Source organism: Dactylosporangium sp. NPDC006015 (assembly GCF_040614215.1).
Taxonomy (GTDB): Bacteria; Actinomycetota; Actinomycetes; order Mycobacteriales; family Micromonosporaceae; genus Dactylosporangium; species Dactylosporangium maewongense.
This window is the reverse complement of record NZ_JBEXUD010000017.1, coordinates 173,015-225,668: the sequence shown is the minus strand read 5'-3', so window position 1 is coordinate 225,668 and position 52,654 is coordinate 173,015. Positions and strand designations below refer to the sequence as shown.

The window sequence follows — 52,654 nt, the reverse complement described above, 5'->3', positions numbered from 1 at the left end:
CCTCGCCCGCGACCTGGGGCGAGCCCGGCGCACATCTTCTGGACGATCGCCTGGCACCTGATTCGCGCGACCATCCGCAAGCGCGCGTCACCCGCACGAAGCCCGGTCTCGGCCCGGAGGACTCGGTCGCTCATCCAGCGGGTCCATCTGCGACTGCGCCTCCCGTCGAAAGTCGTCAAGTGCCGCTGGATGCGTCGAGACAGACCGGGTATCGAGACTCGGCAGCGGGCCTCGACTCCATGATTGAGTGCACTGAAATCGGCATGAGTGCGTACCGGATCGTGGCTGATGGAAGGCTTCAATGCCTTGTGGATCGCCGGAGCGGCGCCGTCTGTTGGCCGCGAGCGTGGCAACGCCGGTGGGGAGCGGGTTCAGCCGTTCGCGGTGGGGCGCCGTCGACGAGATCGACTGGGCAGCGGTCGCTGCCGCCTCCGCCTCGTCGCTGATCCGAGTCATGCCTGCCCTTGCCCGAGCGTCGATGGGCAGTTGCTGTCCCTCGAGCCCTCGGCTGCGACGCACGGGCGGGGGCGGGCGCGTCCATCGACCGGTTGACCCGCGGACGTCGCGGACCGGTCACGATGGAGATCGTGACCGATGCATATGCCATCGAGGCCAAGGGCCTGCGCAAGACCTACGGCGCCCACAATGCGGTCGACGGGCTTGACCTCACCGTCGAACGGGGCGAGGTGTTCGCCCTGCTCGGGCCGAACGGTGCCGGCAAGACCACGACCGTCGAGATGCTGGAGGGCTTCCGCAAGCGCAGCGGCGGCGAGGTACGTGTCCTCGGCGTCGATCCGCAGCGCCGCCCGCTGGACTGGCGATCCCGGATCGGCATCGTGCTGCAGTCCACCGGCGAGTTCGAGGAGCTCTCGGTGCAGGAGGTCGTGCAGCATTTCGCGAAGTACTACCCGAAGGCCGACCGTCCGGATGAGGTGATCGAACGGGTCGGGCTGCAGGAGAAGCGTAAGGACCGGGCCAAGGTGCTTTCCGGGGGCCAGCGTCGCCGGCTCGACGTGGCGCTGGGCATCATCGGCCGGCCGGAGCTGCTGTTCCTCGACGAGCCGACGACCGGCTTCGATCCGCAGGCCCGCCGCGAGTTCTGGGACCTGATCCGGGACCTCGCCGCGGGCGGGACCACGATCCTGCTCACCACGCACTACCTGGACGAGGCGGAGACCCTCGCGGACCGGGTCGGCGTGATCGCCCGCGGACGGCTGATGGCGGTCGCCACGCCGGCGACGCTCGGCGGCCGAGGCAGCGCGGCGGCGAAGGTCCGCTGGACCGCCCCGGACGGCCCGCAGGAGCACGACACCGACATCCCGGCGAAGTTCGTGGCCGACCTGGTCGCCCGGTTCGGCGGCGAGGTGCCGGAGCTGACGGTCACCCGGCCGTCGCTGGAAGACACGTACCTCTCGATGATCCAGGAGACGGCATGACCCTCACGCTGCGTCTCGGGCTGCTGCGCAGCGGCCTGGAACTGCGCCAGTTCTTCCGCGGCCGCGAGTCGGTCATCTTCTCCTTCGCGCTGCCGATCCTGCTGCTGGTCGTGTTCGGCTCGGTCTTCGGCGGCGTCGACGTCGCGCCCGGGGTGACACTGACGCAGTACTTCGTGGCCGGCATGATCGCCGCCGCGCAGCTCGCCAACGGCTTCCAGACCCTCGCGATCCAGATTCCGATGGAGCGCGACCGGGGCGTGCTGAAGCGGCTGTACGGTGCGCCGATGCCGGCCGGCTCGTACTTCATCGGCAAGATCGCGATGGTCTACCTCATCGGCGTGGGCGGCTGCGCCATCATGCTGGCGATCGCGACCGCGTTCTTCCACGTGACGCTGCCGTCGACGGGCAGGCAGTGGTTCACGCTGCTGTGGGTCTCGCTGCTGGGCATCGCCGCCTGCACGCTGTGCGGGATCGCGTTCTCGTCGATTCCGCGGGAGGCCAAGCGGGCGCCGGCCGTGGTCACCCCAGTGGCGCTGGTGCTGGAGTTCATCTCGGGCGTCTTCTTCGTGTTCACCGACCTGCCGGCGTGGATGCAGCAGGTCGCGGCGGTGTTCCCGCTCAAGTGGATGGCGCAGGGCATGCGGTCGGTGTTCCTGCCGGACGCGTTCGCCGCGAACGAGCCCGCCGGGTCTTGGGAACTGGGCCGGGTTGCCATCATGCTGGGGGCGTGGGTGATCGTCGGGCTGGCGCTGTGTCTGCTGACGTTCCGCTGGACCGGTCGGGAGGACAATTGAACGAAGTGCCGCCGGGCGGGCACGCGTGGGACCGGTTCCATGCCGTCTGGCATCTGGTGGCCGTGGCGGCGCCGGTGATGGCCGGCGTGCTGGTCTGGGCCGATGACGCATTGGCCACGCGCTCCCGCCTGCTGGCGTCCCTGCTGCTGTGCCTGTTTCTGGTGTGGTACTGGCGGGTCGGCGCCCGCGCCGTCCGGAGCCCCGGCGAACGGCGCGGGATCGTGCAGCTCGCCGGGGCCCTCGTGCTCTTCGCCGGGCTCATCATGGTGACGATGACCGCGGCGTTGCTGCTGTCCGTGCTGTTCCTGCACCTGTTCCTGTTCCTCGAGCGGTGGCGCGGCCGGCTGATCGTCCTGGGTACCGTCGCCGCGCTGCTCATGGCCGGCATGTTCGTCCATCTCGGGATCTCCGCATCGACCGCGGTCGCACTCCTGCCGACGGTGGTCGTCCCCGTGCTGTCGGCCGGGCTCCTCGGCGCCTACATCTCCGCGCTCATCTCACAGAGCCGCGCCCGCAGCGTGCTCATCGCCGAGCTGACCGAGACCCGCGCCGCGCTGGCCCGCGAACGACACACGGCCGGCATGACGGCCGAGCGCGAGCGGCTGTCGGTCGAGATCCACGACACGCTGGCGCAGGGCTTCACCAGCATCCTCATGCTGACCCAGTCGGCACGGCTGACCCTGGAGCGCGACGCCTCCCCGGTCCCCGACCAGCTCGACCTCATCGAGCGCACCGCCCGGGAGAACCTGGCCGAGGCGCGCTCCCTGGTGGCCGCACTGTGCCCGCCCGACCTCAGCGCGCGCAGCCTGACCGAGGCCCTGGCCCGACTGGCCGAGCGGCACACCCGCGACACCGGTGTCCCCGTGGATGTCGAGAGCGACGATCCGCCGGGCGGCGGGATGCCCGAGCGCGACGCCGTGTTCCTCCGGGCCGCTCAAGAGGCCCTCGCCAACATCCGGCGGCACGCCAAGGCCTCGTCGGTGCGCATCGTGCTCTCGCCCGCCGCGCTCACGGTCAGCGACGACGGGCAGGGCTTCGAGCCGGGGCGCGGGCACGGCGGCTACGGCCTGCCCGGGCTGCGCAGCCGGGTCATCGGACTCGGCGGCACCTGCACGGTCGTCTCGGCGCCGGGCGCGGGCACGACGGTCCGCCTCGAGCTGCCGATGCCTTTGCCGGAGGAAGTTTTGACCGTACCGCCGGACTCACGGTGACGGTCCGTGTCCTGCTTGTCGACGACCACCCGGTAGTCCGGGTCGGGCTTCGCGGCATGCTGGAGATGACCGAGGACCTCCACGTGGTCGGCGAGGCGGCGTCAGGCGACGAGGCATGGACCCTCACCGCCACGCTGCGGCCCGATGTGGTCCTGATGGATCTGCGGATGCCCGACGTCAACGGCACCGAGGCGACCGCACGCATCACCGCGCGCTTCCCCGATGTCCGGGTCCTGGTGCTCACCACGTACGACACCGGCGAGGACGTCCTGCGCGCCATCGAGGCGGGTGCGGTCGGCTACCTGCTCAAGGACACCCCGCTCGCACAGTTGGTCGACGCGATCCACGCCGCGGCCCGGGGCGAGTCGGTACTGGCGCCCCTGGCCGCCGCGCGGCTGGCCGATCGGCGCCGGGCACCGGTCGCCGAGCAGCTCACGCCGCGGGAGGCCGAGGTGCTCGGCCTGGTCGCCCGCGGCCTGTCCAACCCGGAGATCGGCCGCGTGCTGTTCATCAGCGAGGCGACGGTCAAGACGCACCTGGTACGCGCGTTCGTGAAGCTCGGCGTAAGTGACCGGACGGCCGCCGTGACCGCCGCGCTGTCCCGCGGGATCCTGAGCCCACCGCCGTAGTGCCGTGCGTCCGGGTTTCTCAATCACGAAGACTGGGCCTGGCCTGCGGCAGATGCGGACACGCAGACATGGCGACCTTGGGGGAGATCGACGGACGCGCCGTCGAGGTCGGGTGGTGGTCGCTCGTCCTGGAACAGGTCGACGACGGGGTTCTTTGACGAGCCACCGCTTTCGCGCGGTCCGGTCCCAGTTCGCGCCGCGGGTCACACGGTGCGCTACGACGTGGGTGACGGTCGTGCGGCATGATCTGGCGCTGTGGATTGGTCGTCGGTGTTCGAGTACCGGGATCCTCGGCCGGGAGCTACGCAGCGGCAGCTTGCCGACTTCGTGACCGAGGTGCGTCGGGCGCCCACCGAGCAGGAGATCGCCGACGTCGCCGCGCAGCAGCACAACCTGTTGCCGCCCGGCGGCCCGGCGCCCGCCTCACACCGGCCGATCGACGCGAGCCGGTGGCAGCTGCCCGAACGGCCGCTGCCACCCAGGTACCTCGCCCTGCTGGCGTGGTCGGGCGGCGGTGACTTCGGCAACGGTGAGCGGTGTCTGCAGCTGTTCCCGATCGATGGCCCAAGCGGGGTACGGGCGATGACGCTGGCCTACCACCTTCCTGAGTACATGCCCGGGGCCCTGCCGTTCGCGTTCAACGGCGGCGGCGTGTTCTACCTGTTCGACATGCGCGAGCCAGCCAACGCCGACGGCGAGTACCCAGTGGTCGCCGCGCACGCAGGCAACCTCGGCTGGGCCACCCACGAGGAGTGCTACCCGCCGGAGTGCTGGCCCGTGGCCGATGACCTGGCGCAGGCCTGCCGAGGGCGAACCAACATCGAGGAACTCGCCGACTGCGTCTGCCACACTCCGCCGACCGGGTCCGCCCCTGACCTGCCCGAGACCGCCGACATCTACGTCGACCAGGTGCCGTCCGACTCCGTCGCGACCCTGCTCCAGCTCAGGAAGCTGCTCGCCGTCACCTGGCGGATCGGCGCCCTTCGCGACCTGCTGGCCGGCCAGCCGATCCTTGCCGTACAGGGCGGCCGTCCGTACGCACTCCACCGCGTGCTCGAGCAATCCGCGGAGCTCCGGCCCTACCTGTTCTACGACGCGGACGGGAGGCTCGAACCGGTATGGCCCATGGCGACGCGTGCATCGCTGCACCGCGGGCTATGGCACTCTCGGACCGTGAGCGACGACAGCGCGCCCCCTTCGCCGGGCTACCCAGGCCCGAGGGCTGATCACGCTGATACATCGAGCCTTCCGCTCCGCAGCCCGGGCATGACCGACGACGAGATCATCGCCGCCGCGCGGACGGCCGCCGCCGCGCGGGGGCGGAACTCACTCGCCGATGCGCGGATCACACGTAACCAGGCGGAGGCCGAGGTACTGCTCTCCGACCCGGCCTACGCCCGCGGCGGGGGCCTTCTCGTGGTCATCGACCCGGTGACCGGCACGGTGCTGCGCGTCGTGCCTCAGCTGTAGCCCCAGCCGCGGGCGCCCGTGCGCACGGCAGTGAGCAGTTGGCGGCAGATGCACGCGCAGGTGGTGATCGGCGGTGCGGAGTGTCGCTCGGCGGCCCGGACCAACCCCCGCTCTTCTCGATGATCAGGTGCACTACTTTCCTGCTTCCGCAAACTCGTCAAACACCCATTGAGACACGGTCCAAGCGCCCGCCCGTCGGCGGCTGCGCCGTGACGTTCGGGGGCAGTCCGGGTTCGGATCTCCTTGTAGGGTGTGCGCCATGATTCACGCGGGGACATTCAGGAGAGCCGCTTGGCTCACGGCCGGTGTTCTGTCGGTCAGCTTGCTCGTCGTTCCGGTTTCGCCGGCGTGGGCGACGTCGGTCAGCGGGACGCTTGACCCGACGTTCGGTGGCGACGGCACGGTGCTCGCCGACGGCAGCGGCAGCGGCAAGTCCGACGAAGCCGCCGACGTCGTCGTCGCACCCGACGGGAAGATCGTGGCGGTTGGGTATTCGCTTGTCCGCCCGCTGGGCGAGGAGGAGGGAGACCAGCCCGATTACGACTTCGTGGTGGCCCGGTACAACCCCGACGGCAGCCTGGACAGCACATTCGGTGCCGGCGGCGTGGTGCAGACCACCTTCGGCGGCACCCAGAGCCGGGATGAGGCCAAGGCCGTGGCCCTGCAGCCCGACGGCAAGATCGTCGTGGCGGGGAGCACGGACCGGGACCTTGAAGACGGGAGTCACTTCGCGCTCGCCCGGTACAACCCCGACGGCAGCCTGGACACCACGTTCGGCGACGGCGGCCTGGTTGTCGCCCAACCCAGCACTTTCACCATCGACACCGTCGAGGGGATGGCCATTCAGGAGAACGGCCGGATCGTGGTCGTCGGCAGTTCGGACGCGCTGGCCGGCGGCTCGGACTTCGACTTCGCGGTGATGCGGTTCATGCCCGGCGGCGCGCTGGACACCAGCTTCGGTGCCGGCGGCAAGGTCCTGACCTCGTTCAACACCGGCCGGAGCCTGGACACCGCGAAAGCGGTCGCCATCCAGTCCAACGGCCGCATCGTCGTCGCGGGAATCTCCAACGCGGGGGGCAGCGACGACTTCGCGGTGACCCGGTACAACCGCGATGGAACCCTGGACGCCACGTTCGGCACGGGAGGCAAGGTCCTGACCGACCTGGGTGGCCTGCATGGCGTCGACCGGGCCAGCGCAGTCGCCCTCCAGGCCAACGGGAAGATCGTGGTGGCGGGCTCGGGAGGCGGCTTCAGCCTGGTCCGCTACCTCCGCGACGGCACCCTGGACCCCACTTTCGGCACCGGCGGGTTCGTCAACACCCCGCTTGACGGGCGGCCGCTGGCGGTGGCTGTCCAGCTCGACGGCCGGATCGTGGCCGCCGGGGTGTCGTGGCCCGCACCCTTCAGCACCGACTACAACTTCACCCTGATCCGCTACAACCGCAACGGCACGCTGAACACCTCGTTCGGCGACGGCGGCAAGGTGACGACGGACTTCAGCGGCAGCGGAAGCCACGACCAGCTCAACGCCCTGGCGATCCAGCCGGACGGCGGGATCGTCGCCGCGGGGTCGTCCTACTCGCCGGGCCACCAGAACGACTTCGCCCTGGCGCGGTACCTGCCGTAGGCGTCAACGACGCGGGTGAGGTCGATGCCTTCGGCCTCACCCGCGGCCGTGCCCGCACTGATCCGCCACTTCGATCTCGCCTGGCGCGATCCTCAGGGCGACCCACCGCCGGCTCTTCGACGTCCAGCACCTGGTCGCGGCGCTCGTCACGTTCGGCGCCCGTGCCCTTCTGCCGGTATGGCGCCGGGCGCGGTCCGGACGTGCGGTCGTGGCCGCCCACCGTAGAAGTTCCCGCCGGACCTGGGTTTCGGGTGGGCGGAACCGCGGTATCTGGCCCGGAACGGGCCGGCTGACCCCGCCCGCCGGCGCGGTGTCATGGCCCGCCGCCGACCTGGTGAGGTGTGCCGTGCAGGATGCGGGCGGCACGGCCGGCCGGATGCCCGCAGGCTCCGGCTTCCTGCGGCGCGAAGTGGGGCTGTGGGGCCTGACCTTCGTGTCGCTGGGCTCGATCATCGGCTCCGGCTGGCTGCTCGGCGCGCTGACCGCGGCGCAGGCCGCCGGGCCCGCGTCGCTGATCTCCTGGCTGCTTGCCGGTGGGATGCTCGCGCTGCTCGCCCTGGTCCACGCGGAGCTCGGCACCTCCTACCCGGTCGCCGGCGGCACCGCGCGGTTCCCCGGGTTCGCGTTCGGCGCGCTCGCCGGACTCACCGCGGGCTGGGCCGCCTGGCTGCAGGCCGTGACGATCGCGCCGATCGAGGTGGAGGCAAGCCTGCAGTACCTCAACAACATCGCATGGGTACGCAGCCACCTCGGCCTCCTGCATGCCGACGGCACGCTGTCACCGGCCGGGCTGGGCTTCGCCACCCTGCTCATGTTGCTGTTCACCGTGATCAACGTGCTGGGGGTGCGGCGGCTCACCAGGAGCAACGCCGCCGTCGTGCTCTGGAAGCTCGCGGTTCCGGTGCTCACCGTCATCGTCGTTGCCGCGCTGACCTTCCACCCGTCCAACTTCACCGCAGGCGGAGGGTTCAGCCCGTACGGTGCCCACGGCATCTTCGCCGCGCTGCCCGCCGGTGTCGTCTTCTCCCTACAGGGCTTCGAACAGGCGATCCAGTTGGGCGGGGAGGCGCGCGATCCGCAGCGGGACCTGTCCCGCGCCGTGATCCTGGCCATGCTGATCGGAACAGTGCTGTACATCCTGCTGCAGATCGTCTTCATCGGCGGTCTGGACCCGCGCTACCTCGCCGACGGGTGGACGCATCCGGTGGGCGCCGGGGACTTCGGCCCGTATGCGACCATCGCCGCCGCGGCGGGCGCCGGCTGGCTGGCCGCGCTGCTGTACGCCGACGCGTTCGTCTCACCCGCGGGGACGGGACTGGTCTACCTCGGCGCCTCGGCCCGGCTCTCCTACGCGCTGGCCCGGCAGGGCACCCTGCCGCCGGCGCTGAGCTACGTCAGCCGCCGCGGCGTTCCGGTGTACTCGATCGTGCTGGCGTTCGTCGCAGGAGAGCTGGCCTTCCTGCCGTACCCCAGCTGGCAGTCGCTCGTCGGGCTCGTCACGTCGGCGACCGCGATCATGTACGCGTTCGCGCCGGTGTCGCTGACCGCGCTGCGCCGGCGTGATCCCCAGCACCACCGCCCCTACCGGGTGCCCGCCGCCGGGGTCGCCGCACCCGCGGCCTTCGTCTCGGCGAACCTGGTGATCTACTGGGGCGGCTTCGAGGCGACCTGGAAGCTCCTGCTGGCGATCGGCGCAGGGCTGGCACTCTTCGCGATCACCGTGGCGCACACCCCCGACCGGGCACGGCCCGCCATCGACTGGCGTGCATCATCGTGGATCTGGCCCTGGCTCATCGGGCTCACCGTCATCGGCTTCCTCGGCCGGTACGGGCGCGGCGCACGCCTGTGGCTGCCCGGCTGGATCGACCTGCTCGTGGTGATCGCCTTCAGCCTCGTGATCTTCGCCTACGCCGTCAGCGTGGCGGTGGACAGCGAACGGGTACGTGCCGCGGTCGACCGGGAACGGCCCGAACTCGCCGCCCCGCTGGAGCGGGACACACCGTGACGATCGGGTCCCGTCGCTGGTCAGGACTGTTGCCCGTCCTGGGCGACATCGGGCACCGGGGTGCCACCGGTCCGGGTGAGCGCGCGGGTCAGTGCCGGCTGGCCGGCCGGTTCGGCCAGAAGCAGCAGTGCGCTCCGCCCCTTTGGCAGGGCCTGCATCGTCCGCTCGACGGTGGTGTCGCTGAGGCCGGCGTCGTGCCGGCGCGCCACCATCGCGACCGCACCCGCGCCGATGACCAGACCGGTTATCGGGAGGCCGACGAACGTGCCCAGCACCACCCCCCAGGCGCCGCCGGCGAGGGTGCCGTCGATCGCGTCCATGTCCCGGGTCTCCTGCACGTGTATCCGGTCCGTCTGGTCGGACCAGGCGACCACGGCGTCGTCGAGGCGCACCGGACGGTGCTGGCGCAGCGCGGTGATCAGTGCTGCGCGAGCCCCCGCTACGTCGTCGAACGAGTAGACCATGGTCCGGTCCGCGCGCAGCTGGGCCGGGCGGCGCAGGTGCCCAGCCAGCGGACGCCGCCGCATCTGCCAACCGGCCAGGAAGCCCAGGAGGACGGCCAGCAGGTGCCCGACGTCCGTGAAGGTGCCGCCGTTCAGCAACGGCACGACCACGACCGCGATCGCCAACGGCACCAGGTACCGCCGTGCACGCACGGGCAGGGTGAGCGCGAGCGCGCCGCCGACGGCGTGCGAGCCGTAGCTCGTGCCCACATCACTGGCCACGGTGATCGCGCCGCCCAACCAGCCGCCGCGGACGCCCGCCAGCAACAGCCCGTACACGAGGCAGCTCGTCACCGCGTTGGACCCGAAGAACACCACGAGCAGCCGCCGCCACCCCCACAGCACCTCGGCCACCGACAGGAGCAGCAGCAGCGGGATCATCGCAACCACGCCAGCCCGTTCGTCGAGCACGAAGGCACTGGTGACCAACGTCCAGATCCGGTGGGCCTGCAGGTTGGCCACGTTGGTGGAGTTGGCGAGGACGATCTGGGTCCGGACCTCCGCACTGACGGCGTGGTTCAGGATGACGTCGACGCCGATGACGATCAGCACGTACAGCGGGGCCAGCCGCACCTGCGCGAGGAACGACAGGCAGATCTTCGCCTTGGCCGACCGGCCCTCCGCGCCGAGAAGAGCGTCGGCGAGCTCGCCGCCAGGCAGGTAGGAGGCCGCTACAAGGCCAGGAGGATCCCGGTACAACCGGCACCGGCTCCGCACGCCCATGAGATGCGACCCATCAAAGATGATCTCCCCGTCGAGTGTACTGCTGCCGGATGAGGCCTGCTCACCGAGTCCGAGCGCTTCGTCCTGCGGGCACAAGCCGAGCGACGGGTTCCCGCCGCTCCTCGTCGGGTTCGACGAGCGCCTTGCACAACGCCACTTATGATCGTTGGGGTCGTCCGGATGGGCAGGGGTGCGGATGCGGGTCGGGATCTCCGGGACACACGGGACTGGGAAGACGACGCTTGTCGAGGCGCTGTGCGCGCACCTACCGGGCCACGTCGGGGTGGATGAGCCGTATTACCTGCTCGAAGAGGAGGGCTACGAGTTCCAGTTTCCGCCGTCGCTGGAGGACTACCGGGCGTTGCTGGCCCGCTCGGTGCGGAGCCTGAGCTCGCCGTCGCCGTCGCCGTCCGGGACGATCTTCGACCGGACGCCGTTGGATTACCTCGCATATCTGGCCGCGACCGGCGCGGACCCCTCGGAGGAAGCCGATGGCGCACGGTTACGCCAGGCGTTCTCGAGCCTCGATCTGCTGGTCATCACGGTGATCACACCCGAGACGGAGCAGATTCTGCCGGCGGTGGAGTTGCCTGGCCTTCGCGCGCGAATGAATGACGCGCTGGTGGAATTGGTCTACGACGACCCGCTGAACGCCTGGGAGGACACGCCGGTGTTGGAGCTGAGCGGACCGCTCGACGGCCGGCTGGACACGGTCCTCGCCGCCCTGAAACAGACCTGACGGTTGTAACGGTGAGGTGGGCGGTCGCAGCCACTCCCACGCCGCGCAGCACCCGGATCTCGGCATGTCTGGGAGCTGGGCAAACCCACCGGCATGCAAGACGTCCAGACACCCGCATGATCGGCACCGACCACTCCGCGTGCTCACAGTGAGGTTCGATCCCGCCGATTGTGATGTGGTCGAGCCGGACAGCGGTGGCGGCGGGCGCGCATAAGGGGCATCGTCGTGGTTATGCGATCTTCTCACCGTGTGCGGGTGGCGGCGCTGCTGGTCGGCCTTGGTCTCGGGTTGACGGCGTGCGGCGGGAGCTCCGCGCCGAAGGCCTCGTGGTCGGGGGCGCCGTCGGGTCAGCAGCCGGCCGGAGGTGCGTCGCCTTCGGTGTCGCCGGCGCCGAGCGGTAAGCCGGTGCACGTGCGGTTGTACGAGAAGGACGGGGCGACGTACGGCGTGGGCATGCCGATCATCGCGTACCTGTCGGCGTCGATCACCAGCGCCAAGGACTTCGACGCGGCGACCCAGGTCACGGTCAACGGGGCACCGGTCGAGGGCGCGTGGTACTTCCAGAAGTCCACGATCTACGCCGGCTACCCGATCGAGGCACACTACCGCCCGGCCGAGTTCTGGCCGGCGCACGCCGAGGTCGCCATGAACCTCGACACGAAGGGCAAGTCGGGCGGGACCGGGCTGGTGTACGACAACAGCCTGACCCTCGACATGAAGACCGGACCGGCGAACGTCGGCAAGGTCGACGGAAAGACCCTGCGGATGGTCGTGACCTCCGACGGCAAGCAGGTCTTCGACTTCCCGGTGTCGCTGGGCAAGGCGAGTACCCCCACGTTCAACGGCACGAAGGTCGTCATGGAGAAGAAGGCGGTCGAACACATGGTCGGCGACGGCTATGACGAGCAGGTGCCGTGGTCGGTACGGGTCACCAACTCCGGCGAGTACGTCCACTCGGCCAGCTGGAACGGCGGCAACATCGGCCAGCGCAGCACCTCCCACGGCTGCACCAACCTGACCGAGGCAAACGCCAAGGCGTACTTCAACTTCGCCCAGGTCGGCGACCCGATCACCTACACCGACACCGGCGGCCCGACGATGCCGACCTGGGACGGGTACGGCGACTGGAACGTGCCCTGGAACACCTGGCAGGCAGGCGGCGCGGTGCCGGCAAACTGACACACCTCCGGGCGAACGCGGACACCGCAGCCCGCAGCCGGCCGTGACGCCCTTCCCGCATGCGGGTCGCGCCAGACCCGGATGCCCGCTGATAGAAGCGGGCGGGCCCGTCCGACACTTGGGCGCGATCGGCTCGTGACCTCAGCGGCGGCGGATGGGCGATCCGCCATCGCGGACCTGCGCCACGACACTCCACCTGCCGGTGACCCCAGTTCGTGAGCCTGTTTGACGCACCCGGTCATGGAAGACTCGATCGTCGCAACCGCAGGGCAGGGGAGGTCGCATGGCGATCGGCAGTGATCAGCGTCGCCGGGAACGGCGCCCTCGGATCATGCGCCAATTCGATCCGCGGGATGTCGAGGCCGCGCTGGATCTGCTGGCCTTGACCGACATGGCGTGGCACGACTGCTACGGCCCGCACGAGCTTGAGATACCTGCAGGTGTTCTCGATGACGTGCTGCTGCTTGCCCGTGGCAATCTTGCGCACCTCATCCGCGTCGCCCGGGAAGCGGTCGCGGACTTTCGTGACGTCCGGATGGCCGCCGACGAAGAGCGCGCAAAGAAGACGTAGCAGACAACCACGCATCGGCGAAACGAAAGCCTCGCCCACGATGCGTCGCTGAAAGGTTTGTGACGAGCGCCGCTCGGTCCAGCGCACCACCGGCGGCATGTGCGTTTGGGCCATCCTGCACGACCGGCTTGCCGCCCGGTTCAGCCTGAACATTCGGCGCGACAGCGTCCGCGGGCGATGGCGTCAGGCCGAACCTCCGGCGCCGCCTGGAGACTCGGCCCGCCGGTGCGGCGGTGCTGCTGGCAGGGCCGCCGGCGAAGCGGACCGGCGCCCCGTTCGACGGTGAGCGCGTGGTCGTGCAGGTCCAGGCGTTCCGAGTCCCGAACCGCTGAGCCTGACGTCGAACCCCGTTTGCACCGGGCGGTGCCGTACCCGACACTGTTGGCGATCAATTTAGCGACGGGGGGTCGCGGGTGCGGCGTGCGGGTGTGCTGACGGTCTTCGTGGTGAGTGGCGCGTTGCTGGCGGGGTGTCAGCAGGAGAAGGATCCGGCGCCGGCCGCGTCGGCGAGCCCGTCGGCGTCGGTGGCGCCGTCGACGGCGGCCGGTGACGCCGCCAAACCGGTCGTGGGCAACTGCTGGACGTCCTACACCGCGACGTTCACCGGCGACAAGATCAACGAGCTGACCGTGGACGAGCTGCACCCAGTGGCGGACTGCGCGGCGCGGCACCTGACCGAGACGTTCCACGTGGGCACGTTCCCCGGTGACACGCCGCCGGCCGACCCCGAGGTGCAGCGGGTGTACGCCGAGTGCGAGGCGAAGGCGGCTGAGTTCCTCGGCGCGGACTGGCACGACGGTCGGCTGGCGCTGCTGCTGTTGCCGCCGACGGAGGCGAGGTGGGACGCGGGCGTCCGGGCATTCCGCTGCGACCTCGTCGAGCGGCGCGGTATCAGCGATGCGTCGTCATTCCGCACGGGCTCAGTCAAGGACAGCATGCGCGGCGCGCGTCCGATCGGGCTGGGCTGCGGCACGGTCGTGTACAACACGGACCCGAAGCGTACGCCGCTGTGGATGCAGCCGGCTGCCTGCGACCAGCCGCACAACGGCGAGTACATCGGGACCGTGCGCGCGCCCGCCGGTGCTGTCACCGCCCCGGGCACCGGCGATCACCTGCGGCAGGAGTGCGCCCAGCTGGTCGACCGCTATACGGGTCGCTCCTTCGCAAACCTCGCCACGCAGCTCGGGCAGCAGATCGGGCTCCTGTGGTGGCGGGTGTCGGACCACAACTGGGACGCCGGCGAGCGCAGCGCCCGGTGCGTCCTCGTCGTCGAGCAGCCGATTGCGAAGTCCCTCAAGGCCTGACCGGCGAGTCGAGAGCCGCCCGGTGTCGTCCACATGCGACATCGACGGGGCCTCGCCCACCTGCGTCCGACGGAATTGCAGTTCCGCCGCGGCTGACGCGGGACAGCACGCGGCATGCTGCGGAGCCGAGAGCACCGCCCGGTCGGCAGCACGCGACCGCCCGTCACCTGATACTGGCCTTGGCCGCGCTCGCGGTCTATGCGGTCACCGTAGTGCTCGATACAGGGTGCTTGGCAGGGCGTACCGGACCGTTCGCCACATCTCGCGAGAGACTGGCATGACTTCCCTCCCTTCACAGTCCATGTGGAGCGCGATTACACCGTGCACATCCGCGCGCTTGAAACGAAACCAGCAATCGCTGTGCACAGCGGACTGACAAAGCTGGGAACTTCCTGATAGTGCGCTACATTGGCTTACGCTCCGTGCGTGCCGACCATAGTCGGCCAGGTCAGTGGCGTTGCGGTTACCCGGTTCGGGTGCTCGGCGATCGCGTGTACCACCCCGCCTTACCGGAAACCGCGACGAGGCTCGGCGGCGGCGATCTCGGCGCGCTACCCCGCACGGCGCCCCTCCCTGATCCAAAGCGCCAGGTCCGGGCTGAGCGCGCCGGCAACGCTCATCGGCATCGAGCGCGCACAGCCGCACGGTTCGATGCGCCCGCCAGTCACCACGAAACGTGACGGTCTTCGAGCTGGTTGCCGCGCGAGAACTGCGGCATGCGCGGACGTCCGATGGGACACTGCCCGGGGTGAGTTGGTCGCTGTTCGGTTTCCGCATTGCTATGCCGCGATCCGGTCGCTAGGCCGCCCCACGGTACGATCCTGGTCCCGGCCGCGCCGCAGTGCGGGCGCTGGACCACGGGTTGGCGCGGCGTCCTGATTGCAGGTCTTCGCTACGCTGCCAGGTGTGGCATTGCAGGGTCCGGGTCGCGGCATCGTCTGGGCGCCGGACTCGGTGCGGGCGAGTCTGGAGGAGCCTGTGCGGCCCCGGATCGGCCTCGCCGGATTCCTGCTGATGGTGGTGGTCGGGTGCGCGTTCACATGGGTGCCCGCGTTTGCCGTGTTCGCCGTGACAGGTGCCGTCGCGCCCTCCGTGACCGGCGGCGCGGGCGTCGGCGAGATCGCCTTGTGGGCGTTGCTGTTCGCCGTCCTGACCGGGATTGTCGAAGGCGTCACCGCGTTGATCGGGAAGCTGCGCGACCGTCGCCGTGCGAGGGAAGCGGTAGAGGACACCGAGGACGGGCCGGTCTGGGTCGCCGTCGTGCGGGTGGCCCGGCACACGGCGCAGACGGCGGTCATCGCTGGGCTGGTTCTTGCGCCGCAAGGGCTCGGTGCCGCGGAAGTTGCCTGGCTGGCCTGCGGTCTCGGCGTCCTGCTCAACGCGCTGCCGGTCGCGGCGGTCAACCTGCTGCGCCGCCGCCGGCGCCCGTCGGCTGAGCCGGCCGGGGCGTCTACGCCCTACCGCGGGCGGCTGCTGCGGTGCGGTGCCGCAGCAAGATCGGCTCCGCACATCTGGTAGCCGCAGGTCGCGCAGTGGCCGGTTCCGGGAGCGTCACGCTTCGCGGCGGAAGCCCGGTGGGGCTTCCCGCTCATCGGGGTGCACCTTTGTTTCACTCGATTTGATGTTGGTTCGAGTGCACCGGTGACCGTCGGGCCATCGCTCTGCTCGCTCGATCTTCGAGGTTCAGCATGGGTTCTGCGAGGCCCGGCGGACCGAGATGCCCCGATCGGCCACAGGGCCACTGTCACTGCCGGGCCCGCGACCACCCAACTTCCAGTCGAAGATCATCGATCAAAACTTCCAACCGTGGGCGCTCACCGCCGTCAGGGCAAGGCATCCGACCGGCATCGCCGCCCCGAACCATGCCTACTTGCGTGTATGGTGAAGATCATGTGCGCCCGGTTCAACGCCGGATCACGTGGTGCGCTTCGGCGGGGCGCACCGGCTGAGCCAGGCGGCGGCTTCGCCCGGCGGGAGTTCGTCCTCGAACTCGATCTGGGCCACCATGCCGGGGTAGATGCGAGCGGTGTTCCATGTGCGGGTGACGGTCGGCGGGTCCATCACCACCACTCGCACCCCGTCGATGGCGGCGATGTCGGCGGGGATACCGTCCCATACCCATTCGCCGGCGGCGTCGTTGAGGATGATCGTGCCGGTGATGGGCTCGTCCAGGTCCAGCACATCGCCGGTACTGGCGGCGACGAGGTCACAGTCGGCGGGGCGCTGGCCCGGTAGCTGACCCAGCGACTCGGGCCCGATGAGGAGTCCGGCCAGCAGGGTGTGCAGTTGCCGGTGGTCGCCGACCCCGGTGATGCGGAGCCGGTAGCCTCGTCCGGTTTCGCGGTGCAGCGCGATGAGCGGCTGCTCGTCGAGCACGTGCAGCAGGCCGTGCAGAAAGTGCGCCTGTTCGACGATGTGCCGCGCTATCTCGATGAGCTTGGTGAGCCGCTCCCGCTGCGGCAGCGCCGCCCGGACAGCCTGATGCTGCGCGAGGAACAGCACCGGCTGGACCCAGATGCCCACGAAGGCCCATGCTTCGGCGATCTCGACTGCCTTGTCCCGGGCCACGCCGTGGCTGCACACGACATCGACGAAGCGCTGCATATGCTCGGCGGCGGCCTCCTCGCGGGCGGCCGGCGGTGCCTGCGTGCCGAAGAGTTGGTCCCAGGACATGTTGAACACGAATGTGTTCTCAACAGCGGTGCAGGCCCGTTCGACGAACACCGGCACCAGGGCGTTGATGTCGCTGCCAAACAGGCACAGGTTGGCCGTGATGCGGGCGAGCCCGGGTGCGGCACTGAGCGGCAGGTGCTCCAGCAGCGGCCGGAGGTGCGCCAGTGCTACGTCGACCTGTTCCCGTGGCGTGTACCCGCCGGTCTGAGTGATGCCGTGCAGCGCGTCGGCGTAGGCGTCGAGGTCGTGTTGTTCGGTCGCTTCGCGAAGCGCCGTGGCGTACTCCACCAGTGTCCGCACGGCACGTATTCTACCGACGAGCCGAGGACCCGCCGGCGGAGGTGCGGGTCATCGCCGCCTTCCTCTCGACCCCCCGAGGGGACCGTTCCTGTGCTCAACCAGAACGATCTTGGAATCCGCTCATGGCACCCCTCTGTGTCAAGAGGCGGCGAGGAGGGGTGTTCTAGAGTGGGTTGCGGCGGGTCCGGGAAGTGGCTTCTCCGAAGTGCTGGCTGTCGGGATTGAGCCGGCCGCGCTGGATTGCAGAGTCGCTCCCGCTTGCCCTCCGGGGCCCGTCCGCATGCGTCGTGCGTCCTTGACCATCTGTTGATAGACCACATTGGACAGTCGGCGTTTGAGGCTGCGCATGGCTTCCATTGAGGTTTTCCCCGCGGCGAGCTTCCTGCGATAGTAGGCGCGGCCTTCGGTGTCGTTGCGCAGCTGGACGATGGCCATGATGTGCAGGACCCGGTTGATGCGTCAGTTCCCGGTCCTGGACAGCCGGTGGCGGTGTTGATCGCCTGAGGACGCGTCGATGGGTGCGGTGCCGTTCCAGGACGCGAAGTGGTCGCGGCTGGCAAATCGGTCGATGTCCCCGATATCGCCCAACAGTCGAGCGGCGCCGGATGGTCCGATCCCGTTGAGTTGCTGCAGTGTGCTGCCGGTCGATGCGACCAGCTCGGTCAGGTGGGTGTTCGCGGCCTTGATCTTCTTGTCGATGACGGCGATCTCGATGATCAGCTCCGACGCCAGCTGCCGGCGGGTGCGTCCGACGATGTCCCGCGGCCGGACGGTGTTGAGCAACGCGCGGGCCTGCGGTGCGGACAGGAACGTCTTCGCCCCGCTCGGGACGAGCTCGAGCAGCAGGTGATGCTGCCGGCTCACCGCGTCGGTCCGGGCGTGCCCCAGCGTGTCGCGGCGGTCGACGAGCAACTTCAGGGCGACCGTGGTGTCCGCGACGGTGACCTGCCGCAGGCCGCAGGCCGCTGGCGCGTAACGCGGCGACCGCCACGCAGTGCGCGTCGGCCGGGTCGGTCTTGCGGCCCTGGGCGGTGTCGAACAGCCGCGCATGAGTGAGCCACACCAAACCGCGGCGGGCAGCCGCAGAGAGAGCGATCCTCCCCGTCATCTCGACCAAGCCTGGCCGGGCTGCGGTCGTACCGCCAGTTAACAAGTAGTCATTTGTGTCCTTTGTGGACGCCCTGGCGGGGTGGAAAATTGGGGGGTGGTTGCCCGCCGACGTCGTCGCGGCTTGGTTCGATGAGACCGTCAAGTAGTCTGACGCTGGGAGCCGGTTCCAGGGCCCTGCATTGTTGCCTTGAGCACGCGAGTCCGCCTCTTTGTTGTCCCTCGGCCCCGCGGGCAGCCACCTGATGGTGTCTGTGCCCGCACGACGAGGAGCAACGGGATGGAAGCTATCGACGAACCAGTCCAGTTGGTGGAGCGGGTCGCCGCATTGGACATCGGCAAGGCCGGCCTGATGGCGTGCATCCGGGTGCCGAACGACCGCGCTACGGGCCGACGACGTCAGGAGGTTAGGGAGTACGCCACGACCACTGGGGCGCTGCTGCGGCTGGCTGACCGGCTGCGGGAACTGGCGGTGACCCGCGTGGCGATGGAGGCGACCTCCGACTACTGGAAACCGGTGTTCTATCTCCTCGAAGCCGAGGGGTTCGAGTGTTGGCTACTCAACGCCACGCATGTGAAGAACGTGCCCGGCCGGCCCAAGACCGACAAGCTCGACGCGGTCTGGCTGGCCAAGGTCGTCGAGCGAGGCATGTGCGCACCGAGCTTCGTACCGCCAAAGCCGATCCGCCGGCTGCGGGACCTCACCCGCTACCGCCGTTGCCTGATCCGGGACCGGACCCGGGAGAAACAGCGTTTGGAGAAGCTCCTCGAGGACGCGCAGATCAAACTGTCGGTGGTGGCCTCGGACATGTTCGGGGTCTCCGGCCGGGCCATCCTGGCCGCGTTGATCGCCGGGCAACGCGACCCGCAGGTCCTGGCTGAACTTGCGCGTGGCCGGCTCCGTTCGAAGATCAGCCAGCTACGGGAGGCGTTGACCGGCCACCTCGACAACCACCACGCGCTGCTGTGCGCCAAGATGCTCGACCGGGTCGACGCCATGACCGCCGACATCGCCGAGGTGAGCACAGCGATCGAAGCCACGATCGCTCCATACGAGGCTCAGGTCACCCAGCTCGATGAGATCACCGGGATCGGCGTCACCTGCGCTCAGGAACTCATCGCCGAACTCGGCGTGGACATGGCCGTGTTCCCGACCGCCGCGCACCTGGCTTCCTGGGCCCGGTTCGCGCCTCGCGCCAACCAGTCCGCCGGCAAGAACAAACCCGCCACCACCGGCAAAGGCAACCCCTGGCTCGCCAGCACCCTCGGCGAAATCACCGCCGTCCTGGCACGCAGCGACACCTTCCTCGGCGAACGCTACCGACGCCTGTCCAGACGCCGCGGCAAACTCCGAGCCATCGTCGCCACCGGCAACTCGATCCTCACCATCGTCTGGCACCTACTCAACGACCCAACGCCCACTACCACGACCTCGGCGCCGACTTCCACGACACCCGCTACCACCAACGCCACCAACACAACCTGATCACCCAGCTCGAACGCCTCACCGGCCAGAAGGTCACCCTCACCACCAGAGACCAACCAGCTGCCGCGTAATCCCACAAGCCACCGGAGCTCCGCCCCGGTGCTGCCGCCTGCCCACTCACTGAGCATTTTCGAGTCAGCCGCCGATCGGGCGCTGCGGCTCGCGAGCCATCGTCACGGTCTGTACGCGGCCCTGACAGACCGGGACCTGCCGATCGTGCGCACGACCATGCCGATGTGCGCGCACCCGGACGCGCCTGATACTGGTGATCTCATTTCGGGGCGATGCTGATAAGAACCGGATGCGAGGAGGGCATGTGGAGCGCGGCGAACTTTGGTGGGCTCAGATCGACGAAAAGCGGCCCGTCGTGCTGCTCTCGGGGGGCACGGGGCCGGAATTCCTGGCCATGCAGATCGTCGAACCCGCCACTCCGTCGCAGAAGCTCGGTTTCGTCCTGATGTCTGGCGAGCAGGCGGTCGATGTCGACGAGCGACGCCGGATCGTAGAGGAGGCCGGGCCGGACGCACGCGCCATCGGCATCGAGGTCTTTTTCGGAGCCGAGGAGGGCCTGGGGGAGAGCGGCGTGGTTCGCGTGGCGCTGCCCAAGGACGGAAAAATCTTCTGCACCTGGGAGACGACTGTCAGCGTGGAGTTCCTGATCGAGAAGATTGGCGTCCTGTCCCCGGCCAAGCAGCACGAGCTGGACATCGCCCTGTCGCTCGCCGGCCGGGACTGATGACGCCTCAGCCTGGGGCTGCGCAGCCGTCCTCGATCGCCCGACGGCCCACGCCGGTGGTGCGAATTCCGCACCGCTCTTCCGGGAGGTTGACGCCGCAAGCCCATGGTCACGTGCGCGGATCTGCCGCTGGGCGCTCGTGCGCAGGTGCCCGCGTCCAGCGGACCGAGCTGCCATGGACGGCCGGTTAGGTGCGCCAGGGCAGTAGGCCCGCCGGGTCGGTCAGGTGGGGATCGATGGACTGCACGAACGCTGCGTGGAATGGCCATCCTCGTTCACCTGTCTCGCGGGCAGCAGGAAGCGAAGAAAGTGCCACAGGTCGCTGGCGACCAGGTAGTCGATGCGGTCCGGATCGGTGGTGGTCTCGATGAACGCGACCCTGCCGTCGAGCGGGCCGTGCGTGATGAGCACGTACGTGTTTCCGCAGCCGTCGCCGGCGACCGGGAGCCAGCCTCGGTCGATGAACCCGGGGTGGTACGACCTGCGGTGCTCCATGTCGATGGGCGGCCGGTCGGCGCGGGCGCCGAAGACGCCACCGGGGCCGATCAAATCGCCGCGGCACACGCGCAACCACGCCACGAGCGGGGGCGGCAGGGTCAGGGCCAGTCGGCGCGCCAGGTCGGCGATCTCCGCGTCGTCGGCACCGCCCGCTGCCGCCTCATCCGGCGGTCGCGGCACCCGGGTGAGAAGGTCATGCACCTGAGCGACGAGGTCCTCTGTGTTCACCGCCCCAAGTCTTGCAACACCTCCAGGGATGCACGAGTCTGCCGCTGGTCTGGCCTGCGGCTCGGCGGTGACCGTCACGCTGCGTACGTCGTCCCAGCGGCAGGCGTTGCGGGACATGCGCGCTCGTAGCCGAAAAGCGTGCATGTGATCATGCCTGCCGATCATGAGCCCATGTTGATTATGAGCTGGCCGACGGCGCACTGACCCGACGGGACAGTGGTTGCGGAGCCAGTGGAGTAGCGTGGCCGGCCATGACGCAGGTTGTTACCCCGCCGATCCGGCCGCCGGCTGCGGTGCGTACGGCATTTTGGCTTGCCGTCGCATCCATCGTGGCCGGTGGGGTGAGCGCCGTGCTGATCTTCTTCGACATCGCCCTGTTGTCCGGCGGCCACGGCGAAAAGGTCGCGTACGGTTCCGCGGGTTTCGCTCTGGTGGTGCTTGCGTTGCAGTTGTTGCTGGCACTTCGTATGCGCGCCGGTGCTGGGTGGGCCCGGATCGTGCTGACGGTCCTGATGGTCGTCATGCTGCTGGCCGTGCCGGGGGACGTGTCCTACCTGGCGGGTCACACTGGCAGCGTTCTCGGCTTGGCTGAGCTGGCGGCATCGTGCCTGGAGGGTCTTCTCGCGCTGGGATATTTGGGCGCCGCGCATCTCCGTGGCACCGGGGCGTGGTTTCGGCGCCGGTGACACGGCCAAGCGACCTCTCGTGCCGCAAATTGAGGCGCGAGCAGCGGAACAGTGGTTCACTGACCGGCCAGGCCTTTCGGGGCCGACGGTGGGATTCGAACTGGCGCGAGCTGTGGCCCAGTTGCTCACCGTGCTGCTGGCCCGCGCCTGGGACGGGGGAGTGTCCTTGACGCCTCCACCGGGGGCGGGGGTTACCGGCGGCGGGCGAGGTGGGCGATGACGTCGGCGATGATCTCGACCGTGGGGGGCAGGGCGCGGAGGATCCGGTCGTACACCTGCTGCCGGGGCTGCTCGGGGAGTTCCAGGTACGCCGAGACGGTGGACAGGTAGCCGACGTAGTCGGTGGCGGTCATCGTGAGGCGGCGGGGGAGCAGCGACTGGCGCACGTCGTGGAACCATTCCGAGCGTTGCAGCTCGGTGCCGGGCCACTGCATGGCCTGCTCCGGGGGCGTGCCGTCCGGGGACGGGATCTCGTCGGTGTCGAGGAACGGGGCGCGGGCCGCCTGCACCGCGGCCTCCACGGCGGGGTCGGCGAGCTGGACGGGGCCGCCGAAGTTTGCGAAGACGCCGCCCGGCTCCACCAGATCGGCCATCCGCGACCAGCGGCCCGCCGGCGCCGTCCAGTGCAGGGCGGCGCCGGCGAAGACGAGGTCGTGCCGCGAGTCCAGCGAAAGGTCCTCGAACGCGGCCTGTACGGTGCAGACGTCCGCCGGCACGTGCTTGCGCAGCTCGGCGAGCATGGCGGGGTCGGGGTCGGTCGCCGTGACCGTCACGCCCGGGCGGGCGAAGCAGCGGGTGGCCTTGCCCGTCCCGGCGCCGATCTCCAGGACGGTGCGGACGGGTCTGCCGGCGTACGTGAGGATCAGGTCGGCCAGCTCTGACGGGTACTCCGGCCGGAACTGCTCGTAGGTCTCCGCCACCGACCCGAACCGCAACGCTCGCACCACCATGCCCGCCATCCTCACACAATGCGGCCCTATGATCGCGGGCATGGGACTCGCGGTGACTGTCGGCAACCCGTGCATCGGCTACGACGAGGAGGGGGAGGAGCACTACCGGCGGCAGTTCGCGGGGCTCGCCGCCGCGCTCGCCGCGGAGGGGCATGCGTGGACGCCGCCGGACGGGGCGCCGCCGACCGGGCTGGCCCGGCCGTATGTGGGCAGTTTCCCTTACTCGTGCCTGCACTACCTGCGGCGGGCGTATGCGCTGCACGTCGAGGGGCAGCCGGTGACGCCGGTCGTCGACGGCGATCTCAAGGACGCGGACGGGTTCGTCGACGACGCCGCGTCGATGCTCGACTCGCACCTGCTGTGCCACTCCGACTGTGAAGGCTTCTACGTCCCGGTGCCGATCGCGGATCCCGTCTTCCTCGATGAGGGCCCGGGCGGCGGCATGGTCGGCTCCAGCCACGGCCTGCTCGACGAGCTGCGCCGGGTCGCCCCGCGGATCGGCGTCCGGCTCGACGAGGACGGCTCGCTGAGCGACGCGGAGGCCGACCGGCTCGGCGCCGAGGGCGACCCGTTCGAGACCGAACAGATGGTGTGGCTGACGCTGCACGAGGCGTGCCGCGTCAGCATCGCGTCCGGCCACCCGATCGTGTTCCACTGACACACTGACACTGACTCACGCCGGGACCCGGCGCACGACCCGCAGCAGGTACGTGGCGCGGTCGAGCGGGTTGTGGTCGGTCCGGGCGCGGGCCGGCGGCGGGCCCGGCACAGGTTCGTAGCGGTCGAACGCGGACTCCAGCACGCCTTCGCCGCGGGTCAGGCCGGGCAGCCGGACCTGCAGCTCGTGCACCGCGGCCGCCGGGATGCCGCCCTCCAGGACGCAGGTCGCGCCGTGCGTGACGGTGCTCGACGGCACCGCGTGCAGGCGGGACAGGACGGGCAGCAGCGCGCCGAGCTGGTCGGCCGGGGCCTCGAGGTGGAAGCGGTGCACCGGCCCGTGCACCACGGTGCCGGCGCTCCGCAGCGCGGCCATGAGGACCAGCGGGGTGAGGCTGCGGAAGTCGTGCCCGGTGCTCGACATGCTCTTGTCGAACTGCTGATGGGCGTGGCTCTGCCGGGGCCAGTACCCGGAGCGGGTCATCGTGACCGTGCAGTCGGCGACCTGCCAGCCGTGCAGACCCTGCTGGAGCGTGGCGGTGACGGTCTCCTGCACCGCGGTGAAGAACGCCGCCGGCATCGCGCCCGCCTCGACCTCCAGCCGGAACGTGACGCCGGCACCCGGTGGCGCCGGTTCGACGCGTAGGCCGATCGTGGCGAGGAACGGGTTGCCGTCCTTCTGCCCGATCTCCACTGCCTCGCCGGTGCCGGCGGGCCGCTCCACGCAGATCGTCGTGGTGTCCCGGAAGGTGACGTCGATGCCGTACTCCTCGGCGAGGGTCGCCTGGATGACCTCCTTCTGGACCTCGCCGTACAGCGACACCGACGTCTCGCCGCGCACGTCGTCGTGGCGGACGTCGATGAGCGGGTCCTGCTCGGCGAGCTGGGTGAGCGCCGTGTACAGCGCGCCGCGGTCACCGGCACGCACCGGCGCGACGACCGATTCCAGGCTCGGCGGCGCGAAGTGGTGTGCCGCCGTCCCGTGCGGCTCGCCGATGCGGTCGCCGATGCGTGCGGCGCCGAGGCCCCACACCTTGCCGATCCGTCCGGCCGTGAGGGCCCCTGACTCGGCCGCGCCGCCGTCGTCGAACACGGCGATGCCGGTGATCTTCTGTTCTCCGTTCGGCAGGTGTACGCGTTCCCGGGCGCGGATGGTGCCCGCGAACATCCGCACGTATGCGATCTTCTCCCCGGCTGGGCCGCGTTCCACCTTGAAGACGCTGGCGGACGCCGCCGCGTCGAGGTCGCCCTCGGCCGCGGGCAGGTGCGTCACGATGCCGGCGGTGAGCGCGTCGAGGCCGGCGCCGGTGACCGCCGAGCCGAAGTAGACGGGGTGGACCTCGGACCGGCGGGTCTGCGTGGTCAGCGCGTGCAGGACGTGTTCGCGCGGCACCGCCGTACCGTCGACGAATGCCGACAACAGGTCGTCGTCGTGCTCCGCGAGGACGTCGAGCGGCGGCGGCGCCGGCACGAAGTCCGCCGCCCTGGTGCCCAGCCCGGCCGGGGCGCCCATCGGCACGATCGCCGGGGTGAGCCGCCGGGCGAGCTCGCGCAGGACGGCGTCGCCGCGCGCGCCGCCACGGTCGATCTTGTTGACGAAGACGATCGTGGGGATCCGAAGCCGGCGCAGGGTCCGCATGAGGATGCGGGTCTGCGCCTGGACGCCCTCGACCGCGGACACGACGAGCACCGCGCCGTCGAGGACGTGCAGGACGCGCTCGACCTCGGCGATGAAGTCCGGGTGGCCGGGCGTGTCGATGAGGTTGACGGTGACGTCGCCGACGGTGAACGACACCACCGCCGACTTGATGGTGATGCCGCGCCGACGCTCCAGCGCGAGCGTGTCGGTCTGCGTGTTGCCGTCGTCGACGGAGCCGGGCTCGTCGATGACGCCGGCGGCGTGCAGGAGCCGCTCGGTGAGGCTGGTCTTACCGGCGTCGACGTGCGCCAGGATGCCGAGATTCAGGATGCGCAAGGGGCGTCAGGTCCTCGAGATAGGCGGTGATGGCCATCTGGGTGAACACAGACGCAGCTCGCATCCCTGACTCCTTCGCTCTCGGATCTACCTCCACCCTCGCCCGGTCACGGTGTCGCCGCAACCGGTTTAGCTCAATCCAGCGGGGCGTACCACTGGGCGCCGGTGAGCAGGATGCGGGTGGACTGCTTGCGGTTCCACTCGACGCGCATGCCGTGCTTGCGCAGCACCGGGAAGACCAGGTCGTCCAGGAAGCGCTCCAGGTCCGCCTTGTACGAGGCCTCCTGCTCGGCCTTCGGCAGGGCCTCGTAGGCGTCCTCGTCGAAGTCCTCGGGCGGGTAGGCGCCGTAGCCGAGGTAGACCGAGCCGTTGGCGCTGGCGGCGAGGGATTCGGCGTCCTGCTGGTGGTACCAGAGGAAGCCGTGCCAGTGCCGGGAGTCGTCCCGCTCGTCGTCGATCTCGCCGGACGCGCAGGTGCCGCAGCAGCTGAAGTTCTCCCGCGCGACGACGCCGAGCTGGTTGAGCTCGGTGAACGCGGCGGTCAGGTTGCTCTGTACGGGACCCCACTGCCGTTGCTGGTCCAGCCGTGCCCAGACGGCCCGCTCGTAGGCGGCGACGAGCTGCTCGTCGGTGAGGCCCGCGCGCTGCTCGTCGTCGTCGAAGTAGTCGACGAACCTGGCGGCGTCGTCGCGGCCCTGCACGATCCAGGACCAGATCTCGTCCTCGATCTCGCTGCGCTCGGGTTCGGCAACCTCGTCGGGCAGGAACCGGACGCCGGAGGGGCGGTCGTTGTAGGCCCATTCGCTCATGCGGACGATCATGACACGCCGCCGCACATTGACATGGATGAGTCTAGACGGCGCGTGACGGAGGCGTTACAGTCCGACCGTTAACATTCCTAACAGTAGATGAGGTGGGTATGGGCACCAAGGCACGGCTCGCGACCGCGGTCACCCTCAGCGCACTGCTCACGGCGGGCGCGCTGGCCGCCACCGCCGGAGCGGCGAGCGCCGCCCCGACCGACTGCACCGTCACGTACGGGTCCAACTGGGCGCAGAGCCTGTGCACCGGCGGTACCGGCGAACACCGCGTCTCGATGCTGCAGCAGCACTTCATGCCCGGCGCCGGCGGCATCATCTGCCAGGGCAACTGGGCGCCGGTGGGTGCCGTGTCCTACACCAGCTGCGCGAGCCACACCATCGTGCGCGTCTGGGTCGACACCCGCTGACCTACCCGAACGACGGTGCCTGGGCGCGGTCGGGCTCGATGAGCAGCACCACCCGGTCGCTGCGCAGCGGGTAGGGCGCGCCCGTGTACTTGACGGCGATGCGGTCGATCACCCGCCATGCGTCGTCGCCGTCGAGGACCTCCGTGACGCGGCCGCGGATCAGCGCGGTCGCGTACGGCTGGGCGTGGTCGATGATGGAGATGGCGACCCGCGGGTCCCGGGCGACGTTGCGGGCCTTGCGTGACCCCGGCCCGGTGAGGACGGCGAGCTGGTCGCCCTCCCGGTCGATCCAGACCGGCACCGAGTGCGGCGAGCCGTCGGGCAGCAGCGTCGCGATGTGGGCGTAGTTGACGTCCTCGACCAGGCGGGCGACGTCGGCGTCGAGCTCAGGCATGGTGGTCTCCGTCTTCGTTGTCGTATTCGTCGTGTGGGCGCAGCCAGCCCATGGTCTCGGTCTGCGGCCAGCCGGGCGGCGAGTCCTCCCAGGCCTCCTGCCGCCCGAACGGCGTGAGGTCGAGCAGGTTGAAGTCCAGGCGCAGCCGATCGACGCCGCGGCCGGTGGTCGCGTAGGTACGGAACACCTCGTCCCCGTCGCGGAGCAGGACACTGAGGGCGAAACCCTCGATGCCCAGGTCGGCGTGGAAGTCGTTGCCGTGGCTGGAGTACCACGGGACCGTCCACTCCATCCTGCGCCGGACCGGCTCGATCTCCGACTGTGGCGCGCGGGCCATGAGGATGAGCCTGGTATTGCGGGCGGCGAGGTGTGCCTGCGCGTGCGGGGCGAGGTTGTCGGTGAACGTGCTGCAGCCGGTGCACAGCCAGTCCTGGCCGGGCGCCAGCATGAAGTGGTAGACGACGAGCTGCCGCCGGCCGGCGAACAGGTCGGTCAGGCCCACCTCGGTGCCGTCCGGCGCGGCGAACCGGTACTGCGTGCCGAGGCGCACCATCGGCAGCCGCCGGCGCTCGGCGGCGAGCCGGTCGAGGGCGCGGGTGAGCTCCTTCTCCTTGACCAGCAGCGCGTCGCGCGCTGATTGCCACTCCGCCGGAGTGACGACCGCGGGCAGGGGCATGACGACCTCCCTCAGTAGGTTCCCTGAGGAAACTCTATCGCACAGAGTCTCCTGAGGGAACCTATAGTGGTGGAATGCAGCGCACCCAGTTCGCCGGCATGGCGTGCTCCATCGCCCGCACCCTCGACGTGATCGGCGAGCCGTGGTCGCCGCTGATCCTGCGCGACGTGTACGTCGGCATCAACCGCTTCGACCAGCTGCACGACGACCTCGGCATCTCCCGCAAGGTCCTCACGCAGCGCCTCGCCTGGCTCGTCGAGCAGGACGTGCTGGCCCGCCGGCAGTACTCCGACCGCCCGCCCCGGCACGAGTACGTGCTGACCACGAAGGGCCAGGAGCTGTGCGACCTGCTGCTCGTCATGGTCGGCTGGGGCGACCGCTGGACCGCCGGCGACGCCGGCCCCCCGGTCCTGTACCGCCACCACGCCTGCGGCGAGATCGCCCACGCCGAACTGCACTGCTCCCACTGCGGCACCCCGATGCGGGCCACCGACGTCGACGTCCTCCCAGGCCCGGGCGCAGCCCGGTGACCCGCCCCGCGCGTCCGGTCAGCCGATCCAGAGGCCGGTCAGGCCGTCGGCGCGCGGCGCGGTGACCTGGACATCCTCGCCCGCGAAGAGCTCCAGCTCGACGACCAGCCCGCTGCCGACGTGCAGCACGACGCTGACGTCGCCCCCGCCGGACGCCGACACGGCGAAGTAGTCGTCGCGCCCGTTGGCGCTCAACCGGGCGACCGCGGCCGCGGGAACCGGCGGTCCGTCGCTGCGCAGCCCTACCGACCCGCAGCCACACCGGCAGGTGGAGACCACGCGCGCCGTCGCGACCTGCTCGCCGAGCTCAGCGACGCCGGCGAACTCCACCAGCCGAGCCACCAGGGCGCGCTCCGCCTCGGTGAGCGCCCTCGGCTGCGGCAGCTCGACAAGCTCCGGGACCGGCTCCATCACCACAGCACGGTAACGCCGGCCCGGTCATGTGCGCCTACTGATTAGAGGCACAACGCGGCGCTGCGGTAGCAGTCGATGATCGCCGAGCCCTTGTGGGTCTGGTCGACGACCATGATCTCGACGTTGGTGATGCCGCCGGGGGTCGTGCTGGCGTCCAGGGTGAAGGTGCCGATCGTGAACCACTTGCCCGTGGTCCCACCGCAGTAGCTGCCGTTGCCGGTCACGGGTGCGTACCTGTAGTCGATCAACGTGCTTCCCTGGTAGCCCTCCGCCCGGAAGTAGCCGCACTCGCCGGCGTTGGCGTAGAACTTGACCGAGGTGAGGGTGACGGACCGGTTGCCCCAGTTCATGCCCCCGATCGCCTCGACACCGATCTTGCCGGCGCCGTTCGCGTGCACGGACGCGGCCGTGAAGCTGCTCGGGGCCGCGCTGGCGGCGGAGCCCGACCCGAGGACGGCGGCGGCGACGACGCAGATCGCGATACCTGCCTGCAGGATCCGTCCTCTGAACATTTCGGGCTCCTTCGGCTCTCCGCATGGCATTCGGCACCATTCGGTCGAGACCACCCTACATAGACCGCCGACGACTTCCGTGGACCGGTCAGCCGCGGCGTGGCTGCCCGCCTTCGGGTTTCACGACCCGGTCACCGACCTCGAGCTGGCTCCACAGGTCCCGGTCGACCTTGACGTCCACGTGTGTCCCGTCGTCGAGCCGGACCTTCAAGCGCCGGTAGAGGTTGGAGCCGTCGAGCAGCCCGCGCGACTTCTTCGCGACGGTCCCGCTCCACGCGTTCTCGTTCGTCCTCATCGAATTCCCCCTCGTGAACGACCACTTCGCAGCGGTCATGCGTCAACCGTACGAATTCGCGGGACCGGGCACACCCGTCTCGAGACGGGTCTTGCGTCTACGACTTCAGGATGAGAGCCGACAGCGGGACCAGCCCGCGCGGGCGCGGCCGCGGGTAACGTACGGCGGCATGGGGGACGGTTACACGGCGCGCTTCTCGCGGCGCTGGCGGGTCGCCGCCGCCGTGGGCGCCGTCGTCGTGTCGGCGCCGCTGCTCACGCCCGCACCGCTGGTCGTGACCGGGGCCGCCGGGCGGACCGTGACGGTGCTGCTCGTACTCGCCCAGGCCGCCGGGTTCTGGTGGCTCGGGGTCCGGCACCGGCTCGGGACCGCCGTCGTGCTCGCGGCCGCCGCCGGGCTGCAGGTGCTGTACCCCGGCGCGGGGCCGGGCCTCGCGTTCGTCGCGGTGTGCACGTACGCGTGGCTGCGACCCGCCACCGAGACGCTCTGGGGGCTGGGCCTCGCGGTGCTCGCCGCCTGCGGCCCGGCCGTCGCGCGCGGGCGCTGGACGATGGCCGGGCTGTGGCTCGGCGGCGTCGTGCTCGCCTGGAGCTGGGGCGCGCTGGTGCGGGCCCGCGGCGCGCGGCGGCTCGCCGAGCGGCGGCAGGCTGTGCTCGAGGAACGGGCCCGGATCGCGCGTGAGCTGCACGACGTGCTCTCCCACACCGTGTCGGTCATGGTCGTGCAGGCGGCCGCGGCCGGCGACGTGTTCGACGTCGACCCGGCGCGGGCCCGCGAGGCGCTGCGGCGCACCGAACAGGCCGGCCGGGAGGCCCTCGCCGAGCTGCGCTGGTTCCTGCGCTCCGTCCGGGCCGACGACGATGGCGACGCCGGGGCGCAGGCGGCGCCGCAGCCGGGCCTCGGCGACGTCGAGCGGCTCGCCGCGACGGTGAGCGCCGCCGGGCTGCCGGTGACGGTACACAGGGAGGACACCGACGCCGTGGACGTGCCGCTGGCCGTGCAGCTGTCGGCGTACCGGATCATCCAGGAGGCGCTCACCAACGCGCTCCGGCACGCCGGCGCGGGCAAGGCCGAGGTGGTGATCCGCAGCGGACCTTCCGAGGTGTCCGTCGAGGTCCGCGACGACGGCCGCGGCGGCTCCGGTGCCGGCACCGGGCAGGGCATCCCCGGCATGCGGGAGCGCGCCGCGCTGCTCGGCGGCACGCTGCGGGCCGGGCCGGCGCCCGGCGGCGGGTTCGAGGTGGCAGCGCGGCTGCCCACGAAGGAGCAGAACCGATGAGCACGGCGCAGCGGAGGTGACGACATGACCATCAGGGTGCTGATCGCCGATGACCAGGCGCTCGTGCGCTCCGGCTTCCGGATGATCCTCGAGGCCCGCGACGACCTCGAGGTGGTCGGCGAGGCCTCCGACGGCGAGCACGCGATCCGGCTGGTCGAGCAGACCCGGCCCGACGTGGTCCTCATGGACGTGCGGATGCCGGGCCTCGACGGCGTCGCGGCCACCGAGCGGCTGACCGGCCGGCCCGGCGCCCCACGGGTCATCATCCTCACCACGTACGACCTGGACGAGGCGCTGTACGCGGCGCTGCGGGCCGGCGCCAGCGGGTTCCTGCTCAAGGACGTCCGCCCGGCCGACCTGGTCGAGGCGATCCGGGTCGTGGCCCGCGGCGACGCCCTGCTGGCGCCGAGCGCGACCAGGCGGCTGCTGGACCGGTTCGCGGCCACCGACGTGACGCCACCCGCCGCGCACGGGGCGTTGGAGCAGCTCACCGACCGGGAGCGGGAGGTGCTGATGCTGCTGGCCCGCGGCGCCACCAACGCCGAGATCGCCGAGCGGCTGGTCGTGACCGAGGCGACGGTCAAGACCCACGTGTCGTCGATCCTGCGCAAGCTCGGCGTCCGCGACCGGGTCCAGGCCGTCGTGCTCGCCTACGACCTCGGACTGGTCCGGCCCCGGCCCTCCGCCTGAAGTCGTAGGCGCGGGACCAGTCGCCGGATGGAGGTGCGCCCGCCGCCGCGTTCCTAGCGTCGGTGCCATGATGACACCGCAGCAACGCCGGGCCGTTCGTGTCGTCGTCGGCCTGCTCGTCGCCGGTCTCGCGCTCGGTCTGGCCTTCGCGGCGCTGACCCTGCTCTTCCGCGGCGACGTCCTGGCGTACCAGGAGAGCCGGCACCCGCACGCGGACCCGGCCGAGCTCGCCCGCACCCTGTGGACGCGGCCGATCCCGATCCTCGTCGTCGCCGGACTGTACGTGTGGGTGGCCCGTCAGCTGCTGGCCGGCGCGCGCCGCGCCTACCGCCGGGTCCGCATCGTGTCGGTCCTGGGTTTCGTCGCAGTCGGCTGGCTGCTCGTGTCGGCCGAGTACCCGGCGTGGCTGCGCGTCGTGCAGGGTGTCCAGCTCGCCGTCCTCGCCGCCCTCATCGCCGCCGTCAACCGGCCGGTGGTCCGCGCCGCTTTCCCGCCGGTGCCCGACCCGCGCCCCCGCAACCGCCGCGCCGCGCTGCTGCTGGCCGTCCTCGCACCGGTCGCCGCCGAGGTCACGCTGGGCACGGTGCCGCTGCGGCTGGCCTGGGCCTGGCTGGTCTTCGCCCCCGTCTACAGCGCCGGCGCCCTGTTCGTGCGCGAGGTGGTCCGCCGTACGGGCGGCGGCTACCCGCACCTGCTGCTCATGGGCGTCGCGTACGGCCTGTTGGAGGAGGGCCTGGCCCTGCAGAGCCTGACCAGCCCGCACCTGTACCACGCCGCCGACTGGGCGCCGCGGCTGTTCGGCGTCAACACCGCGTACGCGGAGCTGAACCTCGTCTACCACGCGGTCTTCAGCATCGTGGTCCCGGTCGCGCTCACCGAGCTGTGCTTCGCCCGCCACGGCACGGCGCCCTACCTGCGCCGCGGCGGCGTCATCGCGGCCGGGGTCGTCACCCTCCTCGGCGCCGCGCTGCTGCGGGTCGCGGTGCCGCCGAGCGAGGATCCGGGGTACACCATGCCGCTGCCCGCAGTCGTGGGCGTCGCCGCCGCGATCGCCGTCCTGACGTTGCTCGCCCTGCGGGTGCGGGTCCGCCCGGCGCGCCCCGCCACGCCACCGCGGCCCGCCGTCCTGGGCGCCCTCACGGCGGTGGCGGCGCTGGTCTTCCTCGGCGCGATCTGGCCGTTCGCGGGAGCACGGCAGCCGCTGTTCACCCACGGCGCCTGGGCGCTGCTGCCGATGGCCGGCACGGCCGCCGTGGCCGCCGCCATGTTCGTCGCGCTGCGCCGCTGGTCCGCGGCCGGCGGCTGGACCTCCCACCACACCGTGGCGGCGTCCACCGGGGCACTCGCCGGGCACACCGTCTTCGGCCTGCTCGGCCACGCGGACACCCTGCCGGACCGCGTGTACCTCACCGTGGTCACGGCGCTCACCGTCATCGCCGGCGTCGCGGCCGCGAAGCGGCGGTGTGCGTGAAACGGCTGGTGTTCATTGCCGCCGGTGTGGATGATCGCCGGCATGGACGAACGCGGTGCCGGCTCGCTGCTGGTGTGGTTCAGCGCGACGGCGCGGTTCGCCCTGTACACGGAAGACGCCGGCTACTACCTGCCGAGCGTGTCGGTCTACACGTTCAAGGCCACTGATCACGCGGGCGCGCTTGTCCGAGCGCTGGAGCTCGGGCGCGCCGCGGAACAGGCCTACGTCAACGCGCACGGTGTCCGCGTCCGTGTCGTGCTGGTCGAGGTCGAGTCGGTCAACATGATCGGCGACGACCTCGACGGCGCCGAGGTGTTCTGGTGGCCCGGCGAAGAGCGAGACGCATCTCCCTACGCATGGGACCACACCTTCACGCCCGAACGTTCGACGCCGCACACCGCCCTGTAGGCAACCGATTCCGGTCTGAGCCGAAAGGACCCCATCAATGGTCAGCCAGCGCAAGCCGCCGACGGTAGTGAAGGCGCTGTTGTGCGGGCGGGCGCCGCTGGGTGACGAACGGTTCGTCGGGACCCTGCGAGGATGGTTCGAGACCACCCTCGCAGGCCCGGCGGGCTCGTTGTGGCAACGGCTGATCGCCCGGCCGGTCCAGCCGGGCGACGCCACCGGCTGGGGCGGTTCCCCGCCGAGCGACGTCACCGGCCCGCCGGAGCGGTACGTCGGCGAGCCGGGCGAGACCTGGGCGGAGTACGGCTTCATCCCGGAAGGGCATGAGGAAACCGTCGGCGTGCAGCCGTTCACCTTGGCGGGCTGGGCCGACTGCCTCGACAATGTCGGCGTCGCCACCGGCACTGCGGAGCTGAGCATCTTCAAGCTGCGCCGCCGGGCACACTTCGGCGCGCCAGGTTCCCCCGGTGTGTTCGTCTCCGCTGCGGTCCGTACCGGCGGAGACGGCGCATTGTGGTACAGGCTGACGTTGAGAATCCCAGCAGACCGGGCCGAGACCCTTCTGCCGGTGATCCGGGCGGCGGCACAGAGCGGCAACCCGACGTACGGCGAGATCTCCTATGCGGCCAGACTGCGGCAGTCGGCCCGCGAGGTCGCGCTCAACCAGGACGGCGAAGCAGGGCTGCTGTCCTCGGAGCGCTTCGCCCGCGGGTACTCATGGCTTACGGTGATCGCCCAGCACCTCGGTGAACGTCTGGGTGGCATCGAGGCGCTGCGTGACAGCGGGGCCTTCACCGAGGTCCAGGCGCTGCCCGACGGCGGGTTCTGGTTGCTCGCCACCGACCGGATAGCTGACTACGGACCGGATCAGGCAGGCCGCGTCTTCAGGGCGCTCCGACCGGTCCTCGATCTCACGAAGCGTCCTGAGGCCGAGCGATATTACGAGGAGCCGCGGTTGTTGGCGTCGGAGGATGTGGGCCTTCCGTCGTAGGCTCACGCGGTAGGCGACCGCTACTCGACCCGCGATGGTCGGCTGGCGGTGCGCCCCGCCATGGGCTCCATCGGACAGCGACTACTGACTCTCGATGTGACTGAAGGCCATTTGGACGGCGAGATGGCCGGCTGTTCGGAATGACCTTTCGCTGGAGTCGACCTTGTGCGCCACCAGGATTCGTAGCACGACGGTCACCGCCACCTCGGCTCCGGTCACCCGGTCTGCCAAGGCGTCGGACAGACCCTCGGCCAGCGCTGCGCGGTACCCGGACAGCGCTTCCGGGTTGTTGTAGCCCGGGTAGCGGACATCCTCGGCGACGGTGAACGCGAACCCGGGCGGGCCCGGCTCGAAATCCACGGTGACGTCGGCGAACACGCAGGTGCCGCCGGTCTGAGGGGAGTGCCGCACCCGGACACCACGGACCGGATGGGGCGGGAACCTCCGATCCATCACACAACGGTACTTCAGGACGGCTGAAGCACTCCGCGTCCACCACCCACGAGGCCAGCCACCAGACCGAGCCCGATATCGATGGCCGAACGCAGCATCGGCAACCTCGCCGGCCACTAACCCCACCGATAACTACACTCGCGCAGGTGCCGCTCGATCCCGCCCCCATCTTGCGCCCGAGCGTGCGGGTACTGCTCATCGACAACGCCGACCAGTTGCTGCTGTTCTCGGCAGGTGAGCGTGCCGACGGAACCCTTCGCTGGTTCACGGCCGGCGGCGGCGTGCACCCCGGTGAGAGCCATGAGCAGGCGGCACTGCGGGAGATTCGCGAGGAGACCGGTCTCACCGACGTAACGCTGGGCCGGGAGGTGTGGCGCGGACGACCGTGGACCACGGTCCGAAACGGCGTCACCTACGAAATCGAGCAGCGCTACTTCCTCGCCCGCGTCACAGCCTTCGAGATCGACACATCCGGCTTCGAGGACTTCGAGAGGGCTACCATCACCGGCCACCGGTGGTGGACCGTCTCAGAGTTGGCCGCGACGAACGACCCATTGCGGCCCGCCGGGCTCCCTCAGCTGTTTGCGCACCTGCTCAGCGACGGACCACCGGACGAGCCGATCATCGTATCCGGCTGATCCAACTACATGCCGCTGCCATACCAATCGGTTCAGCGGTACTTTCGACACGGGCACGACCCGCCCGACCTGGAGCGGCCCCGGCCGTTACAGTGACCGGCATGCGGTTCCTCATGGCCATCATGGTCGCGGCAGTGGTCCTGTTGTCGGGTGTGGCCTGCAGCGGTGACCCAGGCACCCCCGCGTCCAGCGCCGCCGCCCGGACCGGCGGCTCCCCGGGCCCGGAGTGCCGCGGCCTCAAGGACACCACCGAGCTGTACGTGCCGGCCTTCATCGAGGCCGACGGCAAGGCCCTCGCCGCCATCAAGCGGGGCGACAACGCCGCCGCCGCGGCGGCGGCCGCGGAGCAGGACGGCTTGGCGAAGGAGTGGGCGAAGCAGCTGCGCCCGCAGACCGCCATCGTTTCCGACCCTGGCCTCAAGGAGGCCCTGACCCGGCTCGTCGCCGCCCTGGAGCAGTTCTCCGCCGCGCGCGGCACGCCCAAGACCGGGGTGGTCGACGCCGCCGACGCCGCGAAGACCGCCCTGGACAAGGTCTGCGCCTGACCGGAAGTTGGGCGTGGGCGGGATCGCGGCGTGCTTGACGCGTGAAGCGACGCGAGCGCGTCGGCGAAGGTTGGGACGGCCCGTTCGGCTGGAGATGTGCGGTTCGCCGGCGATCTCGGCGTTGGAGCGGCCGGTCGCGACGAGTCTCGCGACGTCGCGTTCCCGTCCCGTGAGCACGTCGGCGGCGGGCCGGTCAGGCGCGGCGGGCGCCTCGGTGATCAGGTGCCGCAGCAGCCGTACCGTCACCTGGGGGCTGATCAGGGTGTCGCCGGCCATCGCCGCCCGGATCGCCTTGATCATCAGCGTCGGGCCGCACCGCCGCCGTACCGCCGAACGCGGGAACGCCGACCGGTTCGTCGGCACGGGTCAGGGCAGGCTACGGCGCAGGATGAAGTTGAGCCCGAAGTCCGTGTCGGTGGAGCGGACGTCGACGTAGCCGAGCCGGCGGTAGAAGTCGTGCGCTGAGATGCTCGCGCCGGTCTCCATGTGGTCGTGGCCGTCGGCCGCGGCCAGCGCCTCGATGTGGCGCATGAGCTGCCGTCCTATGCCACGACCGGCGACGCTCGGGTGCACGAACATGGTGTAGACCTTGTTGCCGTCGCGGGAGACCGTCCCGACGATCCCGTCCGCCTCAGCGACGTACATCTCCCGCTGCGTGGCGAGCTCCCTGACGCGGTGCTCGGTGAAGTGCCCGCACATCCGCTCGATGATCTCGATCGGATAGTCGCGACTGTTGACCTCACGGAGGCAGCGCTCGATGATCCCCGCTACAGCGGGCGCGTCGACGTCCCGGAGCCGCCTGATCGTCGCCATCGATCCATCATGCCTCCTCGCCGTCCCGCCCCGCGGAAGACCGCCGTCGCTGCGCGGCTGATGCGTGCGCCACCACGTAACTCAACCCGCCTCAGCGGCGGGCATTGAAAGCCGTTCGTCCAATCATCGGAGGGCGGGGAGCGGGGCTACATTCACTGGCAGGAGACAGATCACGCGGGAGGCGGCGTGCTGGTCAGCGACGTGATGTCAGCGTTTCCGGCGTACATCCGGCTCGGGGCCACCATCCGGCGGGCGGCGGAGCTGGTCAGCGTGTCGGAGGTCGGCCAGCTCATGGTGCTCGACCACGACGACCGGTTCGTCGGGTCGGTCGGTGAGGAGGAGCTCGTCCGCGCCATGCTGCCGAGCTTCGACGAGGTCGCCGGGGGAGGGGGCAGCCTCGACGACGCGTTCCGGCTGTTCCTGGAGAAGGGGCGGGCGCTGGCCGAGCGGATCGTCGACCCGCTCGTCGCGCGCGACACCGCCACCGTACGGCCCGGCGACGAGCTGGCCCGGGCGGCCGTGGTCATGGTCGACCGCGGGATCCGCCGCCTGCCCGTCGTGGACGGCGGGAAACTCGTCGGCACGCTGTCGCGGGCCGACCTCTGCCGTGCGGTGATCTACCATTCCTGACGTCCGGCTGGTCCTCGTCGACCGGCACACCGGGGAACGCGCCGAACGGGTGTGCGCGCTGCCGGCCACGCTCGGCCGCGACGGCAAGGTGGCCTCCGTGGTGCTCGACGACCGGGACGTGTCGCGGCGCCACGCCAGGCTGGAGGCGGCCGGCGACACGCTGCAGGTGACCGACCTGGGCAGCACCAACGGGACGTTCGCCGGTGAGGAGCGGGTGACCCGACGGGCGTTGGCCGCCGGTGAGGTGCTGCGCATCGGGCGGTTCCAGATCCACTGGCTCTTCATCGATCCTGAGGCGACGGCGTTCATCGACCCGGGCGAGCGGACGTCGCTCCGGCTGGTCGGCCCGCCCACGGTCCCCGCCAGAGCGGTCGTCGACAACGCCGAGGCGCACAACCGGCGGGTGGGGCACGAGCTGGACGGGTTCCTGTCCCTCGCGCACGGTTTCCTGCCGGTCGAGCCGCCGCTCACCGCTTTCCCCGAGTCGCACCGGGCCTGGGACGACATGACGGACCGGCTGCCGGAGCTGTTCCGCCGGCTGGCGCTGCGCCGGGCGTTCGACGCGCTGCCGGTGCTCGACGCGCGCCCCGAGGCGCTGCCGGACAGGTACCTGCTGCGGGCCTCGACAATGCTCGGGGTGTTCGCGCACGCATACCAGTACATGGCGGTCGACCCACCCAAGGCCCTGCCGGAGTCGTTGCTGCGGCCGTGGACGACGGTGTCGCGGCGGCTGGGCAAGGCGATGCCGGCCGTGTCGTACATCGACCTCTTCTTCTACAACTGGCGGCTGAAGGACCCGTCGGGCCCGCGGGCCCTGGACAACCTCGACCTGCTCGTCCCGACCTGGGACAACGCCGCCGAGCGGGTCTTCTACCTGGTCACCACCGAGTTCGCGATGGGTCTGACCCCGGTGCTGGGGGCGATGCTCGACGCGCAGGAGGCCGTGGTCGCCGACGACCCGGCCCGCCTGGAGCGCGCGCTGCTGGGCATGCTCGGCGGGCTGCGCCACGTCACCGAGGCCGTCTATCCGCAGATCGACCCGAACCCGCGCGGGCGGCACCCGCTCGACCAGGTGCTGTGGGCCAAGACGGTCGGCACCGCGGGCGTGCCGATCTTCGACGGCGCCCCGAGCCCCAGCGGCACCGCGCAGCCGCACTTCCACGCCATCGACGCGTTCCTGGAGCGGCGCGCCTACGGCTCGCTGGTCGGCCAGCAGAGCGTCTACCTGGCCGGGTTCTTCCCGCGGCACTGGCGCGAGCTGGTGGCGGCGCTGCGTGAGGTGTCCGTGCGGCAGTACGTCGAGCAGACCCGCAACCAGGCGCTGCGCGGCGTCTACAACGCGGTCCTCGACGCGTACGCCGGCGACCGGGGCTGGATGGGGCTGCACCGCATCAAGGCCTACGGCTTCCTCGAGGTGGCGTTCAAGGTCGGCCGTCAGGTCACGACCGGGGCCCGGTTCACGGGCCTGTTCAAGGACCGCACCTGGGACCGGGTCGACGCCGAGCTGGCCGTGGTCCGCGACGAGCGGCGCCCGCCGGTCGGGCCGCCGGTGGTGTTCGGCACCGCCCGCCGCGGCCGGGTCGTCACCGCCGAGCACGGCGCGTGGACCTGCTACCTGGAGCTCGACGTGACCGGCCAGGGCGTGCAGCACCAGCCCGGCGACCGCGTCGGCATCCTCGCCGAGCACGACGACGACCTCGTGACCCGCACGGTCGCCGCGCTGCAGGCCGGCGGCGACGAGCTGGTCCGGCTGACCCCGGCCTGGCAGGCGGCGGTGTCCGCCCGGGCCGGCTACGACATCGACGTCGACGTGCTGCCGCTGCGCACGCTGCTGCGCTTCGCCCAGCTGCGCCCGATCGGCCGCGGCGTGGCCAAGCGACTCGCCCGGCTGAGCGCCGTCGGCTCCTGGGGGCGGATCGTGGACGCCCGCATGGAGGACCAGTGGGAGCTCTGGGACGTGCTCAACCTGCTGCACGCCGGCGGCTGGGACGTCACCCGGCTCTGGAAGGCGGACCCGGGCGAGCCCGACGCGTTCTGCGCGGTGATCCCGCCGGAGCCGTTGCGGCTGTACTCCATCGCCTCCGCTCCGCCGCCCGGCGGCCCCGTCACCGCACTGCACCTGGTCGTCGGCGGACTGGAGTACGCCTCGGCCCGCACCCCGTGGTCGTACCCGCGGAACCGGCGCGGCGCCGCCTCCCACTTCCTGCGCCGGGCGAGCCTGGAAGGCCGGGCGAAGGTGTCGCTGCGCATCGTGCCTACGCCCCGGTTCCGGCTGCCGGCAGACCCGGCACGGCCGGTGCTCATGTTCGCGGCCGGCTCCGGCATCGCCCCGTTCCTCGCGTTCGTCGCCGCCCGCACCGGCGCCGTGCCCGACCGGCTCTACTGGGGCCTGCGGACCCCTTCGGAGTTCGTCGAACACGACGGGCTCGACGCGGCGGCCGCGGCCGGCCGGCTGCGGCTGCACGTCGCGTTCTCCCGCGCCGACGCCGCCGTCACCTTCGACGGACAGCGCCACGTCGCCGGGGACGGTGAGCGGCACCGGGTCGACGACGCCGTGCGGGCCGACGCCGAAGCACTCCAGGACCTCCTGCGCCCGGTGGACGAGGGCGGCGGCGGAGCGCACGTCTACATCTGCGGCAGCGCGGACTTCGCGGACGCCGTCGTGCGGGCGCTGACCGGCATCATGCCCGGCGACGGGCGGGAGTTCCTGCGCCGCCTCGTCGCCGAAGGGCGGCTCGGGGAGGACGTCTTCACCACGTACCTCGGCCACGCCCAGCAGGGCCCCCGCTTCGACGTGTCGGACCTCGCCCGGCGCAACACCCCGGAGGCCGGCTACTGGATGGCGATCGGCGGCGCCGTGTTCGACGTCGGCGAGTTCCTGCACCTGCACGTCGGCGGAGCGCACATCATCCGCAACCACGCCGGCCTCGACGCCACCGCCGCCTACCGCAAGGTGCTGCACCACACCCACGCCGAGATCGACGCGCAGCTCGCGATGTACCACATCGGCCACCTGCGCCGGCTGCGCTTCGGCTCCCGCTGGGGTGTCGTGCTGACCGAGGAAGGGCTGCGCTCGCTGCCCCTGGAGGAGCTCTTCCGGTCCTGGGTGCGTCTCGTGTACCTCGTCGTCGGCATGGAGAACGCGCTCAGCGCCGACTACGGCTTCACCACCGCGACCGCGACGGCCGGCGAGGACCCGGCCGAACTGACCCCGTTCAAGGCCCAGTACGTGCTCGAGGCGCACCGGCGGTTCCTCGTCAGCTACCTCGACGGGCTGCTGCAGGAGGACCTGCGGACCCTGTGGCGGCAGACGGTCGGCTTCTGCGACCCGGCCCAGGACGTCGGCGCGTACGACGACGCCCTGGCCGCCCTGTCCGGCACCACCCACGCCGCGCTGGTCCGTCACAGCGGCCCCGCGGTACGCGAGCTGCTGCTGACCGGCGAGGACCACCGGCGGGTCACGGCCCTGTGCTACACCTACGCCCACGCCGACGTCCAGCTGCTGCGCGACGTGAAGACCGCCCTGCTCACCGGCGTGCGGGCCTTCGAGACGCACGAGGCCGACGTCGTCGAGCACGCCGCGGCCGATCTGCTGGGGGCCGCCCGCGCGCCGCTGGACGTGATCGCGGCCTACTACCGGCGCCTGGCCGGCCAGACCCGCGGCCACGGCATCACCGCCGCCGCGCCGGTCGAGGAGACGATCCCACCCGACCGCGGCCTACCCGGCCACGGCGGCCCACCCCTCACCGTCGCCCCGGAAGCTCTGTGACCGCATCGGGGCACGCTTCGTCATCTGTCACGTGAGCAGCGGCGTCGGGTACCACGTCGGTACCCGACGCCGCTCGTGTCACCGCCGGGGGCGGTTCGGGATGGCCATGCAGGATGGCAAGGTGCGGACGACCGCGGGGACCGCGATTGTGGTGCGGCCGTCGCGGTCGTTGCGGATGGCGTAGCCGAAGGCCAGGGCGTCGGCGGCCGGGATCTTGTCAGGCCGGATGGTGATGACCACGCCTGTGTCCTGGAACTGGTAGGAGACCGGATAGCGGTTCAGTTGCTCAGGAGTCGCAGTGGTGAGGAACGGGAACATCGGATCCATGTCGAGCGGTGTCGTGCACTGATCGGCCGGGACCATGCGCATGACGACGGTGCGCGCACCGGCCCGCGCCAGTTCGGCGTTGAGCTTGTCCGTGTCCTTCAGGCGGTCGGCACGGAACGAGACGGCGATCGACCCGTCGGCGTGTTTGTCCACTGTGTATGCCGCAGCGGGTTCGGCGATGACGAACGCGGTGGCGGCGGCAGCCACCGTCGCACCGGCCACCGCGGCGACGAGCCGGCGACGTCCGCGCCGCCCGGGTGACACTTGTGGCACGGCGAGGACCCGCTCGAGCAGGGCCTGAGCCTGCGAGTCGCGCGGATCGGGTTCGAGCATGGTGAGCGCAGGGTCGGCCGCGCGCAGGCGGCCCAGAGTGTCGTTCATGGACTGGTACTCCCTTGGGGAACGATGGATGGCCGGGTGCGCCGGGCCGTCGAGGTGTCCTGCTCGTCCGTCGCCAACAACCGCTGGGCGAACCGTCGCCGCGCCCGGTGCAGCCGCACCTTGAGCGCTGTGCGCGTACATCGCAGGACGAGTGCCGCTTCGGCCACGTCCAGCCCTTCCCATTCGATGAGCCGTAGGACCTCCTGGTCGGCCGGGGACAGTTCAGCGAGCACCGCACGGACGCGCATCTGCTCGTCGACCCGGGTCGAGTGGTCCGCCGCGTGGACGTCGCCACCGGCAGCCGCCTTGTCGGTCAGCCGTTGCAGGCGCGTCCGCCCCCGCAGCTCGTTGGCGATGACCTGTCGGGCGGTGGAGTAGAGCCAGGCTCGGGCGTGGTCGGGCGGCAGCTCGCCGAGCCGGCGCCAGGCGATGAGGAACGTGCCGGCGACGATGTCGCCTGCCGCGTCGGCGCCTACCCGACGTGTAGCGAAACGCGTCAACTCCGCGTAGTGGGCCTCGAACAGTTCCTCGAAGCGCCTTCGAGCGGCCGCGTCGTCTGGTTCCATATCTGGGAATGTCCGCCTGGAGGCCTCTGGTTACCGGTCTCGAACTGTAGGTTCACGCGATCATGGTTTCGCTGAGCCCGGCTGGGACCAGGAAGATCCCGGGGCCGGTTCCTTACCGAACTCGTACGTTGCCTTGACGCTGCGCTGAAGTCGAGCGCGTGTCTCCACGTGTGCGACCCGCCGATCCCGGTGGGCCGAGGTCACACGAGAGATGGAGACGGAACATGAACACCAGCATCGCGAGGTGGGGCCGGCGACTCGGTACCGCCGCGGCACTGTCCCTCATGGCCGCTGCGGCGACCGCCGTGCTGGCCGGGCCGGCGTCGGCTTCGGGCATCTCGGGGCTCGACATCGTCGAGGACAGCAGCGGCGTCAACAGCGGCCCGGACAATGAGGCGTACGCCGAGTGCCCGGCCGGCACCAAGGTCGTCGGGGCCGGGGTCACCAACACCGGCCTCGGCCAGGTCGTCGTCGACATCCTGCGGCCGGAGACGCGGGCCGTGTACGCGCACGCGTACGAGGACGGCAACGGGTTCTCCGGCAGGTGGAGCCTGACCGTCCGCGCGATCTGCGCACCCGACGTGGAGCTGATCAACTACGAGATCGTCGGCGTGACCAGTACCCCGGACTCGAGGTCGCCGAAGGACATCACGTCGACCTGCCCGGGCGGCAAGGCTCTGATCGGGATGGGTTGGGCGCTCGCCGGCGCGGGCGGCGACGTGGGCGTCACCGATGTGATCCCGTCGTCGGATCACGTCTACGTCCGGGCGTACGAGGAGAACAACTCCGCGACGACCGCCGCCTGGAGCGTGACCGCCTACCGGATCTGCGCCTCCTCGCTCACCGGCCTGGTCATCCGCACCAGCTCGACGACCCCCGGGTCGGGCAGCCAGGGCAAGAGCCAGCCCTGCCCGGTCGGCAAGGTCGCTCTCGGTGGCGGCGCGAACATCGTCGGCGGCACCGGCAACGTCGTGCTGCACAACCTGTGGCCCGGCAGCTTCTATGCGAACCAGTGGCTCATGAGCGCCAACGCCAGCGAGGACGACGACGGCGCGCCCGCGGCGTGGCACCTGACGCTGCACCAGATCTGCGTCGACGACTGAACGGGCGCGGCGCGGAGGTGGCGGCGTACGCCTGATAATTCGTATTAGCGTCTTGACGCCGGCCGATCGGAACCGCGAAACTCACTGATCGGCCGGCGTCCGATGGGACTTCCTGCGCCAAGAGCTCGGGTTCGGGTCAGCCAATTGAAAGGCAACACATGCGCCGTCTGCTCTCTGCCCTTGCGGCATCCGCCGCGACCGTGGCGCTCGTCGCGACCGCGCTCGTCGGCCCCGCGGCGGTCGCTGACGACGCCCCCGCCTTCGGTGCCCCTGACGCCATCGCCGCGGACTACTACGGGGCACTGCTGCGGCACACCCGGTGGGTCGAGACAGTGTGGGACCCGGCTGCCGGCGCCTATCAGCTGACGGACTTCAACTTCGCGGTCGTCCTGGGCAACGCCGTCCTGCTCACGCACGGCGACTACGACGCCGACCTCGCGGGCGTGAGCAAGGACGTGCTGCGTGCGCACACGTTGGCCACGATCAGGAAGTTCGCCGCGGACAACCGGCTGGTCCGGGCGAACGGCACATGGGGCAAGAGGCTCTTCTGGGACTCGACATTCGAGTCGTACTTCCTCGACGCGGGCCGGCTGCTGTGGGCCGAGCTGGACCCGGCCACGCAGGCGAACCTCAAGACCATCGCCACAGGCCAGGCGAAGTACGCCGCCGACCTGAACTTCGCGCAGGACCCGCTGTCGGGCAGCTGGGACGCGCGGTGGCCCGACGGCGCATACCAGGGAGACACGGCGCTGGAGGAGTCCGGCGTGTATACGCAGGCGCTGGCCCCGGGCGTCGCATGGGCGCCCGACGACCCCGACGCGGGACGCTGGACCGACCAGCTGAACACCTGGGCCCGGAACGCGGCCGGTCAGCCGACTGCGGACCGCAACAACCCGGCGCAGGTCGGCGGAGCGCCGATCTCGAGCAACACGATGCACAACATCCGCGACACCTACCTCGTGGAGAACCATGGGGCGTACGCACCGCACTACCAGTCGGACATCTGGCGTTCGGGCGGCCGCAACTCCATCCAGTTCATCCTCAACGGCCGGCCCGTGCCCGAGGTCCTGCTGCACCAGCCGAACTCGGCCGAGCTGTGGAACTCGCTCCAACTCGGCATGTCGGCGCAAGGTGAGCCCTTCATGCCGATGGTCGCCGACCGCGAGTTCCTCTACGGCCGCGACGTGATCCCGCTGGCGTTCGTCGGCCAGGTACTTCGCCGCCCCGAGGCGGTGACCGCCGAGAAGCACCTGGCCGCCGGCCTGGCCGCCTATCAGGCGTATGCACCGACGAACCGGCTGACGAAGTTCTCCGGCGAGGCGAAGTACGAGCCCGAGGCGCGCGCGGAGATCGCGATCTCATACCTGCTGCACGACCACGCAGCCAGATCGGCCGCCGGGCCCGTACAGCCACTGACCGACGCGCAGGCCGTCGTCACCGCCGCAGGCATGCGCGACTACGGTGCCAGCGCTGGGATCGTCATGCAACAGACCACGACGGCGTGGGCGGCCGCCCTCAGCAAGCCCGGGTACGTCAAGTTCCCGTGGGTGCCCGGCCACGACTCGTGGCTGTTCCAGGTCTCGGGCGCGACGCCGTTCCTGTACCCGTCGACGAGCGCGAAGATCGCGTCCCGCGACGTCACGACGTACACACGGCCGCGCGACGGATTCGACGGCACGGCGTCGGTCTTCCAGGTCGGGTCCGGCTACGCGGGGCAGGCGACGCTGCCGACCGGCGCGGCGGTCTACGCCTCCACGGGCGCCGGAGCCGATGACGGCATCGTCTCGGTTCGCAACCTCGACATGGGAGGCGCGTTCGGGCTCGACGGCTCGCGGACCTACACGACAGCCGAGGGCACCACCACGGTCGCCCCGCAGGCCAAGATTCCCGCCGACCCGGCCGACGCGAAAGCCGCCCGCGTGGACGACCTCACGTTCGATGCGCCCACCACCGCCCGGTACGTGCGCATGCTCGGCCAGCAGGGCAACGCCAAGTACGGCTACTCCATGTACTCGCTGCACGCGTACGGTCCGACGACGCCCACCGATGTCGCGGCCGGTCGCCCGGCGACGGCGTCCAGTGAGGACGTCGCGAGCGGGTACACGGCGGCCCGTGTCACTGACGGCAACCCGTCGACCCGCTGGGCCGTCTCGGTCGCCGAGCGCACCCGGCCGGACTCCTGGATTCAGGTCGACCTGGGTGCCCCGACCGTGCTGGGTTCGGTCCGCGTCGCGTGGGAGTCGGCCGCCGGCGCCCGGTATCTGGTCCAGGTCTCCGACGACGGGCGGACCTGGCGCACGGCCGCGGCCTACGGCAACGCCCCGGCGGACGTCAACGTCGCGCGCCTCGACACCGTGGACCTGACCCCGCCCGGGCAGACGGCACCGGCGCCGGTCACGACGCGCTACGTGCGGATGCAGGGGGTGCGGGGCAATGCCCAGTACGGCTACTCGCTGTACCACTTCCGGGCGTTCGAGCCGACCGGCACCGACGTCGCGGCCAAACGCCCGGTGACGGCGTCGAGCGCCGACAGCGGCTTCCCCGCGAGCGCCGTCACCGACGGCAGCCCGACCACGCGCTGGGCCGTGTCGAAGGCAGACCGCCTCCGGAGCGACTCGTGGATCCAGGTCGACCTCGGCGGGCCCACCGCGCTGTCGCAGGTGCAGCTCGGCTGGGAGGCCGCGGCGGGAGAGGAATACCGGGTTCAGACCTCGATGGACGGCGTCACCTGGCAGGACGTCGCGCGGCACCGGGAGACCGGCAACCGCGTGCTCGAGTCGGACGGCGGGTGGATCTCCGTCGAGAACAAGGGCGGGTTCGTCGTCCGCGGCTCCGACGCCCCGATCACCGTCTCCCGCGCGAGCGACACCCAGCAGGTGATCCGCCTCGCCGGCGGCGGCCAGGGGCCGCGCCTGATCGAGATGGTGCCGGGCGCGGCCGCCGCGACGGCCGCGCAGTCTGCGCGACCTGAGCCGACGACGTCGAACCCCGCCACGCAGACCGCGCTGGTCGACGGCTTCCTCGTCGTCTTCAACCTCTCCGGCACCGAGGCCACCACGGCGGTCACGATCCCGCACGGCGGCGGTGCTGTTCCGCTGTATGCCGGCACTCAGCGCGTCGGGGCGACGTCCTCCGTGCTGGACGTGACGCTCCGCCCGGGCTCGGCCGTCGTGCTCACCCCGCGGGTCACCGCGGTGACGCCGGGCAAGGGGACGGCCCCGGCCGGACTGACCGCCGTGGTCGACGACGCGCGCACCATCCGCGTCTCCTCCAACGGCACCGTCCGTTCGGTGCAGCTCCGCAACCTCGAGACCGGGGAGGTGCTGGGCGCCGGCCTGCCGCCGACGGGCATGGTCAAGACGGTGTCCTTCTCCTCCGCCCGCCCGTACCCGGTCGCGGATCTCGCGCTCGGCACAGAGACCTTCCCCGCGTCCGTGCTTCCGCAGGGCATGACGTCGCCGTCCCTCGCTGTCGACGGCGATCGGGGCACGGCCTGGGTCCCAGGACCGGACGGGCGCATGGTCGTCGATCTGGGGCGATCCGCCGCGATCGGCACGGTCGGGCTGACCTGGGACGGGGCGCAGGCACCTGCGGCGACGGTGTCGGTCAGCGACGACGGCCTGACGTTCACCGACGTCGGCTCGGTCGCGGCGGGCATGCAGCTGGGCTCGGTCAAGCTGGGCGCCACAGCACGGTACGTCGCCGTGACCACCACGTGGCATCAGGGCGACGCCAGGCTCAGCACACTGGAGGTACGCCCGGGCGCGTAGCGCCAGGACCAGCCGTGAGCAGCGCGGTCAGGCCGAAGTGGTCGGAGACGTACCGTGGGCGGTCGTCGACGGCGAACGGTCGGTCGCCGAAGCGCTGGATCTCGACCGGGACCAGGTGCTCGCCGCGCAGCAGGATCCGGTCGAGGCGGCCTGGGCGGCCGTTGGGGTCGCCGATCGCCGCCAGGGGATTCGCGGCGGGGTCGAAGGTGTAGCCGGCGTCGTACGGGTACAGCGCCGGCCACACGTCGACGATGCCGGGCATGGGGATCGGGGTGTCGTCGCCGAAGTTGACGTCGGCGAGGATCACGGCGGCGTCGACGTCGGGGCGGGACAGCCGCTCGTCGAGGAGCCGCAGCTCGTGGGCGCGGCGTCGCGGCGCGTCCGGCGCGCGGTTGCTCGTCAGGTGGGCGGCGGCGAAGGCGACCCGGGCCCCACCGACGGGCGCGATGCCGACCACCTGCCGCCGGTGGGACTCGATGCGCAGCGGCCGGCGGCTCAGCAGGACGGTGCCGTAGGCGGCGTCGGCCGCCGGGCCGTCGGACACGTGGTAGCCGGACCGCACCCAGTCGGCGACGAGCAGCGCCGACCACAGCTCGTGCGTCACCTCGTGCAGGGCGATGACGTCGGCGCCGAGGCCGCCGAGCAGCTCGACGCACGCCGGGACGCGCCGGTGCGGGTAGGTGCGGTGGCGGTCGTGGGCGTCGGAGAGCACGTTGTACACCGCGACCTGCACCGGCTCCCCGGCGGACGGCGCCGCTCGGACCGGGGTTCCGGGCGCGGACGGACGCAGTGCTGCGAGGTCCGCGCCGACCAGGTCGATCCGCGCCTTCCGGTCCCATACGACAGTGTCGCCGGCCCGCACGTACCGGACGCGATGCCACGGCACGTCGGACCCGGCGACGAACGCGGGCAGCGGCGACTCGCGGATGCCGGCGCCGCGCTCCTCGTAGCCGATGACGAACCGGCGTGCGTCGAGCGCGGGGTCGTACCGGATCCGCGACACGACCTCCTGGATCGGGCGCATGCCGGTCAGCTCGGCCGGTCCGGGACCGTGCCGGCCGCCACCGGCGGCAACGCGGGCATCATCGGCGAACCGTACCCGGTTGAGGGCAGCGGCGGCGGGTGGTCGGTCGCCGGCCGCGTCCATACGACGCGACGCCGGCGACCTCGGCGAGGTATGGGCACCGGAGATCGTCCACCAGGACGGCAGGTACCACGTCTACTTCTCCGCCGGTCGCAGCGCCGCCCACCGCATGTACTCCGCCAACGGCAGTTGGAGCAGCAAGTACTGCCTCGCCGAGCTACGGCTCTGGGCCGGCGGCGACCCGACCTACGTGTGGGACTGGTACAAGAGCAACGGCTGCCTCTTCGGCTCCTACGCGCCGAACATGATGACCGGGTGGGATGCCACGCTGTACGTCGACGGGCCGGGGCACCACACGTTCGTCCTCGAACGCGGCGACATCGCGACGAGCCCGCCGTCGGGCAACCGGTTCCCGACGATGTACCACGCGGTCGCCAAGGGCACCCCGTACTCGTGGTCGAACCGGTACTGGTACACCGGCACCGCGGTCTGGTGGGGCAACGTCACCTATCGGCGCGCCAACGTCCCCGGCCCCACCACAGACCTCGGCTACGGCCTGAAGTTCTTCGAATAGGCGGCGATGGCGCGAGCCGGGCGGGCACCGGGAGGTGCGGGTCGACCTCGGCGAGCGGTCCTACCCGGTGCGGATCGGCTCGGGCGTACGCCACGACCTGCCCGGTGTCGTGGCCTCGACCGGTGCGCGCCGGGGCTGCTCGGCCGGATCGACCACGATCGGATGGTTGAGCACCACGAGGTGGTCGCCGGATACGGGCTCGGCACCCGGCTCCCGCCGGCCGTCGAGGACGACGACCTGCTCGCCCTGATGGGCCGGGACAAGAAGGCGTTTGGGCGGGTTCACCTTCGTGCTCGACGGTCCCGATGGTGCAGAGTTGGTCCGGGGTGTGGCGGAGCCGGTCCTGCGCGACGCGCTCCGGGCGCTGCGCAGCGGCGCCGCCCGACCCGGACAGATTTCTGCGCACAGCGCTTGAGGTTCCACCGGGTGGAAGGTGCAGGTTGAGATCCATGGACGACGCGACGGGCCTCTACACGATCGGGCAGCTCGCCAGCCGCACCGGTCTGCAGGCCCGGACCATTCGGTTCTGGTCGGACAACGGCGTGGTTCCGCCGTCCGTCCGGTCCACCGGCGGATACCGGCTCTACGACGCGGAGGCGGTCGCGCGGCTCGACCTGGTCCGGACACTGCGTGACCTGGGGCTCGGCCTCGAGGCCATCCAGCGGCTGCTGGCCCGCCAGACGACGCTGAAAGAGCTCGCGGAGACGCACGTCAAGGCCCTCGACGCCGAGATCCGCACGCTCCGCCTGCGCCGCGCCGTCCTCCACACCGTCGCACTACGAGACAGCACCACCGAGGAGATGGCCCTGATGAACAAGCTGGCCCGGTTGTCGGCGCAGGAACGCCAGCAGATCATCGACGATTTCGTCAACGACGCCTTCGCCGGAGTCGACGACGAGGAAGCCTCGGTCGTCGCCGGTTGGATGCGCCAGCTCCCGCTCGAGCTGGCCGACAACCCGACGTCCGAGCAGGTCGACGCCTGGATCGAGCTGGCCGAACTGGTGTCCGACGAGTCCTTCCGGCGCAAGGTCCGCGCCATGGTGGTCAGCGGCGGTGACGACAACCGCCTGGAGTTCGGCCTGAACATCAGGCCGCTGGTCATCGAGCACGCGGGCGGCGCCGTCGAGCGCGGCGTGGCCCCCGACTCGCCCCGCGGGCGGGTCGTGCTGGACCGGGTCGTCCCGGCCGACCTGCCGGACGACGAGGCCGTCTCGTTGATCGACTGGCTGGAGATGGTCGCCGACCGGCGGGTCGAGCGCTACTGGCAGCTGCTGAGCGTGCTCAACGGCGTCCCCGCCGCGCCGGCCGCCGTGCCCGCCTTCGAATGGCTGCTCGCCGCCCTCCAGGCGCACCGCCCGACGCCGTCACCCTGATGCTGCTGCGGCACGCCCCATCGCTCAGCGGTGCGCAGATCTGCGAGATCAGGGACGGCCTCGCCGTGATCGCCCGTGACCACGGCTGGATCGAAGCCTGAGGCGGCCGCTCGCCGACGCGATGCCGGCGCCGGCTCGTCGGCGGGCCGGTGTCCCGGCTTGCCGGCCCGCCGACGAGTGACGATGGCCTGGTGCTCACGGTCGTTGCCGTGCCTGCGGAAGCTCGGGCTCCGTGGTCGCGAGGTGCGCCGCGGGTGGCCGCATTGCTCCCTGCGGCGCGCTGGGCGTCGCAGGGATCGTTCGTGACCGCGTGGATCGGTCCCGTCCAGTGCGCTACCGGTTGAACTGGAACCAGTTGAGGTTGACGAAGTCGGCGCCCGCCGTGCCGGTGAACGTGACGAACACGGTGTGGACGCCGGTGGCCGTGCCGGTCAGGTTGGTGGTGGTGCTGGTCCAGGCCTGCCAGCCGCCGGTGGAGGTGACCGGGACGCTGGCGATGATCGGGCCGGTGGCGGAGTCCAGGCGGTACTGGATGGTGCCGCTGCCCGCACCCGAGGCCAGCCGCGTGGTCACCGACGCCGCGGTCGGGGTGCCGAAGTCCACGCCTGCGTAGCCGAGCCAGTCGCCGGGCGTGACGTAGCCGACGTTCTGGCCGCCGCCGGTGTCGGTGGTGGTCTCGGTCTGGGTGCCGGACTGGCTGCTGAAGCCCTCCGCCTGCCGGACGCTGTAGGCGTTGGGGAGGCCGGCGCCGGCGGTGAACTGCAGCCAGTTGAGGTTGACGAAGTCGGTGCCCGCGGTGCCGGTGAAGGTGAGGTACAGCCGGTGCACGCCGGTGGCCGTGCCGGTCAGGTTGGTGGTGGTGCTGGTCCAGGCCTGCCAGCCGCCAGTGGAGGTGACCGGGACGCTGGCGATGACCGGGCCGGTGGCGGAGTCCAGGCGGTACTGGATGGTGCCGCTGCCCGCGCCGGAGGCCAGCCGGGTCGTGACCGAGGCCGGCGACGCCGCGCCGAAGTCGAGGTCGTAGGCGAGCGTGTCGCCGGGGGTGACGTAGCCGACGTTCTGGCCGCCGCCGGTGTCGGTGGTGGTCTCGGTCTGTGTACCGGACTGCGCGTTGTAGCTCTCGGCCTGGATCTGGGTGTACGCGCTGCGTGTCGTCGGCTGCGTGCCCCACGGCACCTGCGGCGAGCTGTAGAAGTTGATCCCCTGGACCGTCCACCGTGGACCCTGAGCGCCGAGCCGTACCTTGAAGGTGTCCCAGTTGCGTGCCGACTGCGGTGACCACGCCAGCTCGGCGAGTGCGGGCAGCCGCGGGAACGCCATGAACTCGATGCCGGCCAGGTTGGTGATCGTCTCGGTCCACATCGGAGCTTCGACGCCGAGGATCGCGCTGGCCGGAACGCCTGTGAGGTAGGCGCCCGGGTCCCAGTTGTAGGCGGTCTGCACCTCGATCAGGCCGGCCCAGGTCTGGCCGAGCGGGGTCGAGTTGGTGTACTTCATGTCGAGGTACGCCTTGTTCGCCGGCGACAGCAGGATCTTGTCGCCCTTGCTCACCGCGGCGCTCAGGTCAGCGTCCGATGTGGAGGTTCCCCAGTACTGCGCGACCCGGTTCGTGGTGTGGGTGGCCTGCCCGATCTGGTGCCAGCCCATGACGGCCTTGCCGGCGGTGCCGACGAAGGGCTGGATGCGGTTCATGAAGGTGGTGTAGTCGGCCGGCGGTGTGCTCGACGCCTCGTCGCCGCCGATGTGCAGGTACGGCCCGGGGGTGAGGGCGGCGAGTTCGTTGAGCACCTGCTGCACGAACGTGTAGGTGACCTCTTTGCTGACGCACAGCGAGCTGAAGCCGACGGCCGTGCCGGTGTAGAGCGGCGGGGCCGTGTTGTTGCAGTTGAGCTGCGCGTAGGAGGCGAGCGCGGCGTTGGTGTGCCCAGGCATGTCGATCTCGGGCACGACGGTGATCTGCCGCGACGCCGCGTAGGAGACCAGGTCGGAGTACTGCGCCTTGGTGTAGTAGCCGCCCGCGCCGCCGCCGACCTGGGTGCTGCCGCCGACGGTCGCCAGCTGCAGCCAGGCGTCGATCACGATGCGCCAGCCCTGGTCGTCGGAGAGATGCAGGTGCAACGTATTGATCTTGTACTGCGCGATCTCGTCGATGTACCGCTTCACCACGTCGGGGGCGAAGAAGTGTCGGGACACGTCGAGCATCGCGCCGCGGTACCCGTACCGCGGGAAGTCGACGATCCGGCCGCCGGTGACCGT

50 protein-coding genes and 1 pseudogene (1 of these 51 only partly in view) are annotated in these 52,654 nt (G+C 70.8%); 30 read left to right on the top strand and 21 right to left on the bottom strand.

Annotated features, from left to right (window positions below; all coding sequences use genetic code 11):
* Positions 1-587: 587 nt before the first annotated feature.
* The 7 genes from ABZ321_RS29215 (at position 588) to ABZ321_RS29185 (ending at position 9,172) form a co-directional block, all read left to right on the top strand.
* On the top strand, positions 588-1,436 hold the full coding sequence (locus ABZ321_RS29215; protein ID WP_354897035.1) for an ABC transporter ATP-binding protein: 849 nt from the start codon (positions 588-590) through the stop codon (positions 1,434-1,436).
* Positions 1,433-2,230, top strand: coding sequence for an ABC transporter permease (locus ABZ321_RS29210; protein WP_354897032.1), 798 nt, complete (start codon positions 1,433-1,435; stop codon positions 2,228-2,230). The genes ABZ321_RS29215 and ABZ321_RS29210 overlap by 4 nt, the downstream gene beginning before the upstream one ends.
* Before the next feature lie 5 nt (positions 2,231-2,235).
* Positions 2,236-3,441, top strand: a complete 1,206-nt coding sequence (locus tag ABZ321_RS29205) for a sensor histidine kinase (RefSeq protein ID WP_354897040.1) — start codon at positions 2,236-2,238, stop codon at positions 3,439-3,441.
* Positions 3,438-4,070 carry a response regulator transcription factor gene (locus tag ABZ321_RS29200; protein WP_344509962.1) on the top strand — a complete coding sequence of 211 codons (633 nt, stop codon included), beginning with the start codon at positions 3,438-3,440 and terminating at the stop codon, positions 4,068-4,070. The genes ABZ321_RS29205 and ABZ321_RS29200 overlap by 4 nt, the downstream gene beginning before the upstream one ends.
* Before the next feature lie 327 nt (positions 4,071-4,397).
* A complete protein-coding gene (locus ABZ321_RS29195; RefSeq protein WP_354897031.1) occupies positions 4,398-5,540 on the top strand; it encodes an SMI1/KNR4 family protein in 1,143 nt (380 codons plus the stop codon).
* A gap of 322 nt (positions 5,541-5,862) precedes the next feature.
* The gene (locus tag ABZ321_RS29190) at positions 5,863-7,167 is read left to right on the top strand and encodes a delta-60 repeat domain-containing protein (RefSeq protein ID WP_354897029.1); all 1,305 of its coding nucleotides are present in this window, start codon (positions 5,863-5,865) and stop codon (positions 7,165-7,167) included.
* Between the two features lie 346 nt (positions 7,168-7,513).
* Positions 7,514-9,172, top strand: coding sequence for an APC family permease (locus ABZ321_RS29185; protein ID WP_354897027.1), 1,659 nt, complete (start codon positions 7,514-7,516; stop codon positions 9,170-9,172).
* A 20-nt stretch (positions 9,173-9,192) separates the two neighbouring features.
* Here the strand turns inward: ABZ321_RS29185 and ABZ321_RS29180 are convergent, their stop codons facing one another.
* On the bottom strand, positions 9,193-10,398 hold the full coding sequence (locus ABZ321_RS29180) for a rhomboid-like protein (RefSeq protein ID WP_354897025.1): 1,206 nt from the start codon (positions 10,396-10,398) through the stop codon (positions 9,193-9,195).
* A gap of 196 nt (positions 10,399-10,594) precedes the next feature.
* Here ABZ321_RS29180 and ABZ321_RS29175 point away from each other — a divergent pair, with 196 nt between their 5' ends.
* A complete protein-coding gene (locus ABZ321_RS29175; protein WP_354897022.1) occupies positions 10,595-11,137 on the top strand; it encodes an AAA family ATPase in 543 nt (180 codons plus the stop codon).
* A gap of 255 nt (positions 11,138-11,392) precedes the next feature.
* A complete protein-coding gene (locus tag ABZ321_RS29170; protein ID WP_354897019.1) occupies positions 11,393-12,316 on the top strand; it encodes a L,D-transpeptidase in 924 nt (307 codons plus the stop codon).
* Between the two features lie 238 nt (positions 12,317-12,554).
* On the opposite strand, the gene ABZ321_RS29165 is transcribed toward ABZ321_RS29170, so the two are convergent.
* The gene (locus tag ABZ321_RS29165; RefSeq protein ID WP_354897017.1) at positions 12,555-12,986 is read right to left on the bottom strand and encodes a hypothetical protein; all 432 of its coding nucleotides are present in this window, start codon (positions 12,984-12,986) and stop codon (positions 12,555-12,557) included.
* 347 nt (positions 12,987-13,333) lie between these two features.
* Between ABZ321_RS29165 and ABZ321_RS29160 the strand changes: the two genes are divergently transcribed.
* Both ABZ321_RS29160 and ABZ321_RS29155 read left to right on the top strand, forming a co-directional pair.
* A complete protein-coding gene (locus tag ABZ321_RS29160; RefSeq protein WP_354897015.1) occupies positions 13,334-14,191 on the top strand; it encodes a septum formation family protein in 858 nt (285 codons plus the stop codon).
* Between the two features lie 906 nt (positions 14,192-15,097).
* The gene (locus ABZ321_RS29155; RefSeq protein WP_344509979.1) at positions 15,098-15,709 is read left to right on the top strand and encodes a hypothetical protein; all 612 of its coding nucleotides are present in this window, start codon (positions 15,098-15,100) and stop codon (positions 15,707-15,709) included.
* Positions 15,710-16,105: 396 nt separating this feature from the next.
* Here ABZ321_RS29155 and ABZ321_RS29150 read toward each other — a convergent pair whose 3' ends face one another.
* Entirely contained in the window at positions 16,106-17,164 is a 1,059-nt protein-coding gene (locus ABZ321_RS29150; protein WP_354897012.1) for a hypothetical protein, read from the bottom strand.
* A gap of 459 nt (positions 17,165-17,623) precedes the next feature.
* Positions 17,624-18,076, bottom strand: coding sequence for a transposase (locus tag ABZ321_RS29145; RefSeq protein WP_344509983.1), 453 nt, complete (start codon positions 18,074-18,076; stop codon positions 17,624-17,626).
* Positions 18,077-18,551: 475 nt separating this feature from the next.
* Here ABZ321_RS29145 and ABZ321_RS29140 point away from each other — a divergent pair, with 475 nt between their 5' ends.
* Positions 18,552-19,757 carry an IS110 family transposase gene (locus ABZ321_RS29140; protein ID WP_354897008.1) on the top strand — a complete coding sequence of 402 codons (1,206 nt, stop codon included), beginning with the start codon at positions 18,552-18,554 and terminating at the stop codon, positions 19,755-19,757.
* 316 nt (positions 19,758-20,073) lie between these two features.
* Positions 20,074-20,493 (top strand): hypothetical protein, encoded by a 420-nt coding sequence (locus tag ABZ321_RS29135; protein ID WP_354897005.1) that lies wholly within the window; start codon positions 20,074-20,076, stop codon positions 20,491-20,493.
* A 222-nt stretch (positions 20,494-20,715) separates the two neighbouring features.
* Here the strand turns inward: ABZ321_RS29135 and ABZ321_RS29130 are convergent, their stop codons facing one another.
* A complete protein-coding gene (locus ABZ321_RS29130; RefSeq protein ID WP_354897002.1) occupies positions 20,716-21,384 on the bottom strand; it encodes an SMI1/KNR4 family protein in 669 nt (222 codons plus the stop codon).
* 86 nt (positions 21,385-21,470) lie between these two features.
* On the opposite strand from ABZ321_RS29130, the gene ABZ321_RS29125 reads away from it, so the two are divergent.
* A complete protein-coding gene (locus tag ABZ321_RS29125) occupies positions 21,471-21,905 on the top strand; it encodes a hypothetical protein (protein ID WP_354896999.1) in 435 nt (144 codons plus the stop codon).
* Between the two features lie 191 nt (positions 21,906-22,096).
* Here ABZ321_RS29125 and ABZ321_RS29120 read toward each other — a convergent pair whose 3' ends face one another.
* Positions 22,097-22,855 (bottom strand): class I SAM-dependent methyltransferase, encoded by a 759-nt coding sequence (locus tag ABZ321_RS29120; protein WP_354896996.1) that lies wholly within the window; start codon positions 22,853-22,855, stop codon positions 22,097-22,099.
* Positions 22,856-22,895: 40 nt separating this feature from the next.
* On the opposite strand from ABZ321_RS29120, the gene ABZ321_RS29115 reads away from it, so the two are divergent.
* On the top strand, positions 22,896-23,513 hold the full coding sequence (locus ABZ321_RS29115) for a hypothetical protein (RefSeq protein WP_354896993.1): 618 nt from the start codon (positions 22,896-22,898) through the stop codon (positions 23,511-23,513).
* Between the two features lie 15 nt (positions 23,514-23,528).
* On the opposite strand, the gene ABZ321_RS29110 is transcribed toward ABZ321_RS29115, so the two are convergent.
* Both ABZ321_RS29110 and ABZ321_RS29105 read right to left on the bottom strand, forming a co-directional pair.
* Positions 23,529-25,487: a translation factor GTPase family protein gene (locus ABZ321_RS29110; RefSeq protein ID WP_354896990.1), complete on the bottom strand. Its 1,959-nt coding sequence runs from the start codon at positions 25,485-25,487 to the stop codon at positions 23,529-23,531.
* A gap of 134 nt (positions 25,488-25,621) precedes the next feature.
* Complete coding sequence (locus tag ABZ321_RS29105) at positions 25,622-26,296, bottom strand: hypothetical protein (RefSeq protein WP_354896987.1); 675 nt, start codon at positions 26,294-26,296, stop codon at positions 25,622-25,624.
* A gap of 110 nt (positions 26,297-26,406) precedes the next feature.
* Between ABZ321_RS29105 and ABZ321_RS29100 the strand changes: the two genes are divergently transcribed.
* On the top strand, positions 26,407-26,715 hold the full coding sequence (locus tag ABZ321_RS29100) for a hypothetical protein (RefSeq protein ID WP_344509997.1): 309 nt from the start codon (positions 26,407-26,409) through the stop codon (positions 26,713-26,715).
* 1 nt (position 26,716) lies between these two features.
* On the opposite strand, the gene ABZ321_RS29095 is transcribed toward ABZ321_RS29100, so the two are convergent.
* Together ABZ321_RS29095 and ABZ321_RS29090 are read right to left on the bottom strand one after the other, a co-directional pair.
* Positions 26,717-27,109 carry a PPOX class F420-dependent oxidoreductase gene (locus tag ABZ321_RS29095; RefSeq protein WP_354896984.1) on the bottom strand — a complete coding sequence of 131 codons (393 nt, stop codon included), beginning with the start codon at positions 27,107-27,109 and terminating at the stop codon, positions 26,717-26,719.
* On the bottom strand, positions 27,102-27,785 hold the full coding sequence (locus tag ABZ321_RS29090) for a DUF899 domain-containing protein (protein WP_354896981.1): 684 nt from the start codon (positions 27,783-27,785) through the stop codon (positions 27,102-27,104). The genes ABZ321_RS29095 and ABZ321_RS29090 overlap by 8 nt, the downstream gene beginning before the upstream one ends.
* 74 nt (positions 27,786-27,859) lie before the next feature.
* On the opposite strand from ABZ321_RS29090, the gene ABZ321_RS29085 reads away from it, so the two are divergent.
* Positions 27,860-28,315: a helix-turn-helix domain-containing protein gene (locus ABZ321_RS29085; RefSeq protein ID WP_344510003.1), complete on the top strand. Its 456-nt coding sequence runs from the start codon at positions 27,860-27,862 to the stop codon at positions 28,313-28,315.
* 18 nt (positions 28,316-28,333) lie between these two features.
* On the opposite strand, the gene ABZ321_RS29080 is transcribed toward ABZ321_RS29085, so the two are convergent.
* The 3 genes from ABZ321_RS29080 to ABZ321_RS29070 form a co-directional block, all read right to left on the bottom strand.
* Entirely contained in the window at positions 28,334-28,729 is a 396-nt protein-coding gene (locus tag ABZ321_RS29080; RefSeq protein WP_354896978.1) for a hypothetical protein, read from the bottom strand.
* A gap of 41 nt (positions 28,730-28,770) precedes the next feature.
* A complete protein-coding gene (locus ABZ321_RS29075; RefSeq protein WP_344510006.1) occupies positions 28,771-29,241 on the bottom strand; it encodes a hypothetical protein in 471 nt (156 codons plus the stop codon).
* Positions 29,242-29,329: 88 nt separating this feature from the next.
* Positions 29,330-29,536, bottom strand: coding sequence for a hypothetical protein (locus tag ABZ321_RS29070; protein ID WP_344510008.1), 207 nt, complete (start codon positions 29,534-29,536; stop codon positions 29,330-29,332).
* 169 nt (positions 29,537-29,705) lie between these two features.
* Here ABZ321_RS29070 and ABZ321_RS29065 point away from each other — a divergent pair, with 169 nt between their 5' ends.
* From ABZ321_RS29065 to ABZ321_RS29045, 5 genes are all read left to right on the top strand, one after another.
* A complete protein-coding gene (locus ABZ321_RS29065) occupies positions 29,706-30,815 on the top strand; it encodes a histidine kinase (protein WP_354896975.1) in 1,110 nt (369 codons plus the stop codon).
* Positions 30,816-30,839: 24 nt separating this feature from the next.
* Positions 30,840-31,505 (top strand): response regulator transcription factor, encoded by a 666-nt coding sequence (locus ABZ321_RS29060; RefSeq protein WP_354896972.1) that lies wholly within the window; start codon positions 30,840-30,842, stop codon positions 31,503-31,505.
* Positions 31,506-31,572: 67 nt separating this feature from the next.
* Positions 31,573-32,976 (top strand): hypothetical protein, encoded by a 1,404-nt coding sequence (locus ABZ321_RS29055; protein WP_354896969.1) that lies wholly within the window; start codon positions 31,573-31,575, stop codon positions 32,974-32,976.
* A 42-nt stretch (positions 32,977-33,018) separates the two neighbouring features.
* Positions 33,019-33,384, top strand: a complete 366-nt coding sequence (locus ABZ321_RS29050) for a DUF4288 domain-containing protein (RefSeq protein WP_354896967.1) — start codon at positions 33,019-33,021, stop codon at positions 33,382-33,384.
* A gap of 37 nt (positions 33,385-33,421) precedes the next feature.
* Complete coding sequence (locus ABZ321_RS29045; protein ID WP_354896965.1) at positions 33,422-34,372, top strand: hypothetical protein; 951 nt, start codon at positions 33,422-33,424, stop codon at positions 34,370-34,372.
* Positions 34,373-34,453: 81 nt separating this feature from the next.
* On the opposite strand, the gene ABZ321_RS29040 is transcribed toward ABZ321_RS29045, so the two are convergent.
* Entirely contained in the window at positions 34,454-34,825 is a 372-nt protein-coding gene (locus tag ABZ321_RS29040) for a hypothetical protein (RefSeq protein ID WP_344510020.1), read from the bottom strand.
* Between the two features lie 146 nt (positions 34,826-34,971).
* Between ABZ321_RS29040 and ABZ321_RS29035 the strand changes: the two genes are divergently transcribed.
* Both ABZ321_RS29035 and ABZ321_RS29030 read left to right on the top strand, forming a co-directional pair.
* Entirely contained in the window at positions 34,972-35,463 is a 492-nt protein-coding gene (locus ABZ321_RS29035) for an NUDIX domain-containing protein (protein WP_344510021.1), read from the top strand.
* Positions 35,464-35,564: 101 nt separating this feature from the next.
* Positions 35,565-36,008 (top strand): hypothetical protein, encoded by a 444-nt coding sequence (locus ABZ321_RS29030; RefSeq protein ID WP_354897043.1) that lies wholly within the window; start codon positions 35,565-35,567, stop codon positions 36,006-36,008.
* A 93-nt stretch (positions 36,009-36,101) separates the two neighbouring features.
* On the opposite strand, the pseudogene ABZ321_RS29025 reads toward ABZ321_RS29030, so the two are convergent.
* A pseudogene (locus tag ABZ321_RS29025) lies at positions 36,102-36,284 on the bottom strand (LuxR C-terminal-related transcriptional regulator); the annotation flags it as partial.
* Positions 36,285-36,374: 90 nt separating this feature from the next.
* Complete coding sequence (locus ABZ321_RS29020) at positions 36,375-36,821, bottom strand: GNAT family N-acetyltransferase (protein ID WP_354896961.1); 447 nt, start codon at positions 36,819-36,821, stop codon at positions 36,375-36,377.
* 186 nt (positions 36,822-37,007) lie between these two features.
* Here ABZ321_RS29020 and ABZ321_RS29015 point away from each other — a divergent pair, with 186 nt between their 5' ends.
* Together ABZ321_RS29015 and ABZ321_RS29010 are read left to right on the top strand one after the other, a co-directional pair.
* Complete coding sequence (locus tag ABZ321_RS29015; RefSeq protein WP_344510026.1) at positions 37,008-37,451, top strand: CBS domain-containing protein; 444 nt, start codon at positions 37,008-37,010, stop codon at positions 37,449-37,451.
* 49 nt (positions 37,452-37,500) lie between these two features.
* The gene (locus ABZ321_RS29010; RefSeq protein WP_354896958.1) at positions 37,501-41,220 is read left to right on the top strand and encodes an FHA domain-containing protein; all 3,720 of its coding nucleotides are present in this window, start codon (positions 37,501-37,503) and stop codon (positions 41,218-41,220) included.
* A 78-nt stretch (positions 41,221-41,298) separates the two neighbouring features.
* On the opposite strand, the gene ABZ321_RS29005 is transcribed toward ABZ321_RS29010, so the two are convergent.
* Together ABZ321_RS29005 and ABZ321_RS29000 are read right to left on the bottom strand one after the other, a co-directional pair.
* Positions 41,299-41,928 carry a hypothetical protein gene (locus ABZ321_RS29005; RefSeq protein ID WP_354896956.1) on the bottom strand — a complete coding sequence of 210 codons (630 nt, stop codon included), beginning with the start codon at positions 41,926-41,928 and terminating at the stop codon, positions 41,299-41,301.
* Complete coding sequence (locus ABZ321_RS29000) at positions 41,925-42,494, bottom strand: sigma-70 family RNA polymerase sigma factor (RefSeq protein ID WP_354896953.1); 570 nt, start codon at positions 42,492-42,494, stop codon at positions 41,925-41,927. Before ABZ321_RS29000 ends, ABZ321_RS29005 begins: the two co-directional genes overlap by 4 nt.
* 224 nt (positions 42,495-42,718) lie before the next feature.
* Between ABZ321_RS29000 and ABZ321_RS28995 the strand changes: the two genes are divergently transcribed.
* Positions 42,719-43,597, top strand: coding sequence for a hypothetical protein (locus tag ABZ321_RS28995; protein ID WP_354896950.1), 879 nt, complete (start codon positions 42,719-42,721; stop codon positions 43,595-43,597).
* Between the two features lie 158 nt (positions 43,598-43,755).
* On the top strand, positions 43,756-47,367 hold the full coding sequence (locus ABZ321_RS28990) for a discoidin domain-containing protein (RefSeq protein WP_354896948.1): 3,612 nt from the start codon (positions 43,756-43,758) through the stop codon (positions 47,365-47,367).
* Here the strand turns inward: ABZ321_RS28990 and ABZ321_RS28985 are convergent.
* Entirely contained in the window at positions 47,336-48,391 is a 1,056-nt protein-coding gene (locus tag ABZ321_RS28985) for an RNA repair domain-containing protein (RefSeq protein WP_354896945.1), read from the bottom strand. The genes ABZ321_RS28990 and ABZ321_RS28985 overlap by 32 nt on opposite strands.
* A gap of 79 nt (positions 48,392-48,470) precedes the next feature.
* On the opposite strand from ABZ321_RS28985, the gene ABZ321_RS28980 reads away from it, so the two are divergent.
* Complete coding sequence (locus tag ABZ321_RS28980; protein ID WP_354896943.1) at positions 48,471-49,025, top strand: hypothetical protein; 555 nt, start codon at positions 48,471-48,473, stop codon at positions 49,023-49,025.
* Between the two features lie 60 nt (positions 49,026-49,085).
* On the opposite strand, the gene ABZ321_RS28975 is transcribed toward ABZ321_RS28980, so the two are convergent.
* Positions 49,086-49,310, bottom strand: a complete 225-nt coding sequence (locus ABZ321_RS28975) for a hypothetical protein (protein WP_354896941.1) — start codon at positions 49,308-49,310, stop codon at positions 49,086-49,088.
* Positions 49,311-49,474: 164 nt separating this feature from the next.
* On the opposite strand from ABZ321_RS28975, the gene ABZ321_RS28970 reads away from it, so the two are divergent.
* Positions 49,475-50,398, top strand: a complete 924-nt coding sequence (locus tag ABZ321_RS28970; RefSeq protein WP_354896939.1) for a MerR family transcriptional regulator — start codon at positions 49,475-49,477, stop codon at positions 50,396-50,398.
* 333 nt (positions 50,399-50,731) lie between these two features.
* On the opposite strand, the gene ABZ321_RS28965 is transcribed toward ABZ321_RS28970, so the two are convergent.
* On the bottom strand, positions 50,732-52,654 hold the 3' portion of the coding sequence (locus tag ABZ321_RS28965) for a family 20 glycosylhydrolase (protein WP_354896937.1). It continues 486 nt past the right edge of the window; 1,923 of the gene's 2,409 nt are visible here — the last part of the coding sequence; its start codon lies off the right edge, out of view — the gene reads right to left on this strand; it ends in the stop codon at positions 50,732-50,734.

Coding starts and splice junctions, on each gene's coding strand:
- ABZ321_RS29020 (WP_354896961.1), bottom strand. CDS start 36,821: ATGGCGACGATCAGGCGGCTCCGGGACGTCGACGCGCCCGCTGTAGCG.
- ABZ321_RS29005 (WP_354896956.1), bottom strand. CDS start 41,928: ATGAACGACACTCTGGGCCGCCTGCGCGCGGCCGACCCTGCGCTCACC.
- ABZ321_RS29100 (WP_344509997.1), top strand. CDS start 26,407: ATGGGCACCAAGGCACGGCTCGCGACCGCGGTCACCCTCAGCGCACTG.
- ABZ321_RS29065 (WP_354896975.1), top strand. CDS start 29,706: ATGGGGGACGGTTACACGGCGCGCTTCTCGCGGCGCTGGCGGGTCGCC.
- ABZ321_RS29070 (WP_344510008.1), bottom strand. CDS start 29,536: ATGAGGACGAACGAGAACGCGTGGAGCGGGACCGTCGCGAAGAAGTCG.
- ABZ321_RS29055 (WP_354896969.1), top strand. CDS start 31,573: ATGATGACACCGCAGCAACGCCGGGCCGTTCGTGTCGTCGTCGGCCTG.
- ABZ321_RS29140 (WP_354897008.1), top strand. CDS start 18,552: ATGGAAGCTATCGACGAACCAGTCCAGTTGGTGGAGCGGGTCGCCGCA.
- ABZ321_RS28995 (WP_354896950.1), top strand. CDS start 42,719: ATGAACACCAGCATCGCGAGGTGGGGCCGGCGACTCGGTACCGCCGCG.
- ABZ321_RS28970 (WP_354896939.1), top strand. CDS start 49,475: ATGGACGACGCGACGGGCCTCTACACGATCGGGCAGCTCGCCAGCCGC.
- ABZ321_RS29120 (WP_354896996.1), bottom strand. CDS start 22,855: ATGGTGGTGCGAGCGTTGCGGTTCGGGTCGGTGGCGGAGACCTACGAG.
- ABZ321_RS29165 (WP_354897017.1), bottom strand. CDS start 12,986: ATGCCGCCGGTGGTGCGCTGGACCGAGCGGCGCTCGTCACAAACCTTT.
- ABZ321_RS29175 (WP_354897022.1), top strand. CDS start 10,595: ATGCGGGTCGGGATCTCCGGGACACACGGGACTGGGAAGACGACGCTT.
- ABZ321_RS29210 (WP_354897032.1), top strand. CDS start 1,433: ATGACCCTCACGCTGCGTCTCGGGCTGCTGCGCAGCGGCCTGGAACTG.
- ABZ321_RS29125 (WP_354896999.1), top strand. CDS start 21,471: ATGACGCAGGTTGTTACCCCGCCGATCCGGCCGCCGGCTGCGGTGCGT.
- ABZ321_RS28990 (WP_354896948.1), top strand. CDS start 43,756: ATGCGCCGTCTGCTCTCTGCCCTTGCGGCATCCGCCGCGACCGTGGCG.
- ABZ321_RS29075 (WP_344510006.1), bottom strand. CDS start 29,241: ATGTTCAGAGGACGGATCCTGCAGGCAGGTATCGCGATCTGCGTCGTC.
- ABZ321_RS29060 (WP_354896972.1), top strand. CDS start 30,840: ATGACCATCAGGGTGCTGATCGCCGATGACCAGGCGCTCGTGCGCTCC.
- ABZ321_RS29095 (WP_354896984.1), bottom strand. CDS start 27,109: ATGCCTGAGCTCGACGCCGACGTCGCCCGCCTGGTCGAGGACGTCAAC.
- ABZ321_RS29040 (WP_344510020.1), bottom strand. CDS start 34,825: ATGGATCGGAGGTTCCCGCCCCATCCGGTCCGTGGTGTCCGGGTGCGG.
- ABZ321_RS28985 (WP_354896945.1), bottom strand. CDS start 48,391: ATGCGCCCGATCCAGGAGGTCGTGTCGCGGATCCGGTACGACCCCGCG.
- ABZ321_RS29085 (WP_344510003.1), top strand. CDS start 27,860: ATGCAGCGCACCCAGTTCGCCGGCATGGCGTGCTCCATCGCCCGCACC.
- ABZ321_RS29030 (WP_354897043.1), top strand. CDS start 35,565: ATGCGGTTCCTCATGGCCATCATGGTCGCGGCAGTGGTCCTGTTGTCG.
- ABZ321_RS29180 (WP_354897025.1), bottom strand. CDS start 10,398: ATGGGCGTGCGGAGCCGGTGCCGGTTGTACCGGGATCCTCCTGGCCTT.
- ABZ321_RS29045 (WP_354896965.1), top strand. CDS start 33,422: ATGGTCAGCCAGCGCAAGCCGCCGACGGTAGTGAAGGCGCTGTTGTGC.
- ABZ321_RS29105 (WP_354896987.1), bottom strand. CDS start 26,296: ATGAGCGAATGGGCCTACAACGACCGCCCCTCCGGCGTCCGGTTCCTG.
- ABZ321_RS29115 (WP_354896993.1), top strand. CDS start 22,896: ATGGGACTCGCGGTGACTGTCGGCAACCCGTGCATCGGCTACGACGAG.
- ABZ321_RS29130 (WP_354897002.1), bottom strand. CDS start 21,384: ATGATCGGCAGGCATGATCACATGCACGCTTTTCGGCTACGAGCGCGC.
- ABZ321_RS29050 (WP_354896967.1), top strand. CDS start 33,019: ATGGACGAACGCGGTGCCGGCTCGCTGCTGGTGTGGTTCAGCGCGACG.
- ABZ321_RS29000 (WP_354896953.1), bottom strand. CDS start 42,494: ATGGAACCAGACGACGCGGCCGCTCGAAGGCGCTTCGAGGAACTGTTC.
- ABZ321_RS29090 (WP_354896981.1), bottom strand. CDS start 27,785: ATGCCCCTGCCCGCGGTCGTCACTCCGGCGGAGTGGCAATCAGCGCGC.